The following is a 57,671-nucleotide window of genomic DNA, read 5'->3' on the forward strand; positions in this document are numbered from 1 at the left end:
CCCACCCTAATGCCAACGACGCCATCGTGATCCCAAGCTGGCAGGCCGACAAGGACTCATCCAATCGCGTGGCGAGCCAGCGAGCCGTCCCCGCAAACGGCTTGCCCGCCTTGGCAAGCTGTTCGATTCTCGAGATGCGCACTTTGACAAGTGAAAACTCAGCGGCCACAAAAAATCCATTGAGCAAAATTAAAGCTGCAGCCAGGCTCAAAAACAGAAGAGTCACGGTAGGGTTCCCAAGAAGCTGGCCACGAAGTTAACGCGGAGCACAGCGGAGCGTAGAAAAGGAGGCGTGGGAGGGCGGGCCTGGGGAGCTAGCCTCGTCGTTCAAATATCCAGCCCTTCATCCAGAAGTAAGCCAACATTCCAATGGCAACGGCAACCATCGCAATCCACAACACCGCATAAGAGTATTGGTACTTCAGCTCTGGCATGTGTTCGAAGTTCATTCCGTAAATGCCCGCCATGAAGGTCAGTGGAATAAAAATACTGGCCATGATTGTCAATACCTTCATGACTTCGTTTGTTCGATTGGCCACCGAAGATAGATAGGTATTCATCAGTCCCGTAACCATTTCTCGATACATTTCAGCCACTTCCGACGTTTGGATGCAGTGATCGTAAACGTCTCGCATATAGACACCAACCTCTTCGGTCATGACCTGATGATCCCCGCGAACGAGTTCGTTGATTGCTTCACGCTGAGGCCAGATCGCCCGTCGCAAATTAATCAGTTGGTTTTTGAGCCGGTTCAGTTCGCCCAGTACGGCTGGTGACGGGTTGTCGATCACGACTTCCTCTAGGGCCTCCAACCGATCACCTAATATCTCCAAGACCGGGTAATAGGCATCCACAATCGTATCGATGATCGCGTAGGCGAGATAATCAGGGCCACGTTTGCGAATCAGCCCTTTATTGGCGACCAATCGTTGGCGGACAGGATCCAGCACATCTCCATGCTTTTCTTGGAACGTGATCAGGTAGTTTTTCGTGATGACCAGACTGACTTGCTCCATGTCGACCGTCGGCTCTTCTTGATCGTCCGGTTCGCCGAGGCGGACCATGCGGACGATCACCAGTAGCTGGTCGTCGTAGGGCTCGCTTTTGGGACGCTGGGGAACGTTCACGACGTCCTCCAGAAGCAGCGGGTGGAGGTGAAAAATCTCGCCGATCTTTCGCATGATCGAACGATCTCCAAATCCTTGGATATCGACCCAGGTCACTTCATCGTCGTCGAAGGCATCCACCAGGTCGTCGACGGAGTCCACGGCGACCCTGCGGTGTGCCGTTTGCGAGTAGTAGGTCGCCGAAATTGCAGGCACCGGAGACTCTTTGGAGATCACAAGCGTCCCAGGAGGGGCTCCCACCTTGGTGTGCTTTCTGCGGAATCGTCGCGAGTTCAATTGAGGCTCAATAGGTGGGTGACGGATCGGCGTCGAAAGTGCGCAGGCGGCTACCGCTGTTCTTCGCCAAAATAGTTTGCAAGTACGTCGCTCCAACGAGGGCTGGACGTTATTCGCAGCAGGACCTGGTTGAAGGGTTCCCGCAGCGGACTGTTGCTTTGCATCGCAAACGCATATTTTTGGGGTTCGAAGGTGCCCGGGAGGACAATGCTTTCACCCGCATAATTCTGAAACGCCTGGTACTTCAGGATGGGCGCATCGTAGACAACCGCGACGCATTCGTTGTTAACCAAACTCGCCAGCGCGGAATCGACGTCGGTGTGTTTTGCATACAGGATGTGCCGCGCTCGCAAATAGTCGGCCGACGTGGACCCGTCTACCGTCGCCACCTCCACACGCGGCAGATCCGCTGGCCCATTGATTTTGGAACGCAGTTCCGTCAGCGTCAGCGCGGAGGTGACGGCTGCGGTGAAGCCAGCGATGATGAATAGACCTGCGAACATCCACAACAGTCCGATCAGACGGCCACCGATCGTCCGCGGGACCTTATCGCCGTAGCCAACCGTGGTAAGGGTCACGGCTGCCCACCACATCCCGGCCGAAATGCCTCGGACCCATCCCTTATCAAACTGCTCGCGATTCTGCCGACGTTCGAAGAGATAGATGGCAACGGCGCTCACTAGCATCGCCAGAATCAATCCCGCCACAATACGTAAGAATGTCGCAGAAAAAATCGCGTCGAATATGCCAGTCCAGCCCGATCCTCGATTTGCCGCACTTACAGCGATTCCGAGACCTGAGGAATGAAATGAATGAGTAAAGTCCATGCGTTTTTCACGCTCGGAGTTCATCGTCAGCGCTGCCGCGGCGAGGTCTGCCTCACCCTTTTCGACTGCGCTGAGCATGTCGGACAGTGGCATCGACCGAAACTCAATCGCGATCTCGTGACCAGCATCTCTCTCCAAGTCGGTTTTGATCGCTCGGACCAAGTCGATACTGATGCCTGTCCATCGATCCTCGTCGTCGAGCATCGCAAATGGAGGGACCTCGCGGGTCGCAACCACAAGTTTCTGAGGAAAATCCGCTCGCGACGTGGTGTCTGTTGGCGTTTGAGTTGCCGCTGGAACTTGCCCCCAACCAGCCGCAGAGATTGCGATGAATCCAACAAATAGCTGTAACGCGTTTCGATTCAACCGCAGGTCATTCACTCTTGGATTCCTTGTAGGCAAGCCGATGCGGCCCCTGACTTACTCGCTCAAAGTATCAGTTTCTCCTTAATTTGTCAGGGACTACCGGCATTTCAATGCTGAATACCAACGCGTGAGCTCAAACTTTCACGGTCGCGGTAGTTTTTCCGGCGCCAATATCGGTTTGCCTTCGCTCCAGTCGATCGGCATAACCGAAAGGTACCAAGTCTTTCCTTTGGTGTTGTTACCTTGGTAGAACAGGTAGTCCTGGCCATCATCATCCTGAAACAGAAAGGGGTGACCTGACTCACTCGAGTTCCAGCTGCCTGCCGGTCCATTGGGGATCAATGGCTTATCGGAAAGCCGCTTGAAGTTCACTCCATCATCACTTACTGCCACGCCAATTTGCTGGGGATCATTGTTGTAGCCCCCTGCATAGAACATGTAGAGTCGGCCGCCGTGACTGGCCATGGCAGCAGCTTCGATGCACTTTTTCTCCCAGGCTAGGTCCAGGCCGGGATCGTCGAGTGATGTGGGAACGGTGGGCGCGAGTATGGGGCCATCCTGGTTGAGCTGCGTCCAGCTGTCACGCGAAAAATCACTGGCAAGTGGCGCTGTTGCCACGCCCAGCATCTGCACCTTCATGTCTGGGTCTCGCGTTGCCCAGTACAGGTACAGCGTGGCGTCGTGGACGATTACATCAGCGTCAATTGCTCTGCCGACCGTCCAGTCGCCAGTCGGACGGAATACGGGATTGGTTGGATCGCGTGTGAAATTCAATCCGTCATCAGACCACGCGTGGCAAATCGCGTCGCCCTGACGATTACCATAGGTCTGGTAAAACAGATGCACTCTGCCATCTAGGACGATCGCCCCCGGAGCGGTGAAGCCATTGGCCTCTGCTGCTCCCGTATTTTGCAATTCTCCAGCCTTTTTCCAATCGACAAGATTATCACTGGTGGCAACGCCAATCGTCCAACCCGTCGTCGGTTTGTGATCGTATGGCGGTATGGAATAATACAGCCAATATTGTCCTTTGAATCGGACGACCGCTGGATCCTTTGACATCGCCTTGCCACTGACGTCATCGGCGAACTTCATTCGTGGTTCCACCGCGTCCGACTGCGCTAAGGCGTGATCCGCTACCCACAAACTCAAAACGACGGTTGCGATTGCAAACATTCTCATCGAAATATGTACCAATGTTTTGAGGTGGCAAATTTCGCAGCACGACGCTCACGAAGACTCTCTCGGGAAGGTTGCGGCGACCTGCTCAGGATGCATGTAGCCAGCCATGATGCCACTGCGGTGTGGTGCTCGAGTTGAAAAACTGCAGCCCCACCGTCGCTTTGTAGAACGCTGCGGAGGCGATCCTGGGAAGCCCGCCGCAGCGATTGTGATTCGTCTCTCCGCCATCGAATCGGTGGATTGCGGAGCGAGCCTGGATGCTACTTCAGTGGACGAATCGTCACGTCGCGAAACTCGACCGCGTCGTTGTGCCCGGCAAAGCCGAAGTGTCCGGTCTTGCGGTCTTTCCCAGGATGGGCACTGCCAGCCATGTAGTCGGTGACTTTCGAGACATCTGTTTTCAAAATCACGTTGCCATTCAGTTCGACTTCGATCGTCGAACCGTCCACTCGGACCTGTTGGAAATTCCACTGGCCGACCGGTCGCAAGTAACCCCGTTTGGCTGCCGCCATGCCGTATGCCGAGCCATGATATTGGCGTGGGTCTAACTTGGCGTATTGCGGCGCGGTGTTATCGAGAACCTGTAGTTCGGTCATTGCTCCGTATGCAGGATTGACACCCTCGGGGCAGCGGATGGCTAACCCATTATTACCACCGGGGGGCAAACGGAAGAACAGTCGCACAACAAAATTGCTGTACTCATCCTTCGTCAAAAGATTGCCGCCGCGACCTTTCCGGCACCGAATCGATCCCTCTGGTGTGACCTCGTAATCATCCACGGCGCCGATCCAACCATCGAGTGTCTTTCCATCGGTCAAGGCCGAGAAGCCATCGGTGTCGCGATCGGCCAAGAATTCGTTCGCTTGTTTTGTGTCGAGGGGGCGTAAGGCGATATTGCGCCAGCGAATTTCGCCCCCATGGGTTTGCAGCTGGATGGGGCCGCGTGGACGGAGCGGTTCGTCTCGTCGCCAGTAATTCTCCATGATTGCCTTGTCGACAACCTGTTGGTCATTCAGCCAAACGCTGGTGCGAGCGCCCACCTGGATGATGCGAACCTTATTCCACTCTCCAAACGGACGATCGGCGAGCACCAGGGGGTTTTTACCAGGCTGGCCTTCAGTGTTGTTCCAAAGAGCACCGCTGCCGAGGTTCGCGCCAATGGCGAACTTGGCCTCCTCCGTTGAATCCCAAATCTGAACCTGCGGGGTGCCTTTGAGATAAATCCCACTGTCAGCCTTGGGGACCGTTTTGTACTCGAGCTCGAGCTCGTAGTCTTCGTATTCGTCATCGGTTGTCAAATAGGGGCCATGGCCGTCATTGACGAGTTCGTCGCCTTCGACGCTCCAATGATCGCGGGCCTCGGCGGTCCATTTCTCGATCATCGCCGCTCGTTCGTCAGCGGGCATTTCCTCGAGTTTGTAAGGGTCGAAGTGCGGCTGGCCGTGCCAACCATCCAAATTCTGTCCATTGAACAGCACTTCAACGCCGGTTGCGACTTTAGCGTCGCTCGCCGGAGCCGAATCGGCAGCATGACCATGAGGTAGAGCCAGCGCGAGGCTGGCGAGAGACGCAGCGAGTGTCAAAGAGAAACGCATTTTCATAGATAGCCCAAGGTGGGAAGGGTGGGAAAGGTGGGGAGCGGAGTGGGAGAGCATACTATACTTGGTGGCGGTGTGTGAGAAACCGCCCCGCCTAGAAAGAGGGGGTACCGGCGAAGATGAATCGCCGTCGCCAACCGGGAACTGCGAGAGAAGTGGCATCTCATCTTTTTTACTCGCAACGAGTTGCATTGAAGCTCGGTTCGCTTAAAATCCGCACAGTCTGGTTCCAGACGTCGCCACCGCTCCTCTCATTGAAACGACGATGCTTTGGAATTCCCAATCCTGCTCAACCTGATCTTCGAGTTAGTGGGGGGACTCGGGATTTTCCTGCTCGGCATGAAGAACATGTCCGACGGCATGCAGGCGGTAGCGGGCAATAGTCTGCGGCGTTTGATCGGATCGATCACGCAAAATCGCCTGTTTGCGACGACGGTGGGCGTCTTGGTCACGTGTATCGTGCAGTCGAGCTCCATTACGACCGTGATGGTGGTGGGGTTTGTCAACAGTGGTGTCATGGCCCTGACCCAGGGCGTCGGTGTGATCATGGGTGCCAATATTGGCACTACGATCACGGGTTGGATCCTGGTGCTGAAGGTGGGCAAGTATGGTTTGCCTCTGCTCGGCGCGGCGGCGTTCACCTACCTCTTTGCAAAGAGTGACCGATGGCGTTACTGGGCGATGTTCCTAATGGGCATCGGGATGGTCTTCTTCGGTCTGGAGATCATGAAGGATGCTTGCGCGATCATTAAAGACATTCCAGATTTTGAAGCTTGGTTCGCAAGATTTACCGCCGACACTTATTTCGGTGTTCTGAAATGTGCCATGGTGGGGTGCATCATGACCACGCTCGTGCAATCCTCGTCAGCGACACTGGGGATCACGATTTCGTTGGCGACGCAGGGTGTCATTAGCTATCCGACGGCAGCCGCTTTGATTCTCGGCGAGAACATTGGCACTACGATCACCGCCCTACTCGCGTCCTTGGGGGCAACCACCAACGCTCGGCGGGCGGCCTATTTCCATGTCATTTTTAATTTAGCGGGCGTATTTTGGATTACCTTGATCTTCGCTTGGTACATCAAGTTAATTCAAAGTTTCGTTGGCGTTGATGTGACCAAAATGGTCGTGGTGGATGGCGTGGAAACGTTCCCCAATACCGTCGCCGCTATCGCTGCGACGCATAGCGTGTTCAACGTCGCTAACACGCTGCTGTTCATGCCCTTTGTCGGTCCCATTGTCAAACTGCTCGAGCGGGTTGTCCCAGGACGGCCGTTCAAAGAGAAGCCTCGCTTGACGGATCTGGATATCCGAATCTTGGAAACACCACTGTTGGCCCTGGAGCAATCTCGCAAAGAGATCCTCAAGATGGGTGACGGTTGTTTGAAGATGCTCGACTGGTGCTTGGAGTTGATGAATCAAGATGAGCCGGACCAGGCCTTAGGTGATCGTCTTAAACAGCGTGAACGCGTGCTCGACTCCGTCCAAGATGAAGTGGCCGAGTTCGTGACGGGTTTAATGGCGGCGAACGTATCCCATTCCACTGCCGAGGAGGGGGGCAAGCAACTCAGGGTGGCCGACGAATACGAGAGTATCAGTGATTACATCGTCAATCTCGACAAATTTGATCGCAAGCTGCGTCGCGATGGCCTTCGTTTCACAATCGAACAGCGAGAGGATCTGGGGCGGCTCAATCGCCAGGTAACCGAATACGTGGCGGCAATTCACCAGGCGTTGATCAAGGGAGATCGCAACATTGAAGTCGCCTCCGAGCCCGCATTCAAGCGAATCCGGACCGAGGTGAAAGCTCTGCGACGGAAACATCTCGACGAGTTGTCCGTCGGATCGATGCCGCCCGCGGTCAGCGTCGCCTTCATGGCATCGCTCAACGCATACGTTCGCGTTCGTGATCATGCCAACGACGTCGCGGAAACGATCGCCGTCGATCGCTGAAATTTCTCTTGCGGTGGCGGCCGCAATTGAGTTACCCCTAGGCTTGTTTTTCCAAGCCAATCGCGTTGGCAGGCATCCTCGCGTGGGCTGTCCGTTTGCGTGGGCGGCCATCGACGCTCCCAGCGGAAGCGGTTGGTGCAGGACCGGAGTGCTCGGGACCAGGCGAAGGCATACGCAGTGACAAAAACGCTTTTTTTTTCTGTTGGTGAGCCCAGTGGCGATCAACACGCCGCCCGCTTGATTGGTGAATTGACTGGTCGTGTGGGCTCGGAATCGCTGACCTGCCGTGGCTTCGGTGGTCCAGAAATGCGACAGGCAGGATGCGCGGTCGATCTCGATCTGACCCAGCACGCGGTTGTCGGCCTCGTGGAAGTACTGCCGAAATTGCGGGAGTTCTTCCGGTTCGCCGATCAAGCTGAAGAGGTATTCGCCAGCGGAAGCGTCGACGCGGTCGTCTTGGTCGATTTCCCCGGATTTAATTGGCATATCGCTCGGCGAGCTAAAAAGTATGGGATTCCCGTTTATTACTACTGCCCTCCTCAACTGTGGGCGTGGGGCGCCTGGCGTGTGAGGAAGATGCGGCGGAGCGTCGACCACGTGATGACTGTGCTACCGATTGAAACGTCGTTTTTTGGTGAACACGGCATTCCGGTCACGTTCGTGGGGCATCCGTTTTTCGACGCCGTTGCCGAGAAAAAACTGGATGCTGTCGCCCTGCGGCAGCTCCGATCCCCGGCCGCTCCGAGTGCGTCCTGTCGTCGATCAGACTCAGGTCTGGCTACGCAGACTGTTGCTATCCTTCCCGGCTCGCGGGATCACGAGGTCCAGCGAAACTTCCCGATCATGCTGGAAGCGATCCGTCGGCTGCATGCCGACGCAGACGTCGGTCCCGACTCCGCACGGTCGCCATCACACGTTCGATATGCCGTCGCCGCCTACCGTGATCGTCACTGCCTATGGTGTCGCAACCAGCTTACCGAGGCGGACGGAGAATTGCCGATTGACTTCTTTGTCGATCGCACGTCCGAGGTCATCGAGTCAGCCCACTGCGCGATGATGGTCAGCGGTTCGGTCAGTCTAGAGTTGATGGCTCGCGGGACACCGGCAGCGGTGATCTACCGAGTCGGGCGGCTGTTGCACATGTTTGGTCGCCACGTCCTGCGTGTCGATAGCATGACACTGCCTAACCTGATGGCGGGTCGCAAGATTTTCCCCGAGCTGGTGTCGGTCGGTGATGTTGAGCCCGCGATTGATTTTCTGCATGAGACGACCCGGGCGATGCTGGGGGATGCGTTTTATTATCGTCGTGTCAAAAACGACCTCGCGGCTTTGCGGGAGCAGTACGGATTGCCAGGTGCGTCCGAACGGGCGGCGGATTTCCTTTGTAAAGAATTGCAGATTTCTTCAGACGGTGGCGAGTGGGGGCAAACCTTTCGCCGGATCGCTGCGTAGGGAGCCGTTGTTAAATACCGTTGGAATTGATTCTCACGCGTCGTTATTGGCCCCATGAAAGACTCCTCAGAGCAGGCGAACGCCCCCGATAGCTCGTTGTACTCGTCAACGTCTTCCCACAATCAACGCGCTGCAGACACGCCTGGTTCGTCAGGATTAGACTTGCCCAGAATGGGCGCTGAAATTGGTTTTCAGGTAGTCAGTGAAGATGACGTGCCGCCATTCCGCGCCAGTGGCCTGATCTGCCTGGTGCTGGGTTTACTCAGTGCCTCAGCATTGGTGGCTTGGCAAATGTTGATCCTGCCCCTGGCTGCAATTGCGTTCGGCGTTTTTGCGCTGCGAAAGTCAGACGGCCCGAAGCCCGCTGGGACGACTGCGGCTGTGATCGGCCTGGTGCTGGCCTCCTGTTTCGGTGCGGGGGGAATCACAATCCCTATGGCCAAACGCTCCACAATGGCAAGCCAAGCTGAGTATTTTGGCCGCGAATACCTCGAGTTAATCGGCAGAGGTGATGTGGAGCTGGCCGCTGAACTGCGCAAAGAGGCTCGCAATCGCCAGGTCAAAGGCATGAACCTTAGGGAAGCGTATCGAGCCGAGCAGATCGCAAGTGCGTCCAAGGGCGAAGAGGACCAGCACAGCAATGCGGAGCAGGACGCGATTGAGCTCGCCGGACCCGATATTCAGTGGGAATTGGCTGAGCGACCCCGGGTCTACATGCATTACGGCATCGAGCGGGTTGAGACGATCTGGTTCGATCCGAGTGGCACGGTCAAGGAGAAGGTGGTCGTGGAACTGCAATGGTCACCCGACGAGGCCAAAAACATTGCCAATTGGCATGTCAACAACTTCCACTTCTACCGCGACCTCATTTTCGCCCCGTCCGTGCTCTAGCCACGTCAGTTGAATTCGCTCGGTATCGGGGCGGATGGGTGTGCACAGCGAGAGTTTTGGCGTCTTCCACTACCGCGAACCCTAATTCGTCGCTGTGCCAGAAGACGCAGCTCCATAGCGGTGGATGACAAACGGCCCTCCACCTCACCAGGCTCGCCCATCTCAACGAGCACGGGCTGGACGACGCATTCCTACGTCGGCTACAGCAACGACACGACCTATGCCCTGAGCGTCACCGGCGACGTGATCGTCTCGCAAACGGACATGGCTTACGACGATGCGGGAAACTCGATCCAAGCCACCACACGGCAGCGATACCACAATGCTTCGGCCGCCCAGACCGGAAGAGAAAGAGGGCCACCCACGAATGGCACAGTCATCTGAGTGAGAAAGAGGGCCACCCACTTTTCAGCTCGGGCTGCGGCTTGTTTGTCGGCCGATTTAACTACGATCTGGTCCTCGCAGAATGCCGCCACCGAGCATCGGGCCCATTCTGGTCCGATTTTCGAATATCGGCGCAGCAGCGACCCCGGATGGAGTGAAAACTGGGTTTTCCGAAGACGGTCAGGCCGAAGATATCCCGAGTGGGTTGTCACGGGCGCAGAGCCAACCTTGACCGCGACGGCTGGCTTCCTCGGCGAGGTGTTCTGGGCTACCCGCTGCTCGCATGAACACCCGCCCAAATCGGCTCACGACGTCACACCAGGCATGGGTATCCACGCCCATACGTGTGAGGATCGGCTGTAAGTGCGAGGGGATCGCACCGACCTTGTCACTGCGGAGTTGACGGCCCGTCCAGTCGAGCAATTCCAGATAGCTCGCCAACGAGACACTTAGGAAACCTTTCAGGCTGCCTCGTCTGCCCGAATGATCCAGGTGCGGTCCGACGGGATCGTGCTGCTCGTCAATTTCGATTGGACTCATCCAGCCACTGTGCTGGCGACCGCGGCTTCGCTCCCAGTCATGGGTGCTTAGGCGGGTCCGATCGGAGCTATGAGTCAAGTCGTCAATCCGATCCTTGGCTCCAGTGTACTTGCTCGATTCAGGCGTTTCCGCCATGGCGGCACGAATCGGGTTGAGATCCACGTAGGCCGCACACGCCAACAAACTCGCTTCATCGAGGAGCACCTGTGCCCGAAAACGCCCTTCCCAAAAGTGGCCGCGAGCCTCGTCCTCGGCGTTACTGCGGCGGGCAATATTCTCAGCGAGACAGCGCATGTACCAACTCACGTCAGACAATCGCTGACGCCGTGAGGCCAGAACCTCCGGCTGATTCAGGATCATGTTCAGCTCCGGTCTCGTCGGCACGGCAGGGCTGCCGTCAGGGTTACGACGCGCGGGGAACAGCCGCAGCCAACGCTGGGCGACCTCCTCGTCCGACCACGCCGCGACAACGTCCGGGCGACTTCTGAAGACGAGGTGTAGGTGATTGCTCATGATCGAAAAAGTCAGGCAATCGATCGCGAACACGGAGGCGAGGAACTCCATTCGGTCGCGGATCCAGCCCCTGCGGTGCTCGAAACAATATCCAGTAGCGGGATCGGTCCCACAGAGCCACGCCTTGCGGACGCACCTCTCGATACAGGGCCAGAAAGGGGGCCACCCACTTTCCAGCTCGCCAGGGCCAGAAAGGGGGCCACCCACTTTCCAGCTCGCCAGAGAAAGAGGGCCACCCACTTTTCAGCTCGGGCTGCGGCTTGTTTGTCGGCCGATTTAGCTACGATCGGGCCTCGCAAAATGCCGCCACCGAGCATCGGGCTCGTTCTGGTCCGATTTTCGAATATCGGCGCAGCAGCGACCCCGGATGGAGTGAAAACTGGGTTTTCCGAAGACGGTCAGGCCGAAGATATCCCGAGTGGGTTGTCACGGGCGCAGAGCCAACCTTGACCGCGACGGCCGGCTTCCTCGGCGAGGTGTTCTGGGCTACCCGCTGCTCGCTTGAACACCCGCCCAAATCGGCTCGCTACATCGTTGGCACAGAGGCAACGATCGGGATTCGCCTTGGCTTACTTCGTGGCCGATGCGGAGACCTCCTCACTGGCTCCGCCGTGTCAACGCGTCCCGCTACAATGAGGAGCTTGATGCCATCGAAATCGCGATCAAGCGTGGTTGCCCATACGGCTCCAAAGATTGGATTGAGCGGGCAGGTGGAAGAACGGGAACCCGGTCAAACACGCGTCCGCGAGGTCGCCCTCGCAGCAAAGTACAGGTTAAGGCCGTTCAAAACGCGCCAAAATGAACCCCTTCTATTTTCTCCGTCCCAAGCAGAATGGGAACGTCCAGATAATGATATCTTTCCGCTTCCTGGCCGGCACCGCTTTTATAGCTAGCTATCTCGGTTTGCGTCTGTTTGCGTCATCCATAGTCGACCAGCGTGTTCTTTGGATTGTCGCCCCCGTTTTGTCATCCACTTTTTTTGCCGTCATCGCCGCGTTTGGGAAGCAGAGCTACATGCGTGTACTCTTCGCGGCCAGCTTCGGTGCGTTTGCTCCGTTGATCATGTGGAGCATCGAGATATCGCTTGAGTCTGAATTCGCAAGCGAGTTTTGGCAACCGACAGATTTGGCGACTCTGCTCCTCTGGACTCTTGCAGTAGGTGGAACGGTTGCCGTTTGGGGGGGGCTCGTAGGTGGCTTAGTACGGTTTGCAATTGACGGTCGCGTGTCCATTACTGTTCGGCGATACTGCCTTTCTATTGCAATCATCGTTTTTGCAGGCCTCACGTTCTTCGCGTTTGAGCGTTGGAACGATCCGGCATTCCGGTATCGACAACTTGGAGACGAGAACTCGTTACGTCCCGCAATTAGGCGGTACATTGACAACGGCGACTCACTGACTCACGTTCGCCAAACGCTTGGTCTAGGCGCTTTGGGTTCTCACACAAAAGGGCAGGCTTGGATTGACATGCAGATTCAAAACAAGAACCGTGACGGATTTGACGACGAATATCCGGACGGAATATTGCCCACAGATCGATTCATCGCATATTCTGGATTTCCACGCCAATTTGTAATTCAATTCCGGGATGACCACGTAGTCAACCTGCCAGAAAAATAGGTAGATGCTCAATCAAGATGTCCACTTCCCCTTTTTGTCCATCTGCGCTGACACAGCTCCTCAGTCGCCGATGTGCAGCATGCGGGATTCGATGGGACCGGATCCGTGGCCATACTGCGGGGCGAATTGAATCGCGTGGTTGACTGCCGCGATCCCAAATTCGACAGCGGCGCGCATGTTCGATTCGATCGGTTCGTGCGGCGATGCCAAAGCGAGCTGCGCGGCGATGGTTGCTGACAAGGAGCATCCCGCGCCATGAGTGTGTTTCGTGGCATGCCGCTCCACTGCGATTGTTAAGAGCTGTGCTGAGTCGAGGAAGGTATGCATCTGCTCACCATTGAGCTCGCCCGCCTTGAGCAAAACCATCGCAGGGCCCAGGTCGCGCAGATCCTCGGTGGCCTGGAGCAGGTCATCAATCTCGTTGCCGATTTCTCGTTCGAGCAAATGCTCTGCTTCGAAGCGGTTGGGAGTGAGCAAAGTTGCTCTTGGAAGCATGAGTTCCCGATAGGCATGAATTGCTGCATCATCAATCAACGGCACGCCATGTTTGCTGATCATGACGGGGTCGACGACGACCGGACACTGGACGTGGCCAAGTTTGGCGGCGATTTCCGCGATGATCGACGCGTTACCCAATGCACCCGTTTTGATTGCGCGGGGCGTGATATCGCCAACCACCGCGTCAAACTGCTCGTTGACGAGATCCGCTGGGAGCAATTCGACGCGGTCGACGCCGCGCGTATTTTGGACCGTGATGAGCGTCACGACCGCCATGCCATAGACGCCGTTTTGCTGAAATGCTTTCAAATCGGCTTGCAGGCCCGCCCCACCGCTGGGGTCTGACCCGGCAATGGTCAACGCGACCGCCTCGGGAGCGATCGTAACGGCGCGATCTGGACTTTGTGACATCAGGCGGCGGCTTGTTCGGCGATGGTAACGGGAAATCGGATCACGAATGCAGTGCCGCGTCCCAGGGAGCTCTCGACGCGCACTCGGCCGCCGTGTTCGTCAATGATTTCTTTGCACGCTGCCAGTCCCAATCCGGTGCCACCCTTGCCCGTTTCATCTGGGCCAGCTTTGGTCGAGAAGAATGGGTCGAAGATCCGTGGCAGGACTTCATCGGGAATGCCCGCACCGGTGTCGCGCACGGTGAGCTCGATTTGCGTCGGTGCGCCCTGCGGTGACTTCGCAGTTGCATCAGCAGCGACCCGGATCAGCAATGTCCCACCCTCCCCCATCGCTTGGCGGGCGTTGGTCATCAGATTCAGCAGCAATCGTTGGATTTGATTGCCACTGGCAGAGATCATTGGCAGGTGCTCGGCAAGGTCCAATTCGACGCTAATGCGATACTTCTGCATTTCACGTTGCATCAGTACGAGCGTATCGCGGATGAGTGCCACTAAATCGGTCGGCTCTTTCGCGTCGCTACGGTTGCGGGCCTGGGCCAGGATCGTGTTGGTGATCACCGCCGCTCGCTCAGATGCCTCCAGTATTTTGGTCAGCGCTTTTTCTTTACTGGCAGCGTCCTGGTTCCGCAGTCCCAATTTGGCGTAGTTAATCACCGTCATTAGCACGTTGTTAAATTCGTGTGTGGCGGTACCGGTCAATTCGCCGAGCGACGCAAGGCTCTGCATATGCCGAATCTGTGCTTTCATGGCCAACAATTCCGTCTGCGGGTTGCCTGCGGCGTCTGGTCGCCCGGACGATGGCACCATCGCGGCGTGCGGGTGCTGACTCGGATAGGTAGGTGCAGGGTTGGGCATGATGACGCGTTGCGTTTTGAGGAGCGGCGGGGGGCGGCGAGAACGGTGAACAGCGGCAGCTGTCCATGATGGATCTATCGGCGCAAGCGTTATTTTTGATAAATCCGGTCTCGACGACCGGTAAAACTTACCGTATGCCTGTGAATTACCCGTTCCCGCAGCAGCACCAGGGTTCCCGATGCGCACCGATTCATTCACTCCGTCGGAGCCTGCCGCCGAGAACGTCTTGCAGCGTCTCAATCGAATGGCCAAAATCGCTCGAAACCATGGCTTTGAGATCCGCGGCGAGCCACTTGGTGGAGCCGGGAGTACGTGGTGTGAGATTCGCGGCCGACGTGTTTTGTTCCTAGATGTGTCGCAACCCGCTGCTGAACAGGCCATCGCGATCGCCGAAATCTTGGAAGAGACTGCAAGTATCCGCCCCCATGCACCGATGGCAGCTCGGGCGGCCTAGCAATTCGTGGATGAGCAAATCGCCCCAACGACGGAATTCGCGTGAGACCTACGAATACGAATTCAGACAACTGGCGGACCCTACAGGAAGGTTTTCTGGCAGGGTTGCCAGCCGATGCGGCAACCTCGGTGGGAGTGGTTGTGGGGTGCAGCGGCGGTGCCGACAGCGTGGCATTGACACTGCTGCTCGTGGAACACTTTCGCACCGTTCACGCTCACAGTAGCGAGGGCGCGCCTCCGCTGCGAATCGCTCATTTCAACCATGGACTGCGCGGGGAGCACTCCGATGGCGACGAGGAGTTTGTGCGGGAGTTGGCGGCGTCGCTGAATGTTGAGATGGCTGTCGCCCGGGCACCGGTCGATACAGGCGGAGAGGCCGAAGCGAGTCTACGTCGTGACCGACGTCAGTTTTTCTACCGTGTGGCCGCTCAGAGTGGGTGTCGCTACATCGCCTTGGCCCACACCGCAGACGATCAAGCCGAAACGATTTTGCATCACTTGCTACGTGGAACCGGGACGCTGGGAATGGCGGGAATGCGGCCTGCGAGCTCGTTTGGTAGCGACTTTGTGATTCTCCGCCCGCTGCTATCCACCCCGCGAAGTGCCATCCGGCAATCACTCATTGGTCGACGTCAGAGCTGGCGAGAGGATGCTAGCAATCTATCGACGCGGTATACACGCAACTGGATCCGCCACGAAGTGCTGCCACTGATGCGGACGCGTTTTCCCCATGTCGAAGCGGCCCTGGCACGAGCCGCCGAGCACCAAGGGCAACAGAGCGAGATGCTCTCGAGGCTGGCCGAGCAGTGGATCGACGTTTTTGTAGAAATATCCGACGGAGCGCCGGCCACGACATTGAAAATTCTACGTCCGGGATCGAGTTCGGGACTGAAAACGCCTCGTAGTTGGCGGCACGGCGACGATCTCGCGAACGAGCACGGCCTGATCATCGCTGCCTGCCAAATCGCATTTGACTCCGTTGGCTGGCCCCGTGGCGACATGAGCCGGCACCATTGGGTGCGGCTTGCTCAAGCGATCGCCAAGCCTGCTGTTTGTTCGGACGCGATCACACGTGTGGAGACGGTTTCGGCGACGGCATCGCCAACGGTATCGCTGGGCCATTGGCCCGGGCACATCGAAGGATTTCAAAACGCGGAAACTGTCGTGCTACGAAGCGCATCGAGGGACTGAACCGACCCGGCAAAGGCCAGTTTTCAGGGGGCCGCGGCCACGCCGGGGTGGGTCGACGAAACGGGATTCGCAGCGTACATTTTTGCATGTTCGATGGTCTCGCTCGCGGTCTCTCGCAGCTTAGGTCAACGGCAGCGGAACTCGTCACGAGCTTCGGGTCTTTAGAAAAACATAGCGGAAGTCATGATGCGCCGTTGAACGTGTGAACCGTGACGCGTAGGCGGCTGGGCTCGCGACGCTGCCCGGTGCCTGACGACGTTCGGCACAGCGTGGTGTCACTGCAGTCGATCGGATCAACAACCCCTCGGCGACTTTCGCGACTTCCTATTCCACATTTTTTGCTGTGACCAACGACGAAAGCTATGATCACAGCTTTGAAAAACTGGTTACCGGCGGACGACTGTGATTGTCTGCTCCGCGTATTTCCCCCTCTGAAAAACGACTCATGGCAGACTTTTTAGAACCCGGTACGAAATCGCCTGCGTTCACGCTGAAGGATCAGGATGGAAACACCGTCAAGCTCAGAGGCTTGGCGGGCAACCCCGTGGTGCTCTATTTTTACCCGCGCGACAATACGCCCGGATGTACGAAAGAAGCGTGTGCCTTTCGAGATCGCTACAGCGAACTCCTGGCGACCGGGGCCCAGCTGTTTGGAATTAGCACCGATACCGCCGAGAGTCATATTAAATTCCGTGATGAGTTTGAATTGCCATTTCCGTTGTTGGTGGATACGGACCACGCGATGAGCGAAAAGTATGGTGCGTGGCGAGAAAAGAATAATTACGGCAAAAAGTCGATGGGCATCCAACGATGCACCTATGTGCTCGATAGCCACGGAAAAGTCGTCAAAGTATTCAAGCGTGTGAAGGTTGATGGCCATGACCAACAGGTGCTCGACGTGTTGGCGGAAATGGGATCTCAGCAGTGACGAATGCCCCTAAGTATTGCATTGGTATCGACCTCGGGACGACCAACAGCGTCGTCGCGTACGCCCCTGCACAGTCGGCGGGCGCTGAGAACGCGCACGGCTCCACCGGGCGTGATCAGGCACCGGAAATTGAGTTGCTGCCGATCCCTCAGATCGTCGGTCCTGGGCAGATCGAGGCATTGTTCTCCCTGCCTTCGTTCTTGTACTTGCCCCGCGAGAATGAAATTGATTCGCTGAGAATCGAGTCCCTGCCATCGTCAGCGTCGAAGCCACTTGATGGCGAGTCGAAGGCCGCATTCCCAGACCCCAGCGATGGCGTTGTGGGCGTTTATGCTCGACAGCAATCGGCGGACAACCCCCAGCGTGTTGTCGTGGCGGCAAAGAGTTGGCTGTGCCACGCCGGTATCGGCCGGACCGATGCGGTGTTGCCATGGCAATCACCTGCGGAAGTTCCGAAGGTCTCCGCGTTTGACTGCACGCGGCGATATTTGCAGCATCTAATCGCGGCCTGGCACACCGCATTCCCAGACGCGCCGATCGATCAGCAGCAGGTCGTACTGACGGTTCCTGCCTCGTTTGATCCGGCGGCGCGGGATCTGACCCGCCAAGCCGCCATCGAAGCTGGATTGAGCGATCAGTTCGTGTTGCTCGAAGAGCCGCAGGCTGCCGTTTATCGCTATCTCGCAGCAACTGGTGGTTCGTGGCGAGAGTCATTGAAACCTGACGACACCTTGCTCGTTGTCGATGTGGGTGGCGGAACAACGGATTTAACTCTCGTTGGGGTGGCCGAGGAGGACGGAGATCTCGTGTTGCGTCGTCAGGCCGTGGGCCGACACTTGCTCGTCGGTGGTGACAACATGGACTTGGCCCTCGCCTATCTCGCCTCGGAAAAGTTTCGTGCTCAGGGCCATGACCTTGATCCCTGGCAGAGCACATCGCTGTGGCACGCCTGCCGTGATGCCAAGGAGCGATTGATGGCCAGCGATGGACCGGAGGAACATTCGATCTCGGTGCTCGGGCGTGGCAGTTCGCTGATTGGCGGCACAATCACGGTCGCGATTTCAAAATCCGAGGCGGCGGAGACGCTTGTTCAAGGATTCTTTCCCATGTGCGCCGCGGGTGAGCGTCCATTAGCGAGTGTACAGAGTGGGTTTCAAGACATTGGTCTACCCTATGAATCTGATCCAGCGATCACGAAACAAGTGGCGGCGTTTCTGGCCGATCATTTAACGGAGGGGAAAGAGACGGGGGCCGATTCCGTAACACAATTACTCCTCAACGGAGGGGTCTTCCGCAGCGATGCGATTCGCGAGCGTCTGGAGGCGACCGTTGGCGGTTGGTTTGACCAATCGCCCACGCCGCTCAGTGGCGTGGCGGACCTGGATCACGCGGTTGCGATCGGTGCGGCGTTCTATGGTTGGGCCAAGCTGTCCGGTGGTATTCGAATTCGCGGCGGGACGGCGAAGTCTTATTATATCGGCATTGAAACTGCGGGGCTGGCCATTCCCGGAGCCCCGCGTCCGCTGCGGGCGGTATGCGTCGCTCCTCAAGGCATGGAAGAAGGCAGCGACGCGGACGTACCGGGGGAGGAAGTCGGAGTGGTTGTGGGTTCGCCTGCCCGTTTTCGATTTTTTTCTTCCACCGTGCGGCCTAGCGACGCGCCTGGGACCCGATTGGATCGTTGGAGCCCCGATGAACTGCAGGAGGGCGAGCCCATCGAATTAACACTGGAAGACGAATCTTCTCAGGCGGATACGTCGTCGCAGGCCGCGCCGCACCGGGCGTTCGTGCCAGTGCGATTCCAGTCGCGTGTTACCGAGCTGGGAATGTTTGAACTGTGGTGTCATAGCAGCCAATCGGACCGACGCTGGAAGTTAGAGTTCAATGCCCGGGAAGGCTGAACTTTTCTGAAAGATCGTGCTAGAATGCGTGCGAACTTATTTTTTTCGAAGGCGACGTATGCTGACTAAGCAAAAAAAACTCATCCTGTCCCCTACCCAACGCGACATGATGCGGGCGGCTGGCAAGGCCAATGGCGAACTGATGGATTTCGTTCGCCCGCACGTCAAGGCGGGCATTTCAACGCTCGAAATCGACCGAATGGTCCACGACTGGACTTACAGCAATGGCTACAAGGCGGCGACATTGGGATACCAAAAGTTTCCCAACTGCTGCTGCACGAGTGTCAATGAAGTGATCTGCCACGGCATTCCAGACGATTACGTCCTGCGTGAGGGGGACATCGTGAACGTTGACATCACGACCATCGTCGACGGTTGGCACGGCGACCAAAGCGAAACATTTATCATCGGCCAAACCACCGAAGAACGCCGCGCGGTGACCCAGTGCGCCTTCGATTGCATGCATTTGGCGATCGATGCGCTCACCCCGGGATGCCGTGTTGCCACGATCGGTGAGTGCGTGGTGCCTGAAGCCCAGCGACGAGGGTTTTCGGTTGTCCGCGAGTACGTAGGGCACGGGCTGGGGCGGCAGTTTCACCTCGATCCATCGATTCCCCACTTTCCCAACCGCCAGAGTCGAGTCGACCGCTTGTTCCCAGGGATGTGCTTCACGGTCGAGCCGATGATTAATTCGGGTAGTCGGTATGCGAAAACCGACAAGGGCGATGGTTGGACGGTGCGGACCAAGGATGGACGTCCCTCAGCACAATTCGAACATTCCATTCTCATGACAGAGTCGGGGCCGGAGATTCTCACGCTGACGAAAAATGGTCCACAGAAGGGACATCAGTTCTAATCGAGGCGCGTTTGAATACGTGGAACGGGCATTTCGTTTAGCAATACAAACACGGCAGGCGGGAGCCCTGTCTCACGCGATTATGTCTTCCGATTCGCTGCACACCTCTGACCGCTGATGCTACCTCGCAACCTGACGATTATCTGTATCGCGTTTGTCATCTCGATGGCGTGCCACACCCTGCAACAGCGCACCAAGACGGCGCTGGTGATCGGTGAGGCTTTATCACTGATTGACCGTTACTATGTCGAACCGGTCGATGATCGTGAGTTGGTCTTGGCAGCGCTCTCGGGCATGACTTCCAAGCTCGATCAGCACAGTGAATTCATCCCACCGGTCGCATACGATGCTTTCCGGGACAGTATTCATCAGGAATTCGCTGGAATCGGAATCTACGTTGATCAACCCGATCCGAAAGGCCCGGTGCGAGTGATCACGCCGCTGGTTGGCTCACCGGCCCTCGCAGCTGGCGTGCTGCCCGGGGATGAGATTATCGAAGTCGATGGAAAAGGCGTCACGACTTTGGATATTCGCGAGGTCAGCGATCAATTGCGTGGTCCGGTCGGGACCGAGGTCGCGTTGACTCTGCGGCGTGGCGACGAAGAAATCGAGACCAAGATCACTCGTGCGTCGATCCAAATGGAATCCGTCATCGGCGACCATCGTGATGAAAACAATGCCTGGGTGTATCGCCTGGAAGACCATCCACGGGTCGCCTACGTGCGTTTGACGAGCTTCGGTGACCGCACCGTGGGCGATCTCGAACGCATTCTCAAGGAGCTCGATAACGACTTTGACGCCCTGGTACTGGACCTGCGCGGCAATGGTGGTGGATTGCTCCACGCGGCCGTTGCCGTCGCTGACATGTTCTTGGATGCTGGGAAAATCGTGTCGACGAAGACTCGTGGCGGTGTGCTCGAGGAGGTCAATGTCGCGACGCCTGGTACGCTGGTCGACAAAAATATTCCCATGGCAATTTTGATTGACCATGATTCAGCCAGTGCCAGCGAGATCGTTGCCGCGGCCCTCCAGGACCACGGTCGCGTGATGGTGGGCGGGACGCGTAGTTTCGGCAAAGGCACCGTGCAGAATGTGTTGCCGTTGGAGTACGGACGCAGCGCCCTCAAATTGACCGTTGCTAAGTATTTTCGCCCGAGCGATGAGAATATTCACCGAGGCAAAGATGACGACGAAAATGATGTGTGGGGTGTGACACCGGATGCGGGGCTGACCGTCGAGATGGAACCCGAGAATCTGCAACGTTTAATGTTGCTGTGGCAGGCGGCGTCGTACCCTTCACTGAAAGGGATCGAGCGTGGCGGCCTCTTCCCAAACACTGCCGCCGACGATGCGAGCGAGACCGCTGGATCGGACCCAGCGACCGAGGACGGGGCTGCGGTAGACACGATCTGGGACCTTGACGGTCCGCTCGTTCGGGTGGTCGAACACATGCTTCCCCAGACCGGTGATGGCAAACCGAACCATCCGCCCGAAGAGGACGAAGTACCCGCTTCCGAATCGGCTGGTTCGGCAGGCCGATGATTATTTCACAGGCTTTACGTGGACTGTCAAGATCGGCTAGGATCAGATGGTACAGCCCCACCTCGTGCCTGGACGCAATCGAATTGCCGGGGGGCGTGGGGCATGTCAACGGATCTCATCAAGGTGTTCGGGCAGATGACGGATTTGGGCAGATGAGAATGTTTGGCCAGATCTTGTGCCGCCCATCTGATTTGTTGGCTGGGACGTTTCGCTAACCACTCCATAGGTTTTAATATGAAATCGATTGTTTACGCTGTTGCTGGTGTTGCCGCCCTGGGAATCATGATCGCCCTGATCGTAGCCCCCAACGGAGCACCTGAATCGCCCGCGTCGGCTGCTCCGGCGACTGCTGTTTCGGCATCCCCAGCGGTGCTCACCGAAGCGGGCACCTTGACATTGGAAGTGCCCAGCATGCATTGCCAATTTGCTTGTTACCCCCGGGTTAAAGAGACTTTGGAAAACAGTGACGGGGTGAGCGAAGTGACCCTTGTTGAGCAGCCCGACCCCGAAACGCTGACCGTGAAAAAGGTAGTCGTTCAATACGATGCTGGTTTCGATGTGGAAAAGGCGCTTGCTAGTTTAAAGCAGGAAGGCTTCGGCGACGCTGCCCGCGTTCAGTAAGTTGGGTGGCCCCAGCGGCGTTCTGTTGGTCGGCCACGGCACGCGAGACGCCACTGGCACTGCTGAATTTTTTCATCTCAGCGATCGCTTAGCCGAACAACTCGCCAGCGACACGGTCGTGCGTCCGTGTCTGCTCGAGTTTCAACAGCCTACGATTTCGGAGGCATGGCAATCGCTGATGAGGTGCGGTGTTCGACGTGTGACCGTCGCGCCGCTCCTGCTTTTTTCGGCGGGCCACGCCAAGGGCGATATTCCTGGGGAGGTCGCTGCTGCTCAGGCTGTCACGGCCGCTAGTGAAACGGTTCGTGTCAGTTATGCCCGTCCCATTTCTCGCCAGGCGGCGATGATCGGTATCGTTCGCGATCGACTGCGGGAAACTCTGCAGAACTCAGCAGACACCATGCACGCTGGCGGACGGACTGCGATTGTTATGGTTGGTCGCGGGAGTCGAGATGTGTGTGCGAGTGCGGATATGCAGCTGCTCAGCGAGGTTGCGGTTCGGGGATATGATGCTCAAACTCAGCGATCGCTCGCCCGTGAATTTGGGATTTCATCGCGTGGCCTGTTCACCACGTTCTATGCGATGGCCGAACCGTGTTTGACTGACACGCTCAACGCCGTCGCCACATCGGGACAGTTCGACCGCATTGTTGTCCAACCGCATCTATTGTTTGCCGGCCGGTTGTACGACGCGATCTCGGCGCAGACTCATCGTGTTGCGGTTGCCAATGCAGCAGTTCGATTCGAAGTGTCGGCGTACCTCGGCCCGAGTGCAGGAGTCGCGAGTGCCATCGCGGCTCGCATTCGGGAGGCTCAATAGCTCGACGTGCAGACCTCGGTTAGGTACGTGCCCCGCGAAGCGATCCGCCAGCAGGCTGGGCGGGAGCACATTGCGCGGCCAGTCTGATCCAGAGGCTTCGCCAAGCTCGCCCCTTTCGCCGCTAGGCTGCGGTTGGCGAAAGAAACGAGACGGAGAGAAATGAGACCCTGTGTGCGGGCCTCAATGGGAGGCCCTCTTGACGCTCGGCACGGTGCTGCCAGGATATCGCCATCACGATCCCTCCTTCCCCGCAAAATGATGAAACCTCATGCTACGTCGCGCTAAGATCACGATTATCGGAGCCGGAAACGTCGGTGCCACTTGTGCCCACTGGTGTGCAGCCGCTGAACTCGGCGACATTTTCCTGCTCGATATCCCGCAAACCGAAGACATGCCGCGAGGCAAAGCACTCGATTTGATGCAGGCGTCGCCCATCATGGGCTTCGATTCCAACATCGTCGGGACAACCGATTACGCTGACACCGCTGGTAGTGACGTGATTGTGGTCACCGCGGGTATCCCTCGCAAACCTGGGATGAGTCGCGACGATTTGTTGGCCACCAATGCCAAGATTGTCACCAGTGTCGCTGAGCAGATCAAAGCGACCAGCCCCGACGCGGTAGTGATCGTGGTCAGCAACCCGCTCGACGCGATGGTCCAGCAAATGTGGAAAGTCACCGGCTTTGATCATGCCCGCGTGATTGGGCAAGCCGGAGTGCTTGATACCGCCCGCTACCGCACGTTTCTGGCAATGGAACTCGGCGTGAGTATCGAAGACATCAGCGCACTGCTGATGGGTGGCCACGGTGACACGATGGTTCCAATTCCTAGCTGCACAAGCGTAGGCGGTATTCCCGTGACGCAGCTGATTGACTCGGCACGGCTTGATGAGATTGTCGATCGCACTCGCAAGGGCGGCGCCGAAATCGTCGCCTTGCTCAAAACCGGCAGCGCTTACTACGCACCTGCGGCCGCTTGCACGCAGATGGTCGAAGCCGTTGTGAAGGACAAGAAACGTGTCATCCCAGTTGCAGCTTACTGCGACTCGCAATATGGCGTGGGCGGCTATTACGTCGGCGTGCCGGTGGTCATGGGTGCGGGTGGTGTCGAGAAAATCATCGAGCTGAAGTTGACTGAAACCGAATCGGCCGCCTTCCAGAACAGTGTCGACGCGGTGAAATCACTGGTCTCGACCATGGACGGGCTGCTCTCGGCCTAACGGCTCCGCTGATTGGGTAAGCCACGTTGCGCAACCGGCCGGTTTTTCTACGCACCCGGCGTCCTACCACACGCGGCTCACCCTGGCGTCACCGGCGTCAACCCAATCGACGAGCTGCTGCGGAGGTGGACGTTCTTGTATACCGTCCGGTAACGCGTTTGTGCGCTCGTCCTTCGACGCGATCACGCGGTCTCGGTTAGAATCGCAAGACATTCCACTGTTTTGCGATTCACCACTGCAGCCCCGCCATGATCCCACCTTCAGCCTCGCCCCTCACCGCGTTTTTCGTTGGGTTCGCTTTGCTCCTTTCGCCGCCGATGGCCGGGGCGCAGCAATCTCTGTCGAGCGTTCAGATTGGCGCAGCTGAACCGGTGTCTCCAGCGAGTTGGTACGGGGAGGGAGTTCGGCCCACCGAACCGCAATCACCGGACGATGAGCGAGCTGGGTTCCATCTTCCTGCGGGATTCGAGGTTCGGCTGTTCGCTGCTGAGCCTGAGATCGCCAAACCCATGAACATGGCGTTTGATGATCGTGGCAGGATGTGGGTCACCGACAGCTTTGAATATCCCTATCCGGTGCGGGATAGCAAAACGCCCACTGATTCAGTGCGCATCCTCGAGGACACCGATGGGGACGGCCGAGCTGACCGTTCAACTGTATTTGCTGACGGATTGAACATTCCCATCGGTGTGCTGCCTTATGGGGAAGGCTGCCTTTGTTTTAGCATCCCAAACATCTACTACCTGCGCGACACCGACGGTGATGACGTCTGTGATCAACGTGACATCGTGCTCGGGCCGTTTGATACCACGCGAGATACCCACGGTATGGTGAATTCCCTGCGGATGGGTGACGACGGCTGGATCTATGCGAACCACGGTTTTAACAATCAGTCGACAGTTGCGGGGGCAGACGGGCACAAAATCGTCATGCACTCGGGCAATACCTTTCGGTTCCGGCCCGATGGCTCGCGGGTTGAACATGTTACCTGGGGACAGGTCAATCCGTTTGGCCGAACGCACGACGACTGGGGCAATGATTTCACGGCAGACTGTCATAGCAAACCGATCAGCGAGCTGGTCCGCGGTGGCCACTATCCGAGTTTTGGAAAGCCTGATGATGGCTTGGGCATGATTCCACCGATGATGGATCATCTGCACGGCAGTACTGCCATCTCAGGACTCGTGTTTGTACCGGAGTCGCTGGGCATTGCTGCCCTTGCTAACCACATGCTCAGCGGCAACGTGATGACATCGCGGATCAACCGCAACGCGGTAACTTACGATGGTGCGACGGCGGTAGCGCACGAGCTGCCTGACTTTCTCACCAGTGACGATCCATGGTTTCGGCCAGTCGACATCCAGCTCGGCCCGGATGGTTGCCTCTATGTAGCCGATTTTTACAATCGCATCATCGGACATTATGAGGTGCCTCTGGACCATCCTGGACGCGACCGTCATCGGGGGCGAATCTGGCAGATCCGATCGCTGAACGCGCCGCCAGAAAAGCTAGCAACTCTGTCCGCCACAGCAGAGATTGCTCGAGCGTGGAATGCTGCCAATCCGACGGTGCGTCGTCTGGCTTTACAACACGCCATCGAGCATGCGACGGATGCCCTCGATAATGAAGCAAAAGAAATCATCCGTTCTTCGGGGGACGCGAGTCAGCGTGCGCGCATCTCTGCAACCTGGTATCTACAACAACGCGAGTTGCTCGATGCCGATTTACTTGAGCAGCTCACCGGCGACCCGGCGGCGATGGTGCGAACCCACGGTTGCCGGGCGATGTCAGATTTACTCGCGCCTCGATCAGCGGTTTCGAGTCAGCTCGATGTAGCCGCGATGTTTGACCTCGCCGTAGCTAAACTCGGCGACGACAATGCGCACGTGCGCTGCGCGGCCGCCGCGGCGCTCGGTCGAAGTCATCGCAGCGAAGCAATCGTCCCATTGCTCGAGACCCTCGCCCAGGTCGGTGCGAACGATCCGATTCAGCGACAGACGATTCGCATTGCGCTGCGCGACATCATTCAATCGCAGGACGATTTCGATTCGTCACTGCGGGGACTGACTGAATCGATGACCAACGATCAAAAACGAGAGCTCGCTGAGATTGCGTTAGCGGTCACCACGCCGGTTGCCGCTGATTTGCTTGTCATGCATCTGTCCGAGAGTGACCTGGGCACATCGGAATCGTTACCGATGATGCAGCACATCATTGAGCAGGCGTCCCCGGATCGCGCCGATGATGTGGTCGATCTGGCCAAACAGATATCCGCTGATCAACCAGGCGTGCAGCACACTCTGGCAGACGCTCTCCTGGACGCCTGTGGCAAGCGAGGAGAGGGCGTGCCGTCGCGTTTGAGAGCATGGTTGGACGAACTCATTCAGTTAGATATCGATCAAGTCAAATTACGACTCCATCAGGGTCAGCCACTCGCGATCATGTGGCATGACGACAGTGGAGAGGCATGGCCGCCTCAAATTCGTCAAAACGCTGATAGCGGGCAACCGCTCAACATGCTCAGCTCGTTTCCATTGGGAGAGACGCATACCGGTCAATTGGTGAGCAGTCCCTTTGAATGTCCGACGGAAATATCATTTCGCATCGCTGGCCACAATCGACGGCCCGATGTGGAGGATAGTCATCTCAATCGTTTTGAACTGGTGGATGCGAACACAGGGCAGGTCCTCCATCGAGCATTCCCACCGCGCGATGATGCAGCAGTTCTCATCAAGTGGGACTGCCGAGCCGCGCAAAGCACCTCGGTCATTTTACGCTGTATCGATGGCGATGCTGGGACAGCCTACGCATGGATTGCGGTCGGAGCGTTCCAGCCCGCGTGGCTCTGGGAGACAGACGATTCATTGGACCGAATCCTCACGATGCTTGTGCGGTATCGAATGCTCGATCAACGCGCCGACCTGCTCGAATTGCTAGCCCTGCTGTCGAAGGATCGGCACAATCGAACTCGCGTTGCCGCGGCGATTGCAGAACTCGATGGACATCAACCACTCGCCCGGCTCCTACAGCGAGCATTGGAGTTGGGAGTGGATTTGCCACTTGTCGACGATTGGATTTCTCTGGCGGCAGGGGGGGAAACGCTGGATGAGTTGGAGCATACCGCGAAGTTCGCCAAGCACCTCACGGCCGCCCAACAGACGCTGCTAGCGATCTCATTGGCCAGTGACATTCAAACTGTCCCGATTTTGATCCAGCTGATTGAGGACGGTTCGCTGGCACCAGACGTGTTGCTAGAGAAGACCGTTTGGGAACCAATGCAAACCATCGCTGATGCCAATTTGATGGCCCGTGCAGAAGTGATCCGTTTGAAAGCGAAACCGTTCGATGCCGCTCGAGAACAAGCGATAAACAGGATGGGTGATCGCCTGATCGATTTCCGAGGAGACAGCGAGTTAGGGCGAACGCTGTTCACCAAACATTGTGCAGTGTGCCATCAACTTGCGGGGCAAGGTGAACTGGTCGGCCCGCAACTCGATGGCGTCGGCAGCCGAAATGTGCAGCGATTGCTTGAAGATATCACGGTGCCTGATCGAAATGTTGACAGAGCATTTCGGACGTCCACGTTCTTGACCGAGGACGGTGCCGTTATCAATGGTCTCATACGTGACGAGAACGATGCACGTGTATTGGTTGTTACCCCCGATGGAAAGGTGCAGAACCTGCCGCTCAGCGAGATTGAGTTGCGCCGTGAGGCGACAACCTCACTCATGCCGAGTAATTTGCATCAAACGCTGGGGGAGGATGCCATCGTGGAAATCGTTCAGTATCTACGAAACGCTGCTTCCCAGAACTGAGAAGTTATGTTTTGATACCACGCGGTATGCTGCCCGTTGGAGTGAATGGCCGAGTATTTCTGAGTCTCGGTTCAGTTTGCTCGACGAGACGCTGCGTCTTCAGTTTGGTTCAGCGTCTTGGAGAGACGTTGTCACTTATCGAATCGCTCAACAATGCGGCGGAATTAACTTGATATGAAAGCACTCGTCAAACGCGAACGCGAACGTGGCTTATGGCTCGAAGACGTACCGATGCCGGAGTATGGTATTAATGATGTGCTGATTCGAGTTGATCGGACAGGCATCTGCGGTACCGACGTTCATATTTACGCGTGGGATAGTTGGGCACAGAAGACGATCCCAGTACCCATGGTAGTGGGGCATGAATTCGTCGGTGAGATTGTGGAGGTTGGCGCCAACGTTGTCGATTTTCATCCCGGCGATGTTGTCAGTGGCGAGGGGCATGTGGTTTGTGGACGCTGTCGAAACTGCATGGCCGGACGCCGGCACCTATGCGCCGACACCAAGGGCATCGGTGTGAACCGCCCTGGTGCATTTGCCGAATACATTGCGTTGCCGATGACGAATGTGTGGCATCATGACCATGCCATCGACCGCGACATCGCGGCAATTTTTGATCCTTATGGCAATGCGGTCCACACCGCATTGACTTTTCCGATTTTGGGCGAGGATGTGCTGATCACTGGTGCCGGACCGATCGGTTGTATGGCGGCCGCCGTCGTCCGGCATGCGGGAGCACGCCACGTTGTGGTGACTGATGTAAACCCCTGGCGGTTAGAACTTGCCACGAAACTGGGGGCAACTCGAACGGTCGACGTACGGAGCGAAAAGCTGCGAGACGTGCAGCGAGAACTCGGCATGCGGGAGGGTTTTGATGTCGGCCTAGAAATGTCTGGCAACGCCAGTGCGTTCCGGGACATGATCTCACAGATGGGACACGGCGGCAAAATAGCAATGCTTGGGATACCGGCGGAAGAGATCGCCATTGACTGGAATACGGTTGTCTTCAATATGCTGACACTGAAAGGTATCTACGGGCGTGAAATGTACGACACGTGGTACAAGATGACGGTGATGTTGCAGAGCGGGTTAAATCTTTCGTCCATTATCACCCACCGTTTTGACTATCACGAATTCGAGCAAGGTTTTGACGTGATGATGTCAGGCCGATCCGGAAAAGTAATCCTCAACTGGAATGTTTAATGTACGGAAAATTTCAAGCGCACCTGGCCAGTGAACTCAGCCAAATTCGCGAGGCTGGTCTTTATAAGTCCGAAAGAACGATTCAATCGCCGCAGGATATGCACATCCGAGTAGGTGATGATCGTGAGGTGCTTAATTTATGCGCGAATAACTATCTCGGGCTTTCCGAACATCCCGCGATCGCAGCAGCAGCTGCTGAGGGGCTGCAAAAGTGGGGCTATGGCCTCTCTTCGGTGCGTTTTATCTGCGGCACCCAAGCGATTCACAAACAACTGGAACTACGGTTGAGCGAGTTCCTCGGTACGGAGGATACGATTCTTTACACATCTTGTTTCGATGCCAACGGCGGCTTGTTCGAAACAATGCTCAACGATCAAGACGCAGTCATCTCCGACGAACTCAATCACGCCTCGATCATTGATGGGATTCGGTTATGCAAAGCCAAACGCTTTCGTTACCGCAATAACGATTTAGCAGATCTCGAAGCGAAACTGAAGGAAGCTGCCTCGGCGAGGTTCCGAATGATCGCTACCGATGGTGTGTTTTCGATGGATGGCACCATTGCAAACCTACCTGGCATTTGTGATTTGGCCGACCGCTATGATGCACTTGTGATGGTGGATGATTCACACTCAGTGGGATTCATGGGGCCTCATGGCCGGGGGACTCATGAGCATCATCACGTCATGGATCGCGTTGATATCATTACGGGCACGCTCGGCAAGGCACTCGGCGGTGCCAGCGGCGGTTACACCAGTGGACGGCGTGAAATTATCGAACTGCTTCGTCAACGATCGCGTCCCTATCTGTTTTCCAATTCGGTCGCGCCTCCCATCGTGGCGGGATCGCTGGCTGCGATCGACCTGCTGACCGAATCGACTGACCTGCGTGATCGCTTAGCTGAGAATACCGCGTTTTTCCGTGACGGTTTGGAGCAGGCTGGTTTTGATCTCGTTCCTGGCGAGCATCCCATCGTGCCAATCATGCTCGGAGACGCGGGCTTAGCTGTCCGGATGGCGGACTTGATGCTGGCTAAAGGCGTTTACGTCATCGGATTTTCCTACCCGGTGGTGCCCATGGGGAAAGCGAGGATTCGGACGCAGGTTTCGGCGGCGCATACTCGTGAGGACTTGAGCTTTGCGATCGAGAAGTTCACCGAAGCGAAGAGTGAATTGGCGATGGGCTAAGTTTCCAATACCATCCGAAGGTAGCTACGCGACTCGGACTGCGTCAGTCCAAGTGTCGCTGCCGTGTCGGTGACTCGCGCTCGCGCAACTCGAATTTCAGCGTCGGTGGGTGCGTCACTCGCCAAGACGCACTCAACCTCAGCAAATAGCCCGCCGCGTCCAGCGACTTGTAGAGCGGGTACGTGATCGATCGTGATTGTCAAATAATCATTGTTGCTGCCAAGATGATAGGTTTGCCGGCATTTGCTGACCGTGGTCACTTTGACAAAGCCAAGATGCGTGAGCAGTCGCTCCATGGCCTGCCCGTCGACGTCCCCTGGATCGAGTCGCCATTCGAGCTCTTCCCGCGCTTTCACGTCACCCGATCGTTTCTTCCCCTTATATGTCACCAGGGGAACGCCATCGACACGCCGCACCCGAAGTGCTTCCCCGGTTTGTGCGAAATCGCGACAGGGATGATTGTAGTACGCATCATCATTTTGCTGCGTGGAAACCATGAGCGCTCCCGCTGCCTGGAGTCTCTCCATCAACGACTCGCGGTCGTCGACATGGTATTTCTGTTCAATCTCAAACATTTGGTCTAAATCGCATTCGATTAAAAACGGAGTAGGGGGCGGACGACTACTTCAGTCGTCCCAGTTTCGTGGGATTTCCTTCGCTGGTAATCCAGACCTGAGAGTGGTTGTCGACGGCAATCGCTTCGATCTGCCGCCAACGCGGCATTTCGACGGCGATGGGAACAGCGCTAAGCTGTTCTTGAACGCTGGAATGGTCGCCCCGTGGAAAACAGAACGCTTGGAAGTAACTCGACACCCAGATGTCCCCTGACGCGCGATCGAGATCAGCGCCTGTGGCCATCGGCAACGCAACCGACGTGACCTTGAATGCGGTGGTGATTTCGACTGGCGCCTCGACGACGGGTGATACGCCCGGTGCACGTTGCCGTTGCTGGCTGTCGCTCCACTGCGAATCCGCAACGCGGTATACACGTGCGAGCGCCAAACGTCCTTTCGTCATCAGCATGAGGTTTTCCTCACCTGCGTCGTACCATACCGCTTCGCAATCTGCGGGTCCGTCGGGAAAACGCACGTGCAGTGTTTGGAACTCCGACGCAGAGAGTTTGGTGGAGCGGTGCGGGTCGGGCTCTTCAAAGCGGTACATCGTGAGGTGCTTGCGAAGTGCATCGTTATCTCCGCAGTCAGCAACGATCAGTTCCTGATAATCCAGGCCAGCTGTGGTGAGCGATTCCCAGTCGACCGCTTTAACCCCAGTGAGTCGGCATTCACCGGTCAATTCACCCGTCCGGTGGTCGAAAGCATAGAGTCGGGCGGAGTTTCCTGAGTCATTGTGCGTCCAGACGCAGTTGGGATCTCGCGTCGAAAACACGAGACCACTGCTCTCGTTTAACTTTGTGGTGCCAGTAAGTGAGACGGCGTCCTTGACGAGCTCGGCGGGCGGTTGGGGCACGCAGGCGGTGAACGAAGTCACCACCTGATTGGCGAAGATCAATATAAAGATAGTGAGGCGGGTCATCATGGGATCTTGGTCGTCGATAGAGGAACGTGCTGAAGGCAGCGCCGCAGCGCCGCAGCGTTGCTCGATTCGCAGCCTTCGCTCAAAGCGGACGTGACCGCGACACGGCCGAAGCCGACCGCGGCGACTCGCGCGGCATTGGCGGGAGTGATCCCTCCAATCGCGAAGGCCGCCAGCGTCGGAGGGGGACCATTGACGTCGTTTAATTCAGAGACGATTTCCTGTAAGAAACCACAACCAGGAAACTCGTCAAATGACTTGGTGGTGCCTGGGAAAACGGGGCCACAGCCGATGTAGTCGGCTGTCGAGCGTACCGCATCACGTACCTGTTCGATGTTATGAGTGGATAATCCAATCAGTTTTTCAGCGCCAACGATTCGACGAACCTGCGAAACCGGCAGTTCATCTTGCCCCACATGGACACCATCGGCGTCAGCGGCCGCCGCGATATCGGCGCGATCGTTGATGATCCACAACACCCCGAGCTCACGAGCGAGATGAGTCCCCGCGGCAGCCCGTTTCCACAGGGTGCGGTCATCCACACTTGATTCTCGCAACTGGATGATATCAACGCCAGCTGCAGCTAAACTGCGTATCCGATCGAGCATTTTCCGCTCGCTGGCACAAGTATCCATCAAGCAGTACAAGCGAGCGTTCTGCAAGCGGTTCAAACGATCCCTGCTCCCAAGGCATAACTGTTCGAGACGCGAACAAATGTCGTAGCACTGATAACGAAGCTGTTCGACTTCAGTCGCAAACGTGACATCGATGAGTTTGCCATATTCTTCCAAGCACCTCATGGCTTGCTGAGTCCGTCCTGCTGCTGCGGCGACGATCTGCGTGACCGAGCCTCGCTGTTGCTCACGCTGAGTCGATGCCGCAGTGCCCACATCGAGTCCGGAATTACGCGCCTCCAGCAGCTCCTTACGCGGCAGTCGCTCCATCGACGCAGCGAACCGATGACGAAGCGATTTCAGCTGTTGGGTCAGGGAGCTAGCGTTCAGGATAAATCTCGCGGTCTCCTCCATCGACCGCAGTCCTTCAGAGGTGCGATTCGAGTTGGCGTCCAGTACACGCATGACCGTTTGGCGGTTGGCAGCCGATGGTGGTGAACTCGTCATAGGGAGTGGTTGCGGACAAATAGCGGAGTCGAAGCGGTGTCGCCCCATTGGAAGCCAAGACACGTGAATCGAAAATAGGGAGCAATGTCTGCTGCGGGCTCCGCCCCTCTTGCGGAGTCTACCGCGGGCTCCGCCCCTCGTGCGGATCCCGGCTGAACTCGCTCAACTGGACGGAGCCATCTGGCTAGCATCGAAACCAGTGGAAGGGGGCGCCCGCGGCGATCCCGGTGCGCACTCGATCGCCGGTTCAGCGCAAAAAAAGTGCTTTCAAAGCGAGTTGCTAGCAAATAGTTAAAATAGGCAGGCTGCATAGGTCGGGATTTCAGCCTTACGTTCCCATTAAGCGGGGTTCTGGGCTCCCTTGGCAAAGGATTCCGAAAATGCTGATTCTGCTGGTTGCATGGGCTACCTGCATTTCTACAATCCTCGCCAGCGTGAACGAACAATATCGCTCACCCATTTGGGGTCTGTTTCGAATGGAAACTCTCGAACTGGATGAGGTGAGCGATGGTGTTTCTCACGCCAAAGTCATTTCCTACGTTGGCGTGGAGTACGCGACGGGAGCCGACTTACTGCGAAGCGATATGTTGCCAACCCTGGAGAAGCTACGGAAGGGAATTTCCGGAGACTTCGATAGTGGGCGGCTTTACATTTTGTCCGGACAGTTCATTTCTTCTTTTTTCGAGCCTGGTTCCATACGGCGCTGACGCGAATTGCTAATTCAGCCCGGATGACTTGGATATCCATTGGCGCATGACTTGCCAAATCTCGATGCCGTCGGCTTGGTGCCGCGACTGTCTTGACCTACTAACTTGCATTAGGAAGCATGGAATGTTGTCACTGTTCTTGGGTCTTACTCTTTCGTTCGTTACCACCGGCTCGTCGATGTTGGAACCTGCGAAGGAAACTCCCACTCATCCGAGTGACCAGAACTACACTTTGGCATACAAGAAATCAGTCGAGGAACATAAGCCGTTGATGGTTGTTGTCAGTGCCCCGTACTGCCCGGCCTGCCAAGTCCTCAAACAGACCACGATCGCCGACATGACTCGCTCAGGCGAGCTCGATAACGTGAGCGTTGCTGTCGTTGATCGCGATGCCGAGCCTGAACTGGCGGCACAATTGATGGAGGGAGAGAACCTCATCCCGCAAATCATCTTGTTCAGTAAAACAGAGGATGGACACTGGAAGCGTCGTCGCCTGATGGGATTTCAACCTGTTCAGCCCATTCGCAATTTACTTCAGAAGGTTCGCGACGGCCTGACCCGCGGCTAATCAAGCAACCCGATACCCCCAGCCGACTGCCAGTGGTTTAATTGCAATCGGTTAGGGAAACGGTAGGAAGGGAGGGCATTTTCGCCCTCACCTCACCTCAGCCAGCTGAGCGGCGTTTGCGATCGCACGGTATCCGGCGGCGTTGAGATGGCCGTTGCCAATCACGCCGTTTTGGAAACCGTGTGGGAAGACGCCATGATCGACTGAGCGTTTGAGCTCGTCACGGCAATCGACGACATGTACGCCGTGTCGACTCATTTCTAGGGCGAGTGGTTCAAAGGCAGCGTTCTGTGGATCCTCTCCCAAGATTTCCCCACCGACGATCCGTGGTACTCGCGGAGCGTAGAGCATGGTGATGGGGCGAGTTGTTGAACGCGCCAGTCTGGTGGCGATCGCGGCCGCGGGAATGTGCTGGTTTCGGGGCGGCTGATCCGATGGCCTTTGAGGGGCACTTTCGATCGGACCGACTCCGAACCGTAGTCGCCTGAGTGCGAGTGAATCACGTTGGAGGATCAGCGCTCGCAGCGCATCGATCACAAAATCGGGAGCGGCATCAAGCATCCGATCGCCTCGGACTGAAAGCCCCTGGGGTGTCGCGTTAGCAACGGGATGAGCCAGTGGCATGAGATCATCGAGTTCGCATATCAGAAGAATATGTGCGGTGACGCCGAGCTGTTGTTCGGACTCTGAAAATCCCCGTGTCCAATTCGCGGCGTTCTCGCCACTGTGTGCCAGTGGCAGAACTTCGACCGGATTCGCGCCGCCTGCGGACAGCCGAGCTTGCAGCACCCGCCACAACTTGTCGTCGTCCGGGACGCACACACCTTCGGCTTGGGAATCACCCCACAAGGCAATCACGGGATTGGTAGATTGTCGGGGGACGGTTTCTCGTCCCGGCATTCCATGCGGTCCCATGGCGGTCGTTGCGTAACCCTCACTACGCCAACGGTAGGTCGTTCCGGCGGGGTACACCCAATTCTGACAGACTGGATCATAAACCTTCGAGTGATAGCTGCGCACAAATAACGGCGATGTCACCCATACGAGCATCGTGCCTATGAGCGAACCGATGATCCAGCGTCTTATCATGGCTTGACCGATACTGCGATTTTGCGTGTCAATTCAACCGGTCGCAGGCATTGCTTGGCATTACATGCTTGATAGGCAAGCGAGCATGTCAGCTCGTAGTCGCCTGGCTCGATGTCTTCGGCGACGGGGATCTCCTTGTAAAAAGTCACATTGCCATGATAGGCGGGGCCTCGACCGGGAGTACTCGATGGCATCTGGGGCGGTTCTTCCCAAGATTTCGCGTCAGAGAATCCATGCGGTAGGTCGAGTTCCAGACGCGTCGCTGTGGCGCGGGGCATCACCTCCAAGGCATGGATTTCGTACCCGGGTGCGATTCTGACGTTCACCGTGATGTGGACAGAGTCACCGGGACGAACGGTTTGTCTGGAGGACTCGAATTTGACAGCGACCGGCTCGTCGCCACCATGTGATTTGCGCACGTAAACCCACACATAACCATGAGCCTGGGATAGGTCATACAATGCATCACCATCACCTCGAGTCGAAGACAAATACGGCCTCAATGCGGCAGCGGCTTTTTTCTCGGCGGAGGCCATTTGCTGTGCCTCCACGCCCTCGCCGAGAGCCTCGTATTCCTGTTGCCACATTTGGCTCGCTTCATCGCTATACAGCGCATCTCCGGGGAAACGTTCCGTCAGACGCGCTTGCAAGGCATCTCTTTTTTCGAGATACGCTTTCACGACGGCATTGAAATGCTCGAGTCGTTTCTCAATGTCCGCTTTCACTTCAGCGGAAATATCTTGTTTAAAATGCAGTGCGGTATAAAAATCGCCCAGGAGCAGATCGAGTTGGCCGTCACCATTAAAATCCGTCACGTCAACCTGGGAGCGGATTCCGGGTACGAGTGTCCCGGCGTCCCAATTAGCGATGTTGTATCCACTCCCTTCGTGCGGTGGCACCAACACTTGGCCTGCGGCGAACTCTGGTGTAGTAACGTCGCCTACGTTGCGAAAGTACGTGACACTGCCGTCTTCGCTGCCAGCGATGATATCCCACACGCCATCATCGTCCCAATCAGCGACAACCGGGCATAGGTGGCCTGCGACTTTCAATGGCCCCGTTCTCGTTTGGACATCACTATTCTGTTCTGCAAACTCAGGCTGAGTTTTGGTGCCTTCGTTAATTCGCAGTTTTAAGTCACCATTGAAGCAGCCAATCAACAGATCGAGATCGCCATCGTTCTCCCAATCCACGAGCTCGTAAAAACTGCCGAAAGATTGGGAGTCTTGTTGCTGTTTCGGCGCCGCCCGTACAGGCACTCCCGCTTTATCGAGCAGTTCTTTTTGAGCGGCGAATTGGTGATCGGGCAATCCAAGAAAGAGATAGCAATGACCGGGATCGTAAGAGTTCGAAATGATGTCGAGAATGCCATCCCCATTGAGATCGCCCATCCGGGCCTGGCTGCCGATGCAGCAATAGATCCATACCTTGGCATCGACACCGCCCGCCTGCAGCATTCCGTCGTCCTTATAGGCTGGCTCTGTTGCCGAACCGACATTGCGGTAAACATGAAACTTGCCGCTGAAGTCGCCTAAAATCAAATCGTCGAGTCCATCGCCGTCGAGATCCGCCACGCAGGGACTGCTGTGCCCCCATGACGGGCCCGTGTCGATCTCCTCACCGTCGGCAAGCAGTCGGACAGGTGGCTCAAAGACATTCTGAACGACAGCAGGACGTTCCTCGGCGCTGACCAAACTCGTGGTTGATGTCAGCAGCCCCATAGTGATAGCCCAAAAACTCAGCAATCTGTTCATGGTTCTACTCGCGAATTGTTCTGATTCCAGGACGACGTGCAGGGGACGACGTGCGAAGCGACTCCTAGCATAGTGTAGTCCATCACAGGTGGCCGCACGTCAGGCTACCCTGCTGCTTTGTCTTCAGGGAATCAGCAGTGGGAAACCTACTGACGTCTGCTCGAGATTCCGAGCAACCATCAACATCCAAGCGATGGAACGAATGCGAAAGATTCGTTTTCACTTCAGAGTTCAGTCCATTTGCGTAACAATGTGATCTGTGATCTGTGATCTGTGATCTGTGATCTGTGGCAGCGTTATCACCACGATTGGCACCGCAGCGTCCCCCGATTTATCGTCGACTTGGCGAAGATTCAACGTCCAACAGCGCGACGGTGCTCGCGAATCGTTTGATGACGGAGAAACTTGGCCGGTTTGTAAATTGTTGACTCCTGGCGAAGGCACGTATAATGGCGGTGCGTGGACACAGGAATTCACTGCCACGCCGCACAACGCGGATCAGCCAGGCCAGATGGCGGCTACCCAAACGCCTGACAATGTGGTTCATTTGAGTAGCAGTCCACTTCCTCAGCGGGTCAATCTCCCTTGGCGCCAGACTCCGGCCTTCGACGCGAGCTCGAATCGCTGACGAATGGGCCTCTGAGGCATACCGTCAGAGGGTTGCTGTTTGGCGCGGGCGGGTCGCACGGCCTCCATCAACGGGGTGATTGTCAAACGCCGCCTGCATATCACGATGCGCTGGCATTTACGTCTCGACCGGCGAAGTGACATTTTAGGTCGTGCCGGTTCGTTCCCCTCTTCTCGAAGCGAATATGTTTCAATATCTCAGCTCGCTCGCAAAGTGTCATCGAGGCAACTGCCGTGAGGTCACCGTCCTGACGGAAGTCTCTTTAACCGTCACGCTGCTGATGTTGGCTGCGGTAGGTTGCAAAACCCAGGACGGGCCACCCCCTCCGCCGCCGCCACCGCCAGCGGTTGAGGTCGCCACTGCTACGACTCGACAGATCATCGATTATCGTGAGTTCACCGGGCGTACCTCTGCGATGGAGTCGGTCGAGATTCGCGCCCGTGTGAGCGGGTATCTTCTTCGCAGTCCGCGTAGTAAACCGAAGAAGAATGCAGCGGATTCGCCATCCCCTGACGATCGCGAAAATGCCGATTGGCAGATCACAGCCAAGGAAGGTGAGTTGGTAAAAAAGGGGGCCCCGCTTTTTCTCATCGATCGCAAACCCTACCAACTCGCTTTGGACCAGTCGCTGGGATCCCTGAAAGCCTCCCAGGCCAGGCTCACGCAAGCGACTCAGGACCTATCTCGCTCTCGTGAGCTACTCGGACGGGACGCAACCAGCGAGGCCGAATATGACCAAGCTGTTGCGGCGGTTGCCGAACTTCGTGGGCAGATTGAAAACCTGAAAGCAACCGCTGAGCGTAATTTACTGGACCTCACCTACACCCAAGTCGAGTCACCAATCGATGGGCTCCTCGGTAGTACCATGGTCACCGAAGGTAATTTGGTGGTCGCCGACACGACGGTGCTCACGACGGTCGTGAGCACCGATCCTATCTATGTAGATTTCAATGTCGACGAGCAGTCGGTGCTGGATTATCGCAAGCGGATCGCGGCCGGTGAGGTCAAGAGTGCGCGGGATGTCAACATTCCCATCCGCATGGGGTTAGCAAATGAAGAGGGGTATCCTCATGAGGGAACCATCGATTTCGTCGATAACCGCACGGATCCCAACACGGGTAACACCCGTATCCGGGGAGTCTTTGAAAACTCAACGGGGATCTTGTCACCAGGACTGTTTTCGCGAGTGCAAACGCCGTTCACGCAAGCGCATGAGGCGATTCTCATTCCATCGCCCGCCATCGCGATGGATCAACAGGGGCGCTACGTGATGGTTGTGGGTAGTGAGAACGAGGTCAGTCGACGCAGCGTGACACTCGGTCAAATCATTGAGGACAAAACGGTGGTTACCGAAGGTCTGCAAGCGGGCGAACAAGTGATTATCTCGGGTTTACAAAAGGTGCGTCCCGGCGTCACGGTGACGATCAAGGATCCCCAACCGCAACCCAAGATGACAGAAGACATGCCTTCCACAAACTCGGATGCGCCGCAGGCGTCTGAGCACACTGATGATGCAGCGCAGCAATCGGGAGAGTCAATTTGATCTCCAACTTCTTCATCAACCGCCCCGTCGCCGCCAACGTGATCGCGTTGATGACCCTGATTTTGGGCGCGGTAGGGCTCTGGAATTTACCCGTCGAGCGGTACCCCAACATTACGCCGCCCACGATCCAGGTCACAGCCAGCTACCCGGGTGCAAGCGCCCAGGTGGTTACCGATACCGTTGCGGCGCCACTGGAACAACAGATCAACGGCGTCGAAAACATGATGTACATGTCATCGACGTCTTCATCCAATGGCAGCTACTCGTTGACGGTCACCTTTGACGTGGGCACCGACCTCGAAGAGGCTCAGGTGCTGGTTCAGAACCGCGTGGCGCTCGCCGAACCGTTCTTGCCCGCCGACGTCCGCCAGCTTGGCATCTCGGTCAAGAAGCAATCGACCAATATTCTCCTCGCCGTCTCGCTAACGTCACCAGATGAATCCTTTGATAGCTTGTACATGTCCAACTACGCAACGCTGCGAGTCAAGGATGAACTCAGCCGCGTCGAAGGAGTCGGCGACGTCATGGTCAGCGGCACGGGCGCGTACAGCATGCGGATTTGGGTGGATCCCACCAAGCTTGATGCTCGCAATCTCACATTCAATGACCTGCTCAGCCAATTAAGGCAACAGAACGTGCAGGTCGCCGCGGGGCAAATCGCGCAGCCGCCGTTGAACGATCCGCAGGCTTTTCAGTACACGATGACGGCACTCGGTCGATTGTCGACCCCGGAACAGTTTGAAGACATAATCGTCAATGTCGGCAGCGATGGCAGCCTGACTTACCTGCGCGATGTGGCTCGCGTGGAGCTCGGTGCGGAGACCTACGATACCTTCGCTCAGAAAGGTGGCATGCCCTCGGCCACTGTTCTGGTTTATCAACTTCCGGGCGCCAACGCCCTGGATGTAGCTGATCGCGTCAAAGCCGACATGGAGGCGCTCTCACAGAGCTTTCCCAAAGGTTTGGAATACGACATTCCGTTCGACACCACCACATTCGTGTCATCGGCCATCCATGAAGTTTACAAGACGCTGTTTGAGGCGGGCGTCTTAGTACTCATCGTGATTCTTGTCTTCCTACAGGACTGGCGTGCCGTTCTGATCCCAGCGACCACCGTTCCTGTCACGATCATCGGCGCATTTGCGATCATGCCCCTGTTGGGCTTCTCGATCAACCTGTTGACGCTGTTCGGACTCGTACTCGCGATCGGCATCGTGGTCGATGACGCCATTGTGATCGTTGAGAATGCGGCGCACCATATTGAACGCGGTGAGGCACCCAAGGCCGCGACGGTGCGGGCGATGTCGGAAGTCACGGGGCCGGTGATCGGCATCACCGCAGTGCTGATGGCGGTGTTCATCCCGACCACATTCCTGGCGGGTATCACCGGACAGCTCTATCGGCAGTTTGCGCTAACGATTGCCGCAACCGCACTACTAAGTGCCATCAACGCGTTGACGCTCAAACCCGCACAGTGCGCATTATGGCTGCGACCGGCCAAGGAGAATCACAAAAAATTCTTCCTCTCGCGGTGGTTCAACACGGTGTTTGGATGGGTGGAATCCGTCTATACCGCCTGCGTGGCCGGAATGATTCGGGCATGGCCGATCATGTTGATCATTTTCGCGATCACACTCGGCGGCACCGTATGGTGGTACCAGAAAGTGCCTACGGGGTTTCTGCCTACTGAGGATCAAGGTTACTTGATCGTGGCAGTGCAGTTGCCCGATGCAGCATCGCAAGACCGGACCCGCCACGTCGTTGAAGAGATCAACGGTATCCTCGCCGAACAACCGGGCGTCAAGACATGGTTTACGCTCGGTGGCCAATCACTACTCGAGGGCAGTCAGTCCTCCAACGCGGCGACAATGTTCATCGGCTTGCAGGATTGGGAGGATCGCACGACTGCGGACTTGCAACAGGGACATTTGATCGGCGAAATCACTCAAAAGTTTTCGGCGATTGAGGATGCCTTCATTCTGGTGATCCCTCCGCCTGCCATTCAGGGCTTGGGAACCAGCGGTGGATTCGAAATGCAGGTTGAAGATCGCGGTGGCGCGGGGCTGGTCGAATTGCAGCAGGCCGTCAACGGTCTGCTGGCCGCCGCCGCAGAAGAGAAACAATTGCAACGAGTTAGCTCGACGTTCCGTGCGGGTGTGCCGCAGCTTTACGCGGATGTCAATCGCGATGAGGTGCTTAGCATGCAAGTGCCTCTGGGTGAAGTATTCACGACGCTGCAGTCCGCGCTGGGGTCGATCTACGTCAATGACTTCAACAAGTTCGGGCGAACCTACCGGGTCACACTACAAGCGGAATCGCAGTTTCGGGACAACGTCGATGATGTGCGTCGCCTGAACGTTCGCAACGCCTACGGCGACATGGTTTCGCTGGGCAGTCTGATGACCATCGACGAGACCTTTGGCCCTCAAATCATCCGTAGATTTAACCTCTATCCGGCCGCCAATGTGACCGGTTCCGCAGCTCCAGGAGTCAGTTCTGGGCAAGCACTGCAATTGATGGCGGGGCTGGCCAAGGAGAACTTTCCCGAAGCGGTCTGGTACGACTGGAGTGGCGTCTCTTATCAGGAGAGCCAAGCCAAGGGTGAAGAGGTGTACATTTTCGGATTGGCGATCTTGATCGTTTATCTCGTGCTCGCGTTTTTGTACGAGAGCTGGGTATTGCCCCTGGCCGTCATTCTCGTCGTGCCTTTGGGTCTGCTGGGGACCGTCGCAGCAATTTCTCTGTTGGGGATGGATAACAATACCTACGTGCAAATCGGTGTCGTGCTGATCATTGCTCTGGCGAGCAAGAACGCGATCCTGATCGTTGAATTTGCGCGTGACCTGCGGATGCAGGGCAGGTCGATTCGGGAGTCCGCGGTGGATGCCGCCCGGATGCGTTTCCGTCCCATCCTGATGACATCTTTCGCGTTCATCCTGGGTGTTTTCCCGTTAGTCTTCGCCACTGGGGCCGCGGCAGCGAGCCGTCGTTCGTTGGGGACAGCTGTGTGCGGCGGCATGATTACCTCCACCGTCCTGGCTGTGTTCTTCACGCCTGTGTTCTTCGTCGTATTTCAGTGGCTCAGTGAGTGTCGTGAGAAACGCGAGGATGATGCCACGGCAGGGGATTGAGAAATGTCAGGATGGTTCGTCCCAACGACCCACGGTGCGATCCACGACTTCGCTTAGACGTCCGTGACGCGACGAGGACGTTGGCGGGCGGTGGCAGGTTTGACTCGGATTGGATCGTGCGGCTGGTCAATTCGAGTTTGCACGTCAGGCTCGCTCGACCGCTTGGTCGTGCCGGCGGCAGCATCGAGGTCACCAAGGTACTCTTCGCGTACCTTGGGATGCCGCTTGACTTCATCGGGCGTCCCGTCAATCAAGACTTGGCCCTGGTAGATGACATAGCATCGATCCACGGTCGTCAGGATTTCGCGGGCGGCGTGATCTGTGATCAATACGCTGATCCCTGAATCTCGAAGCTGAGTGATCACCCCTTGGATGGACTGGACGGTCACCGGGTCGATGCCCGCAAAAGGCTCATCGAGCATGACGATTTTGGGGTTCGATACGAGACAGCGAGCGATTTCGAGCCTCCGACGTTCACCACCACTGAGTCCCGCAGCAGGGCTTTTGCGAATGTGCGTGATATTGAATTCTTCGAGTAATTCGTTGGTGCGTTCTTTCCGACGCTTGCGATCAAAGCCGAGCAGTTCTAAGAGCGCCGATATATTTTGTTCGACCGAGAGTTTCTTGAACACACTCGGTTCTTGTGGCAGGTAGCCCATGTTTCCATCGCGGGCGCGGCGGAACATTGGCCAATCGGTGACGTCTTGGCCGGCGAGATAAACGCGACCACGGTCGGGTTGGACCAAGCCGCAGATCATCCGGAAACTGGTTGATTTACCGGCTCCATTGGGCCCGAGCAAGCCAACGATTTCCGCTTCGTCGACGGTCAAGTTGACGCCATCGACTACCCGCCTGCGCCCATAGGTCTTCTGCAGACCGATGGCTTCGAGAATCGGTTCCCGCTCGACGACGTCCGTATGAGCGTTCGGTAGCGTGGCGGTATCGAAATCGTCGGACATGGCGGCGGCCCGGCATCTCAGGAGGGATGAATTAGGTGGGGTCGTTTGCTACCATCGCAAAAGTCCGCTGCCAGCACAATCTCGACTCAACGAATCAGACCCATACGCTGAAAATTAGGGATAAACGGCGCTGGGCTCGACGATAGATGGGGCCTGGAAATCGCCAGTGGCTGACCCACCAGCGGATCCCGCGGCACGAAGGCGGCATTGGCGAGCCGGTAGAAAGTCGGAATCCACGCTTCGATCCGCCCCGTAACGCAGCGTGGTCCCTGCCCAGCGTCTCCCGCCCAGGCTCTCTGGGCTGTTGTCGCTCATGGGAGAAAACTGCTCTTCGCCCATGGAATTGGTGACGTGACGCCGGGGCGCTTAACCGGGGAATTCGGCCCAGACCTTAGGCTCCGTCATGATCGCCTGAATTTCCTCGCCGTATACGTAAAAGACGGTACCGGACACCATTTCGATAGGCTGGACTCCTTTTCGATAGGCTGGACGCCTGTTCGAGAGGCTCGAGGCGCAGGAGCGGGAGACTCCTCCCAAGCCGGGACTGAGAGAGATGGAGGAAATTTCTCAGATACGTTGCAACCGCATGACTGCCGACGACCCATTCTCCTTATTTTCGCCAAAATCCGACTGTTTTCTCAGCAGATGCTTGAAAAACACCATTCATGCGTGAATACTATCTTGTGTTGAATGAATTCTGTCACTGCCTGAAAGAAAAGCTTTGTCCACTGACGCTCGACGCGAACGGCTTCGCGACCATGTCCGCACTCAAGGGTTTGCGGCATTGGGCGAGCTGACGTCTATCCTTGGAGTCAGCGAGTCGACGGTTCGCCGCGACTTGGAGACCCTTGAGGATGCAGGCGAGGCACGGCGGACTCACGGTGGCGTGTATTGGACGGGGCAGTCGGAAACGATTACCACTTTCCGTGGCCATCGCGACGATGGCTGGCCTCGAAAGCAGGCAATCGGCCGCGCTGCTGCTGAATTGATTGACGACGGCGACACGATTCTGCTCGATGGCGGCAGCACGGTGTATGAATTGGCTCGATTGATTGTCAACCGACCGCTCCAGGTCGTGACCAATTCACTGCCCGTGGCCCATTTGCTGTCCACGAGTGATTCCATCGACTTGATCATGATCGGTGGCTGTGTTCGTCGTCGCACTTCGGTGACGATCGGGCCGATGGCCGATGCGATGTTGGCGGATATTAACGTTGCCAAAACGTTCCTGTCCGTCGCAGGAGTTACCGAGCGAGGCTTTTTCAATAGCGACATGATGCTGGTCGAGAGTGAACGCGCGATGCTGGCGGCGGCCGATCAAACGATCGTGTTGGCTGACAGCAGCAAGTTTGGCAAAGTCAGCCTGTCCCAAATATGCGGATTGAATGACGTGGGCAGGGTGGTTACCGACAGTGAATTGGATAATCGCTGGATCCAGACATTCGATTCCTGTCTCGCCGAACTAATGTTAGCTACGTCGAGCAACAGCGATACCCAACCCACCTCTGCGGCACCGTCATCGACCAGTTGCCCGCCGCTGCCTCCGCAATCCTCCTCTATTTCCTCTAACCAAGCCGATTCGGCCAACTCCTTATGAGCATGACAGTCGATCGAATGCAGATCGAGGCGCTCGTCCGCAGCGCGATTCGCCAAGCCCAGTCTCAGGGTGCCCCCGCTGCACATCAAGCGAGCTCCACTTCAATTGAGTCGCCGCTGGGGTGGGTTGATGGCAAGCCCAATCTCCGCGTTAGTATTTCGGCACGCCACTGTCACCTGACAGATGAGCACGTTGAGATTCTCTTTGGCAAAGGCAGCGTGCTGGAGCCGGACAAGGATCTCTATCAAGACGGCTTTTTTGCAGCCAAGCAGACCGTGATGGTCGTTGGTCCGCGGCGCCGGATGCTCCCGAGTGTCCGTGTACTCGGCCCGACGCGTCCCTTCAGCCAGTTAGAGCTGGCATTCACCGATTCCATTTCATTGGGCATCAAAGCTCCCGTTCGACACAGCGGCAAGATTGAAGGAACACCTGGTTGTGTGCTGGTCGGACCGGCCGGCTCGGTGCAGCTTGATCAAGGCGTGATTCGTGCGGCGCGTCACGTCCACATGAACGATCACGATGCGGCGCACTTCGGTGTCGCCAACGGTGACATGATGCAACTCGTCGTCACGAGCAACGACTGCAGCATGACTTTCGACGATGTTCTCGTGCGTGCCGACAAGGCTGCCAAGCTCGAAGTCCATATTGATACTGACGAAGGCAATGCATGCAACTTGGACGCCGCCAGTGCAGTACACCTTCAACCGATGCCCAAGCCGTGTGCGTGCGGGCATTAAATCGAGCTACTAGCGATTAGCTGTTAGTTTTCCCCTTCTCTTTCAATATCCCCACTACCTATTTCCACTCTCCATAAGGGTTTGATTCGATGGCAAAAATTAAAGAAGCGCTCGGCATGATCGAGACCAAAGGGTTTGTCGCCCTGGTCGAAGCGTCCGACGCAATGATGAAGGCTGCCAATGTGCAGTTCCTCGGTTGGGACAAAGTCGGCGCTGGTCTGGCGGCCGTCTTCGTCACCGGCGACGTCGCGGCTGTGAAGGCGGCTACTGATGCCGGAGCTGCAGCAGCAGGCCGGATTGGCGAAGTCGTCAGCGTGCAGGTCATTCCTCGACCCCACGCTGACCTCGAGAAGGTCATGAAGCTGCCCGCCGCCCCGGCCGTGAAGAAATAAGCCCGGCTGCGATTTCCCCCCCTGAATACTCATCTCTCTCTGAAATCTTAAACCCTAAAACTCTGAACTCATGATTATGAATGATGCAATCGGTTTGATCGAAACCAAAGGTCTGCTTCCTCTCATCGAAGCGACCGACGCGATGGCCAAGGCGGCCAACGTGGAGATCGTCAAGCGTGTCGACCTCGGTGGCGGTTTGGTCACGACCGTCGTCAGCGGCGACGTCGGCAGCGTTCGCGCGGCTGTCGAAGCGGGTGCTGCAGCGGCTGCCCAAATCGGCGAACTGGTCAGCAGCCACATCATCCCACGTCCTGCCGACGGCTTGGTTGCAGCTTACTTTAGCTGAACCCCTCGACGCCTGACCTCTGTCTCTCAAGGAAGATTTTCCATGCTCATCCTCGTTGCGAATCTGGGTTCGACCAGTTTCAAATACAAACTGCTCGACGTCAGCGGTGACTTGCAGTCGTCGGACGTTCGTCCCGATTCACGCGTGCTCGCACGCGGAGCGGTCGAACGCATCGGAGACGCATCGACGAGTCGTTGTGAGGTCACGATCGGTGATTTTCACGACGTTTCGGAGATGCCTGTTCCCGATCACGGCGTCGCTGTGCAGGCGTGTTTGGACCAGTTGACGCATCCGCAGCATGGTTGTGTGAAGGATCCCTCCGACGTCGCTGCGATTGGCTTCAAGGCTGTCCATGGTGGACGCAAGAGCGGAACGTTTTTAGTGGATGACGATTTACTCGTTGCGATGGCGGAGATGAACGCGGCTGCACCCGCGCACAACCCGCCCTATATCGCGGCGATGAAGTTGTTACGAGAGCGATTCCCAGACCTGCCCTTGGTCGCCGCTTTTGAAACTGAGTTCCACGACACCATTCCCGAAGCCCGTCGGCTGTACGCCGTCCCTCCGGGGTGGCGAGAGGATTTCCAGGTTCAAAAATGGGGATTTCATGGCGCAAGCCATCGGTTCATCGCCGAGCGAGCCGCGGAGCTACTCCAACGCGATGATGCACGAATTGTCTCCTGTCACCTGGGTGGCAGCAGTTCATTGACCGCCATCCAAAGCGGTCAGAGCGTGATGACGACAATGGGGATGACTCCACAGACAGGTTTGCCGCAGAACAACCGGGTCGGCGATTTTGATCCGTTCGCACTGCCACTACTGATCGAGCGAACTGGCAAGTCACTGGAGCAGTTGTTAACTCAGCTAGCGAGCGAAGGAGGACTCAAGGGGCTCAGTGGTCGTGGCAGTGACCTTCGTGATATCGAAGCGGCTGCTGATGAGGGTGACGAACGCTCCCAACTCGCCTTGCAGGTTTTTGTCGAAGAAATTCGTCGGCACCTCGGTGGCATGGTGGTCGCCATGGGCGGCCTTGATGCCATCGTGTTCACCGGCGGAATCGGAGAAAACTCGGAAGTTGTCCGCGAAGCCGTTTGCAAGAACCTAGAGTTCCTTGGTGTCGAACTCGATAGCGTACGGAATCAAAACCACCGCGAGCATGCTAAGCAAAGCGGTGGCGAAGATCGTCTGAATAGCGACTCCAGCGGAGTCCAAATTTGGGTCATCCCCACCAACGAAGAATGGGTTGTCGCCAAGCGAACAAAACAAGCGGTTGGCCTCTAGCGTGAATCCCCACTCCACTTTACTCCTTCTCCCCTACTCTCCCTCTCTCCCATGTTCCTAGCCCGCGTGATTGGATCGATCGTTTCGACGCAAAAAGTAGCGTCGATGAAAGGTCACAAGCTGTTGATCGTTGAGCCGTACCGGCTCGATGCGGACACGCGTGCGTCGTTGGTCACGACCGGGCGAACGTTCATCGCGGTCGACACGCTGGGGTCTGGCGAGGGGGATCTCGTCCTCGTCTGCCAAGGCAGCTCGGCACGGCTGACACCAGAAACCAAAACACTTCCCATCGACGCAGTCATTACTGGCATTGTCGACAGCGTTCACATCGAAAAGAAATCTGTCTTTGACAGAACAAAGGAAGCTTAAATATCATGCAATTTGACGAAACTCTGATTCGCAATGTCGTCTCCGCGGTGCTCGCGGAGGTCGGTCCCATGCCGGCCGGAGCAGCACAGCCGCTCACTCGCAACGTGCCCCCCGGCGCGGGAAAACACGGCATCTTCACGGATGTCAACGAAGCTGTGGCGGCAGCTAGGTCGGCCCACGAGCAATTGCGTAGCCGCACGATGGAGGAACGCAAGCAGGTCATCGACATCATTCGCCGGATCAGTATCGATCAGTGCGAAGAGCTTGGTCTGATGGAGATGCGGGAGACGGGTATCGGTCGGCCAGAGCATAAGATTGAAAAGCTGCGTACCCTTGGTGAACTTTCGCCCGGCACTGAGTTCCTTGAGACCAAGGCATTCAGCGGCGATCACGGACTCGCGGTAATCGAGCGTGCTCCTTTCGGCGTGATTGCTGCGATCACTCCGGTCACCCATAGCTTGCCCACGATCACAGGCAACGCGGTGAGCATGATCGCCGGTGGAAACGCGGTTGTCGTCAACCCGCATCCATCGGGCAAAAAAGTTGCCGCTGAAGGGGTGCGACGCTTCAACGAAGCGATCGCGGCGGAGGTGGGAATTGATAATCTGATTTGCGTGATTGCTGAACCCACTCTGGAGACGGCGGACGCTCTGTTCGCTCACCGTGACATCGCATTGATTTGCGTGACCGGCGGTCCCGCAGTCGGACGGGCGGCACTTCGCAGCGGCAAGCGTGCGATCGTTGCCGGTCCCGGTAACCCACCTGTGGTAGTCGATGAGACGGCCGATCTCGACAACGCCGCTCGTTGCATCATTCAGGGAGCTTCGTACGATAACAACCTGCTATGCATTTCCGAGAAGGAGGTGTTTGTGGTCGAGAGTGTATTCGATGAGATGATGGCAGCCATGCGACGGGCCGGAGCGTTGCAGCTCGATGCCGCTCAAATCGCGACCTTGACGTCTCAAGCGATCACCAAAGTTGGTGACGATCAACATGACGCCGCAGCCAAAGAATTTATCGGCCAGGACGCTAGTGTGCTCGCACGTGCTGCGGGTGCAAACCCGCCCGCAGGTTGCGAGCTAGTGTTTGGCGAGACCGACGAGCACCACCCCTTCGTTACTGTCGAGCAGATGATGCCGTTCGTACCATTCGTGCGAGCTCGCAATGTTGATCATGCGATCGCGATGGCGAAACATTATGAGCACGGATTCCGACATACCGCGATTATCCACTCACGCAACGTTCGCAACATGACAAAGATGGGCCGGGAACTCGACACGACGCTCTACGTAAAGAACGGCCCGTGCATGGCGAGCCTCGGCTTGGGTGGCGAAGGATACCTTTCGTTCTCGATCGCGGGCCCCACGGGCGAAGGCGTGACCAGTCCCAACACGTTCACGCGGGAACGCCGCTGCAGCATGGTCGACGAATTGCGGGTGGTCTAGGACGCAAATGCAAACGGCCAAAGTCATCGGGCATGCCCGCGCTACTGTCAAAGATCGATCGCTGGTCGGCCGTCGGCTGGTGATCGCCCAAATGCTCACGCTCGATGATGGTCCTGACGGGCCGCCACTATTGATACTTGATCCACTGGGTTGCCGCGTCGGCGATCGGGTCATGATCACCAGCGACGGAACAGCGGTGAGCGACATCACCGGCAGCGAATACTGTCCAGCACGCTGGAGTGTCTGCGGCATTATCGACTGATGTCCTGGAAGCTCATTCAGATTTCTATTTTCATTCTCGTCTAGGTTGCCTCTCCCACCCGTGTCTCGCATCGTTGCTCGCCCAGCCGATTCCGCCCTTCCGGACACCTCAATCGATATTGAGGCAATCGTCCGTCGCGTGCTGATGCAGTTGCGCCCCGAAACTGCGAGCGGCGACGCGAGTGCTCGGAGCGAGCCAGCGGTGCCCACGTCACTTTCATTCGACGCGGGTGTTTGCTCGCTCGAAGATATCAACACCATCGACGTATCGATCAAGCACTTGCAGCTCTCCAGTCGCACGGTGGTTACCCCAGCGGCCCGAGACGAGTTGCGCCGCCGCGGGATCGTCACTGAAAAATCAGCTGCCACGTCGAACTCCGACCGCCATCGTTCAAAGCCCCAGCCGGGCACGCGAGCAATCAACTTGCAATGTGATGGCGAAGTTGCAGAACACTTGTTCGCAGCCGTCAAGAAGCAGGTTCGCACTCGCGGTGTCCGACTGTGCGATCGAGCATCAGTCGAAGTGATTTTATCGAGCCGGCCTGCGACGACGGCGCATCAGCGGACCGGCCCGGATCGCTGTGTCGTTGCGATCAATCGAGTGGATGACGTTTCCCGGTTCATCGCCGAACTCAGTCCCAACACCTTCGTGCTCGACATCGCGCACCTGCACTTGGTAGCCATCGCCACCACGATAGCCTCCATTGCCAAACCAACGTCGCAAGCGTTCACATCGATACCCAGGATCACCGTAGCCGGAGGCCTGTCATGAAGATCGCTCGAGTGCTCGGTAATGCGACGCTCAGTCGCATGCATCCCATGATGCACGCGGCCACCTTGCGATGTGTGGAAGTCGTCGAGCGTATCGACGACCTCGATGCTGCTGCGTCTGGCACCGCCGTCACAGGAACCGATTTAATCATCGCTTGGGATTTGTGCGGTTGCGGTGAAGGTGACTTCGTTGCGCTTGCCGAGGGCCCCGAAGCCGCAGCACCGTTCGGACCGGACGTGAAGCCCATCGATGCTTCGATCGTCGCGATTTTAGACCATATCGATATCCAGTCTCCAAACTAACCTACTGACTCTTTGCCGGTCATTTTCTTTCCAACCCCAAAAGCAAGATCATGGATAATATTCACAAGATCAAACAAGACATGTGCGACATCGGCAGCCGGATTTACAACCGGCAATTCGCTGCCGCTAACGACGGTAACATCACTGTCCGCATCAGTGAGAACGAAGTCTTGTGCACACCGACGTTGCACTGCAAAGGGTTCCTCAAACCCGACGACATTTCATTGGTGGATATGACGGGCAAACAACTCTCCGGACGCAAAAAGCGATCCAGCGAAGCACTGCTGCATTTAGAAATCTACAAACAACGCGATGACATTCGTAGCGTCGTCCACTGCCATCCGCCGCACGCGACAGCGTTTGCGATCGCACGCGAGCCGATTCCGCAGTGCATTCTGCCGGAAGTCGAGGTGTTTCTCGGCGACGTGCCCATCACCAAGTACGAAACTCCTGGCGGGCAGTCCTTCGCCGACACAATCATCCCGTACGTTAACAAAACCAACGTGATGATCCTCGCCAACCACGGCACCGTTTCCTATGGCGAAACAGTCGAGCAGGCGTACTGGTGGACTGAGATTCTCGACGCCTATTGCCGCATGTTGATGCTTGCCAAGCAGCTCGGCAATGTGTCCTACCTCAACGAAGAGAAGTCGCGAGAACTGCTCGACCTCAAGCAAAAGTGGGGTTATGCCGATCCCCGCAATACTCCCGATTACAAGGACTGCGATATCTGCGCCAACGATATCTTCCGGGAGTCGTGGGCCGAGACCGGTGTTGAGCGTCGCGCCTTCGCACCACCGCCTCCGATCAAGACATCGGGAGATGCCAGCAGCAACGGTAAACCTGTTTTGCCCGCCGGCGTCGATGAAGCTCAGCTCGTCAAGGCGATCACCGACGAGGTCATTCGACAAATGGGAAGATAACGATTCCTAGTTTGCTGCTAGCTTGGGACTGGTCTCTTGAGCGAGCAAACTACGGACGGTGCACCCCAAAGATCGCGGGCGGGACAATCGTCCTATCCTACTCATCCTCTCACTCAACCCCAAAGCTGGCCGTAAATCGCTAGCAGCTAGTAGCTAAAAAAAATGAAAATTTCAATCATTGGCGGTGGCGGACTCGTCGGTTCATGCGCCGCATATGCGCTCCAGTGTGGCGGCTTGGTAAACGAGATCGCGCTGTTGGACGTCAACGAAGAACTCGCCGTCGGGCATGCATTGGACCTGCGTCATGGCTCGACGAGCATTGCCAACCAAACGTTTGCCGGCGGCGGATATGAGCACATTCCAAGCAGCGACATCATCTGCATTACCGCGGGACTGCGTCGCAAGCCCGACGAGTCACGCTTGGACTTGATCAATCGGAACACCGATTTGTTCATGCAGATCTTGCGCGATGTCAAAGCTGCGGGGCCCAAGCCTTCGGCGATCGTGCTGGTAGTTAGCAACCCCGTCGACATTCTCACCTATGTGGCGGCGGATAAACTCGATCTGCCGGTCGGCCAGGTTGTCGGCCTCGGTACGCAGCTTGATACGATTCGCTTCTGCTCGCTCATCGCAGAGCAACTGCAGGCACCACCCACACAGACCAAGGCGTTGATCCTTGGTGAGCACGGTGAGTCGATGGTGCCAATTTGGAGCAGCGCGACGATCGCTGGGTTGCCTTTGGAAAAGTATCCTGGGTGGACGCCCGCCATGGCCGGAGAGCTCTTCACGCGCACGCGGGGCAGTGGTGCCGAAGTGATTAAGCGCAAAGGCGGAGCTGGCTTTGCCGTCGGCATCGCGATCCGCGACTGTGTCGATGCGATCGTGCTCGATTCACACGCAGTGCTCCCCGTCAGCAGCGTGCAAAACGGTTGCTACGGAATCCGAGACGTGGCCCTGAGCGTTCCGACCGTGCTCGGGCGAACCGGCGTGCAAGCCACGATGGAGATTGACTTGTGGCCGAAAGAGGTGCAGGGGATTCGTGCCAGTGGTGCGGCGCTGCGTAAGACTCTCGACACCGTCATGCAACGGGTCAAATAATCACGCGTGATTTTGTTCGGCAATTGCACATCGGTGGCATCATGCGACTTCGTCACCGACTCTTTTCTCATCGCCCCTGACGAATGATTTCTCATCTGACGTGGCGCCTCGGGCCACGCGTGTGTAAAGGAACGCGGGGCAAAGCCGGACCGCTCCCACGAGATCTTCTCGCGTGATCTGCGGCCAACGCGATGGCGGATCGCGATGATAAAAACGGCGAGCCAGTTTCACTTCGTGTGTCCCTGACGCTCGCATTGTCGATTCCAGATCATATCACCAGAACGCTTCATCCATGAGACGCTTTGGAAACCAAGTCTGTTGACAAAGTGAATTGTCAATCAGTTATAAAAACTGCAAACCGCAAGGAATCGACTAAAAAAAAGGGAGTGACGATCCGTGTCTCGAACATATAAGTTCGGTGGTGGCGTCCTTCTATTACCATCTCCCGATGACTCGTACACATTCATTGTGACGTACCATGAGACAACGCTGTCCTACGCGTTGACTAACGACTTGGAGATCAGCGACTTGACGACCATAAGGATTGTCGCTGGAAGGAAATTGCTGCGTGAGCGGTGTGTGGTGGAAACGACGTCTTTCGAGGTGAGTGAACTATGCACAGCGTGTTGTTTACTCGATCAAAATGCATCGTCGACACTCCGTTGGGAATAGCATGGAATTCGCAAGATAAGTGTTGGCCAAGGATGTCGATCGAGACGACCGACTCCCTCGCTGGCGTTTGCGAACTCCGTTTGGTGAAGCTCCCAAGAATTTGTCGTTAGCCGTCCGAAAAGTCAACAACAAAGTGGGGAGATGTTCCATAGATTTTTGGAAAGAGCGCGTTTGAGCGTGAAAATTACGGTATGTTTGTGAGAAGTTTTTTTTGTGCAAAACTCGTCTGAAAGTGATCTGGGGCTGATCCTCCCGCCTGCCCTGCGCACCATGAATGAAGTCCCCCTCTCCTCCGCCCCTACACCGCCTCATGACACCGCTGCAAGTGGTCCAGTTGAACGCTGGTTCGCGACGGAATATGTCGAGAAAATGCAGCGTTTTCTGGGCCCAAATGCGTGTCGGCGGCTGGCGATCTTCGCCCTGCCTCCCGGCTTTGTGCTCAGCGTAATCGTGCCGGTTTACAACGAGTGCGCAACGGTCAGCGATGTCCTCGGGCGTCTGCGTGACACCGGGTTGCCACTGCAAATTATTCTCGTCGACGACGGCTCAAACGACGGCTCATCGGACATTCTCGATGCCTGCAGCCTGAGCCCCGATGTGCGGTTGATTCGACATCCCCATAACCGCGGCAAGGGCGCAGCGATTCGCAGCGGAGTCGCAGTTGCAACCGGTGATGTGATCGTGATTCAAGATGCTGATAGCGAGTATGATCCCGACGATATACGAGGACTGTTGCAACCACTCATCGAGAACTCTGCCGATGTGGTCTACGGAACACGTTATGGGCATAGCGATCGCCAGGTCTCACCGTGGTGGCATCAAAGCGTTAATGGATTCATCACGCTTTTGGCCAGCGTTGCAATTGGTCCCAAGCTCAGCGATGTCGAGACATGCTACAAGATGTCAACACGTGAATCCTATCAAGCGATTTTGCCGCAATTAAAAGAGGATCGCTTCGGGATCGAAATTGAATTAACGGCGCGTTGGGCTCGACATGGCCTTCGCTTTGCCGAACGTCCCATTCGGTATCAACATCGATGGTACGACGAAGGCAAAAAGATCACTTGGAAAGATGGCGTGTCAGCGCTTTATTGCATTGTGAAATATGGAATTTTCCGCCGCTGAAAAACGCAACCTACCATAGCGCACGGTACTCACGGACTATTGATTGAATCGACGTTGATGAGGCCAATGTGAGCCGAGTGCTGTTAGACACCGGATAGCGTCGGTTGCCCGGCAGCTTACGCGTCTCGGCTCACTCACTCAATAGAAGCTCAGGACGAGGGACGGTGTTTCCGGAGTTATGAGGCGTGGTGAATTCATTCGAACAGCTCTAGCTGTATCCGATCACTGTGGCGCCGGCTCGATTTTGGTTTAGCAAATTCTGGCAGTGCGAGCGGCTCAGTTTTCTGTTTCTTCTTGGGGGCTAGCGCAGCGTACTTGTTTAGCAGCTGGTCGTCGTAGCGTGGGACATTGTTGGCAGCGAAACCGATGGCGCCAGCGTCCTCGAGTTCCGTCAATGCCAACATGCCAGCTTCAGGACTCGGCGCCCTCGCTTTAGCGACTGCGTGCAAGGTGCGCCGTCGTTTGGGACGCGAGTTCGCTCCGCGGCCGCACAATGAGCTCGCGAGTCGACTGGCCGCCGACGATACCGTAGCCTGCGATTTCTCTGGCGATTCGGGAAGTTGGGAGGAGTCGATCCGGTCGGCCTGGAATCCACTTCGCCGGAGTAGACTGACGGCGTGGTCGAGATCACGGTCCTTGGACGCGATTTTAAAAATGGTGTGTCGGGGCATCTCTGAGGACAATCTGCCGGCGACGAAGGTGATCCCAAAATCTGCCGCATTTTTGCCAGGCGGCATGGCCCAGATTTCAACACGACCCTGTGCCACTAATTGGCCCAGCACTGCGGCGACCCCCAAGGGCACACGCGGCTCTCGACTGCCGTGCGCAGCAATGATCAGGTCGTACCGTTGCGATGTCTCGGCAAGATCGAGGATTTCGTGCGGACAGTTATCCAGATCAATGAGCAGCACGCAGGAGCGGTCGCTCAAGTCGGAAGCCGGATTGGGACGCTTCACTTGTAAACCAGTAGCGCGAGGTGAATGGTTTCGATGCCGATTCTAGTGACCTTCGCCTGACCTCGCGCGGCATTTGTCGACTTTCCAAAGAAACTCATTGTTGCTACGCCTTCATTTTGCAGCAACTTTGCCGATTATGCACATCCTGATTATCGGGTATAAAGACGCGAAAACGCTCTGTCGGCAAGTTGATGCCGCTCCCATCGCGATCTACATCTCGGATTTCCATGTCGCTCAAAGTCGTTTCCCAAACTGTCACCGAGTCCAACTTTGGCAGGGCGGACGCGTTCGTGCGGGAGCTGTGCGCAACTTCGCACAGTCAATCGCGGGGTATGTTTGATCGCGGCTGCGTGAGCATTAATGGGGAGTCATGCAGCAATCCTGGCGCACCGCTTGAGGTGGGCGATGAGGTCTCTGTTTCGTACGATCCGACGCAACGATACCGCGAGAAGAAAACGAGAACTTGGGACGACCGCACCTTCACCATTGCCTATGAAGACGAGCATCTGATCGTCGTCGACAAGGCCGCTGGGACGCTCACAGTCCCCACCGATCGTGGAGACCCGAACACTCTTGTCGAGCGAGTATCGGTGTACCTTAGCCACTCACGCACCGAACGGGAGGCGTGTTTAGTGCACCGCTTGGACCGCGAGGTTAGCGGGCTGCTGATTTTTGGCAAACATGCAGCAATCGCCCAACTCTTAATCGAGCAGTTCAAACTGCAGAAACCGCAGCGGATCTATAATGCGATCGTGGCGGGGAAACTGGCCGAGCAGGAGGGGACGTTTCGCGCGCATCTCGCGACGGGCAATAATCTGGATCGCTACGTCACGACACCTTTCAAGGATTCCGAAGAAGCGATCACGCACTATCGGGTGTTGAAAGACTTGGGCGACACAACGCTCGTCGAGGTCAAGCTGCAGACAGGCAAGCGAAACCAGATTCGAGTGCAGTTTGCCCATGCCCTGCATCCGGTGCTTGGCGATCTGCGCTATCGCCCTGATCTCTCGCAACACCAACGCTGGATTCGCAAGCGAATCGCGCTGCATGCAACCTCGCTCAGTTTTGTCCACCCCGTCACGGGCGAAGAGCTCAGCCTGCACTCACCGTTGCCTGCCGCGATGTCAAAATTCATCAAGGGCAGCCCGAAGGTTCCTTGATCCCGGAAGGATCGCCGATCCCGGAAGGATCGTCGTCGTTGGCGAGTAGGAGTGACGCCGCGACGACTGCTGAATTTCCGACCTCTCGGTGGGCGCCGATGCGGGGCGACGTCGATTTAGAATTGACGACTTACTCCTCGCGAAAACCGACGCCGCCTCGCAATGAGCGTGGCGCGCTGAGTGGATTGCTAGAGCGACTGGCGCCGCTCCTTGACATTGCGATTGCCGGGCTATGAAAACCCATGGCCGTGCGTGCTGCCTGCCGAACGCATGAAATCAGCGGATCACTGGCAAAACCCCAGCGGACTCAGACAGGCTTACGAAGATCCAGCCATTCGCTATGGAACACGCCTTCACGATCAACTCGCTGGTAGGTGTGGGCACCAAAATAGTCCCGCTGGGCTTGCAACAGATTGGCGGGGAGTCGCTCCAGGCGATAGCCGTCGTAGTAGTTCAGGGCGGCGCTGAAGGCCGGCACTGGGATGCCGAGTAGCGAAGCGGCAGAGACGACTGCTCGCCAACCGGCCTGGGCATTCTCGACAGCCTCTTCGAAGAACGGATAGAGGAGCAGGTTTTCAAGATTCGGCTGCTCGCCAAAGGCTTCCTTGATGCGATCAAGGAACTGGGCCCGAATGATGCACCCCCCCCGCCACAGCAATGCACACTGGCCGTAATCGAGTCCCCAGTCGTGTTCGTCAGAGGCAGCTTGGAGTTGGACAAAGCCCTGGGCATAGCTAACGATCTTCGATGCGTACAACGCGTTCTCAACGGCATCGATGAATGCCTGCTTGTCGCCGACCAATTTTTTCGCCAGTGCCGCCATCTCAGGGTTTTGGGACGCCCCAGGTCCATTGAGTTTCTTGCTGGCACGCACACGAGCGTCCTTCTGAGCGGACAACCCGCGGGCGAAGACCGCAGTCGTTACCAGCGTGCTCGGGACGCCAAGGTCCAGCGCCAGTTGGCTCATCCATTTT

The 57,671-nt window shown here is 56.8% G+C and carries 52 protein-coding genes (2 of these 52 only partly in view); 36 read left to right on the top strand and 16 right to left on the bottom strand.

Annotated elements, in window-relative coordinates; translation table 11 throughout:
* The 5 genes from Poly21_RS21055 to Poly21_RS21075 all read right to left on the bottom strand — a co-directional run.
* Positions 1-226 carry the beginning of a hemolysin family protein gene (locus Poly21_RS21055; RefSeq protein ID WP_146409031.1) on the bottom strand. Its footprint begins 1,088 nt before the window's first position, so 226 of the gene's 1,314 nt are visible here — the first part of the coding sequence; its start codon is at positions 224-226; its stop codon lies off the left edge, out of view.
* Between the two features lie 88 nt (positions 227-314).
* Positions 315-1,322 carry a magnesium/cobalt transporter CorA gene (corA, locus tag Poly21_RS21060; RefSeq protein ID WP_302119999.1) on the bottom strand — a complete coding sequence of 336 codons (1,008 nt, stop codon included), beginning with the start codon at positions 1,320-1,322 and terminating at the stop codon, positions 315-317.
* Positions 1,323-1,453: 131 nt separating this feature from the next.
* Complete coding sequence (locus Poly21_RS21065; RefSeq protein WP_146409033.1) at positions 1,454-2,611, bottom strand: transporter substrate-binding domain-containing protein; 1,158 nt, start codon at positions 2,609-2,611, stop codon at positions 1,454-1,456.
* A gap of 126 nt (positions 2,612-2,737) precedes the next feature.
* The gene (locus tag Poly21_RS21070; RefSeq protein WP_302120001.1) at positions 2,738-3,778 is read right to left on the bottom strand and encodes a family 43 glycosylhydrolase; all 1,041 of its coding nucleotides are present in this window, start codon (positions 3,776-3,778) and stop codon (positions 2,738-2,740) included.
* Between the two features lie 260 nt (positions 3,779-4,038).
* Complete coding sequence (locus tag Poly21_RS21075) at positions 4,039-5,373, bottom strand: 3-keto-disaccharide hydrolase (protein WP_302120003.1); 1,335 nt, start codon at positions 5,371-5,373, stop codon at positions 4,039-4,041.
* 273 nt (positions 5,374-5,646) lie between these two features.
* On the opposite strand from Poly21_RS21075, the gene Poly21_RS21080 reads away from it, so the two are divergent.
* From Poly21_RS21080 to Poly21_RS21095, 4 genes are all read left to right on the top strand, one after another.
* Entirely contained in the window at positions 5,647-7,329 is a 1,683-nt protein-coding gene (locus Poly21_RS21080; protein WP_146409035.1) for a Na/Pi cotransporter family protein, read from the top strand.
* 177 nt (positions 7,330-7,506) lie between these two features.
* On the top strand, positions 7,507-8,781 hold the full coding sequence (locus Poly21_RS21085) for a lipid-A-disaccharide synthase (protein WP_146409036.1): 1,275 nt from the start codon (positions 7,507-7,509) through the stop codon (positions 8,779-8,781).
* 54 nt (positions 8,782-8,835) lie between these two features.
* On the top strand, positions 8,836-9,672 hold the full coding sequence (locus Poly21_RS21090) for a hypothetical protein (protein ID WP_146409037.1): 837 nt from the start codon (positions 8,836-8,838) through the stop codon (positions 9,670-9,672).
* Between the two features lie 120 nt (positions 9,673-9,792).
* Positions 9,793-10,056 (top strand): hypothetical protein, encoded by a 264-nt coding sequence (locus tag Poly21_RS21095; protein WP_146409038.1) that lies wholly within the window; start codon positions 9,793-9,795, stop codon positions 10,054-10,056.
* 180 nt (positions 10,057-10,236) lie between these two features.
* Here Poly21_RS21095 and Poly21_RS21100 read toward each other — a convergent pair whose 3' ends face one another.
* Positions 10,237-11,109: a hypothetical protein gene (locus Poly21_RS21100; RefSeq protein WP_302120007.1), complete on the bottom strand. Its 873-nt coding sequence runs from the start codon at positions 11,107-11,109 to the stop codon at positions 10,237-10,239.
* A gap of 963 nt (positions 11,110-12,072) precedes the next feature.
* Here Poly21_RS21100 and Poly21_RS21105 point away from each other — a divergent pair.
* Positions 12,073-12,729: a hypothetical protein gene (locus Poly21_RS21105; RefSeq protein WP_302120009.1), complete on the top strand. Its 657-nt coding sequence runs from the start codon at positions 12,073-12,075 to the stop codon at positions 12,727-12,729.
* Between the two features lie 60 nt (positions 12,730-12,789).
* On the opposite strand, the gene thiD is transcribed toward Poly21_RS21105, so the two are convergent.
* Positions 12,790-13,638, bottom strand: coding sequence for a bifunctional hydroxymethylpyrimidine kinase/phosphomethylpyrimidine kinase (thiD, locus tag Poly21_RS21110; RefSeq protein WP_146409040.1), 849 nt, complete (start codon positions 13,636-13,638; stop codon positions 12,790-12,792).
* Positions 13,638-14,444: a sensor histidine kinase gene (locus tag Poly21_RS21115; RefSeq protein ID WP_146409473.1), complete on the bottom strand. Its 807-nt coding sequence runs from the start codon at positions 14,442-14,444 to the stop codon at positions 13,638-13,640. The genes thiD and Poly21_RS21115 overlap by 1 nt, the downstream gene beginning before the upstream one ends.
* 226 nt (positions 14,445-14,670) lie before the next feature.
* On the opposite strand from Poly21_RS21115, the gene Poly21_RS21120 reads away from it, so the two are divergent.
* From Poly21_RS21120 to Poly21_RS21175, 12 genes are all read left to right on the top strand, one after another.
* Positions 14,671-14,946 (top strand): hypothetical protein, encoded by a 276-nt coding sequence (locus Poly21_RS21120; protein ID WP_146409041.1) that lies wholly within the window; start codon positions 14,671-14,673, stop codon positions 14,944-14,946.
* A 41-nt stretch (positions 14,947-14,987) separates the two neighbouring features.
* Positions 14,988-16,136 carry a tRNA lysidine(34) synthetase TilS gene (gene tilS, locus Poly21_RS21125; protein ID WP_146409042.1) on the top strand — a complete coding sequence of 383 codons (1,149 nt, stop codon included), beginning with the start codon at positions 14,988-14,990 and terminating at the stop codon, positions 16,134-16,136.
* A 445-nt stretch (positions 16,137-16,581) separates the two neighbouring features.
* On the top strand, positions 16,582-17,064 hold the full coding sequence (gene bcp / locus Poly21_RS21130) for a thioredoxin-dependent thiol peroxidase (protein ID WP_146409043.1): 483 nt from the start codon (positions 16,582-16,584) through the stop codon (positions 17,062-17,064).
* Positions 17,061-18,965, top strand: a complete 1,905-nt coding sequence (locus tag Poly21_RS21135; protein WP_146409044.1) for an Hsp70 family protein — start codon at positions 17,061-17,063, stop codon at positions 18,963-18,965. Before bcp ends, Poly21_RS21135 begins: the two co-directional genes overlap by 4 nt.
* Before the next feature lie 58 nt (positions 18,966-19,023).
* Positions 19,024-19,821 carry a type I methionyl aminopeptidase gene (map, locus tag Poly21_RS21140; RefSeq protein WP_146409045.1) on the top strand — a complete coding sequence of 266 codons (798 nt, stop codon included), beginning with the start codon at positions 19,024-19,026 and terminating at the stop codon, positions 19,819-19,821.
* Between the two features lie 117 nt (positions 19,822-19,938).
* Entirely contained in the window at positions 19,939-21,363 is a 1,425-nt protein-coding gene (locus Poly21_RS21145) for a S41 family peptidase (RefSeq protein ID WP_146409046.1), read from the top strand.
* A gap of 234 nt (positions 21,364-21,597) precedes the next feature.
* Positions 21,598-21,984: a heavy-metal-associated domain-containing protein gene (locus Poly21_RS21150; RefSeq protein ID WP_146409047.1), complete on the top strand. Its 387-nt coding sequence runs from the start codon at positions 21,598-21,600 to the stop codon at positions 21,982-21,984.
* A gap of 1 nt (position 21,985) precedes the next feature.
* Entirely contained in the window at positions 21,986-22,804 is an 819-nt protein-coding gene (locus Poly21_RS21155; protein WP_302120017.1) for a sirohydrochlorin chelatase, read from the top strand.
* Positions 22,805-23,072: 268 nt separating this feature from the next.
* Complete coding sequence (gene mdh / locus Poly21_RS21160) at positions 23,073-24,023, top strand: malate dehydrogenase (RefSeq protein ID WP_146409049.1); 951 nt, start codon at positions 23,073-23,075, stop codon at positions 24,021-24,023.
* Positions 24,024-24,271: 248 nt separating this feature from the next.
* On the top strand, positions 24,272-27,838 hold the full coding sequence (locus Poly21_RS21165; RefSeq protein ID WP_146409050.1) for a PVC-type heme-binding CxxCH protein: 3,567 nt from the start codon (positions 24,272-24,274) through the stop codon (positions 27,836-27,838).
* Positions 27,839-28,012: 174 nt separating this feature from the next.
* Entirely contained in the window at positions 28,013-29,041 is a 1,029-nt protein-coding gene (gene tdh / locus Poly21_RS21170; protein ID WP_146409051.1) for an L-threonine 3-dehydrogenase, read from the top strand.
* On the top strand, positions 29,041-30,228 hold the full coding sequence (locus Poly21_RS21175) for a glycine C-acetyltransferase (protein ID WP_146409052.1): 1,188 nt from the start codon (positions 29,041-29,043) through the stop codon (positions 30,226-30,228). The genes tdh and Poly21_RS21175 overlap by 1 nt, the downstream gene beginning before the upstream one ends.
* Here the strand turns inward: Poly21_RS21175 and cyaB are convergent.
* From cyaB to Poly21_RS21190, 3 genes are read right to left on the bottom strand one after another with little or no spacing between them, the layout of a single operon-like run.
* On the bottom strand, positions 30,225-30,803 hold the full coding sequence (cyaB, locus tag Poly21_RS21180) for a class IV adenylate cyclase (RefSeq protein WP_146409053.1): 579 nt from the start codon (positions 30,801-30,803) through the stop codon (positions 30,225-30,227). The genes Poly21_RS21175 and cyaB overlap by 4 nt on opposite strands.
* A 46-nt stretch (positions 30,804-30,849) precedes the next feature.
* The gene (locus tag Poly21_RS21185) at positions 30,850-31,764 is read right to left on the bottom strand and encodes a hypothetical protein (protein ID WP_146409054.1); all 915 of its coding nucleotides are present in this window, start codon (positions 31,762-31,764) and stop codon (positions 30,850-30,852) included.
* Positions 31,761-32,882 carry a thiamine phosphate synthase gene (locus Poly21_RS21190; protein ID WP_146409055.1) on the bottom strand — a complete coding sequence of 374 codons (1,122 nt, stop codon included), beginning with the start codon at positions 32,880-32,882 and terminating at the stop codon, positions 31,761-31,763. Before Poly21_RS21190 ends, Poly21_RS21185 begins: the two co-directional genes overlap by 4 nt.
* Positions 32,883-33,262: 380 nt before the next feature.
* Between Poly21_RS21190 and Poly21_RS21195 the strand changes: the two genes are divergently transcribed.
* Both Poly21_RS21195 and Poly21_RS21200 read left to right on the top strand, forming a co-directional pair.
* Positions 33,263-33,589, top strand: a complete 327-nt coding sequence (locus tag Poly21_RS21195; RefSeq protein WP_146409056.1) for a hypothetical protein — start codon at positions 33,263-33,265, stop codon at positions 33,587-33,589.
* A gap of 124 nt (positions 33,590-33,713) precedes the next feature.
* Positions 33,714-34,157 (top strand): thioredoxin family protein, encoded by a 444-nt coding sequence (locus tag Poly21_RS21200; protein WP_146409057.1) that lies wholly within the window; start codon positions 33,714-33,716, stop codon positions 34,155-34,157.
* 87 nt (positions 34,158-34,244) lie between these two features.
* Here Poly21_RS21200 and Poly21_RS21205 read toward each other — a convergent pair whose 3' ends face one another.
* The gene (locus Poly21_RS21205; protein WP_146409058.1) at positions 34,245-35,246 is read right to left on the bottom strand and encodes an SGNH/GDSL hydrolase family protein; all 1,002 of its coding nucleotides are present in this window, start codon (positions 35,244-35,246) and stop codon (positions 34,245-34,247) included.
* Positions 35,243-37,000 (bottom strand): FG-GAP repeat domain-containing protein, encoded by a 1,758-nt coding sequence (locus Poly21_RS21210; RefSeq protein ID WP_146409059.1) that lies wholly within the window; start codon positions 36,998-37,000, stop codon positions 35,243-35,245. The genes Poly21_RS21205 and Poly21_RS21210 overlap by 4 nt, the downstream gene beginning before the upstream one ends.
* A gap of 812 nt (positions 37,001-37,812) precedes the next feature.
* Here Poly21_RS21210 and Poly21_RS21215 point away from each other — a divergent pair.
* Together Poly21_RS21215 and Poly21_RS21220 are read left to right on the top strand one after the other, a co-directional pair.
* Entirely contained in the window at positions 37,813-39,171 is a 1,359-nt protein-coding gene (locus Poly21_RS21215; protein WP_146409060.1) for an efflux RND transporter periplasmic adaptor subunit, read from the top strand.
* On the top strand, positions 39,168-42,302 hold the full coding sequence (locus tag Poly21_RS21220; protein WP_146409061.1) for an efflux RND transporter permease subunit: 3,135 nt from the start codon (positions 39,168-39,170) through the stop codon (positions 42,300-42,302). Before Poly21_RS21215 ends, Poly21_RS21220 begins: the two co-directional genes overlap by 4 nt.
* A 53-nt stretch (positions 42,303-42,355) precedes the next feature.
* Here the strand turns inward: Poly21_RS21220 and lptB are convergent, their stop codons facing one another.
* On the bottom strand, positions 42,356-43,261 hold the full coding sequence (gene lptB / locus Poly21_RS21225; RefSeq protein WP_146409062.1) for an LPS export ABC transporter ATP-binding protein: 906 nt from the start codon (positions 43,259-43,261) through the stop codon (positions 42,356-42,358).
* A 721-nt stretch (positions 43,262-43,982) separates the two neighbouring features.
* Here lptB and Poly21_RS21230 point away from each other — a divergent pair.
* The 14 genes from Poly21_RS21230 (at position 43,983) to Poly21_RS21295 (ending at position 54,581) form a co-directional block, all read left to right on the top strand.
* The gene (locus Poly21_RS21230) at positions 43,983-44,858 is read left to right on the top strand and encodes a DeoR/GlpR family DNA-binding transcription regulator (protein WP_146409063.1); all 876 of its coding nucleotides are present in this window, start codon (positions 43,983-43,985) and stop codon (positions 44,856-44,858) included.
* Complete coding sequence (locus tag Poly21_RS21235; RefSeq protein ID WP_146409064.1) at positions 44,855-45,595, top strand: phosphate propanoyltransferase; 741 nt, start codon at positions 44,855-44,857, stop codon at positions 45,593-45,595. The genes Poly21_RS21230 and Poly21_RS21235 overlap by 4 nt, the downstream gene beginning before the upstream one ends.
* An 89-nt stretch (positions 45,596-45,684) precedes the next feature.
* Positions 45,685-45,987 (top strand): BMC domain-containing protein, encoded by a 303-nt coding sequence (locus Poly21_RS21240; RefSeq protein ID WP_146409065.1) that lies wholly within the window; start codon positions 45,685-45,687, stop codon positions 45,985-45,987.
* 76 nt (positions 45,988-46,063) lie between these two features.
* Positions 46,064-46,333: a BMC domain-containing protein gene (locus tag Poly21_RS21245; RefSeq protein ID WP_146409066.1), complete on the top strand. Its 270-nt coding sequence runs from the start codon at positions 46,064-46,066 to the stop codon at positions 46,331-46,333.
* 42 nt (positions 46,334-46,375) lie between these two features.
* Positions 46,376-47,614, top strand: coding sequence for an acetate/propionate family kinase (locus tag Poly21_RS21250; protein WP_146409067.1), 1,239 nt, complete (start codon positions 46,376-46,378; stop codon positions 47,612-47,614).
* Between the two features lie 51 nt (positions 47,615-47,665).
* Positions 47,666-47,983, top strand: a complete 318-nt coding sequence (locus tag Poly21_RS21255) for a EutN/CcmL family microcompartment protein (RefSeq protein WP_146409068.1) — start codon at positions 47,666-47,668, stop codon at positions 47,981-47,983.
* A 5-nt stretch (positions 47,984-47,988) separates the two neighbouring features.
* Positions 47,989-49,428, top strand: a complete 1,440-nt coding sequence (locus tag Poly21_RS21260) for an aldehyde dehydrogenase family protein (protein WP_146409069.1) — start codon at positions 47,989-47,991, stop codon at positions 49,426-49,428.
* A 7-nt stretch (positions 49,429-49,435) separates the two neighbouring features.
* A complete protein-coding gene (locus Poly21_RS21265) occupies positions 49,436-49,690 on the top strand; it encodes a EutN/CcmL family microcompartment protein (RefSeq protein WP_146409070.1) in 255 nt (84 codons plus the stop codon).
* A 60-nt stretch (positions 49,691-49,750) separates the two neighbouring features.
* On the top strand, positions 49,751-50,461 hold the full coding sequence (locus Poly21_RS21270) for a hypothetical protein (protein ID WP_146409071.1): 711 nt from the start codon (positions 49,751-49,753) through the stop codon (positions 50,459-50,461).
* Complete coding sequence (locus tag Poly21_RS21275; RefSeq protein ID WP_146409072.1) at positions 50,458-50,763, top strand: EutN/CcmL family microcompartment protein; 306 nt, start codon at positions 50,458-50,460, stop codon at positions 50,761-50,763. Before Poly21_RS21270 ends, Poly21_RS21275 begins: the two co-directional genes overlap by 4 nt.
* Before the next feature lie 50 nt (positions 50,764-50,813).
* Entirely contained in the window at positions 50,814-51,686 is an 873-nt protein-coding gene (locus Poly21_RS21280) for a class II aldolase/adducin family protein (RefSeq protein ID WP_146409073.1), read from the top strand.
* A 162-nt stretch (positions 51,687-51,848) separates the two neighbouring features.
* Positions 51,849-52,784, top strand: coding sequence for a lactate/malate dehydrogenase family protein (locus Poly21_RS21285; RefSeq protein WP_146409074.1), 936 nt, complete (start codon positions 51,849-51,851; stop codon positions 52,782-52,784).
* Between the two features lie 396 nt (positions 52,785-53,180).
* Positions 53,181-53,456 (top strand): hypothetical protein, encoded by a 276-nt coding sequence (locus Poly21_RS21290; RefSeq protein ID WP_146409075.1) that lies wholly within the window; start codon positions 53,181-53,183, stop codon positions 53,454-53,456.
* 270 nt (positions 53,457-53,726) lie between these two features.
* Positions 53,727-54,581 carry a glycosyltransferase family 2 protein gene (locus Poly21_RS21295; RefSeq protein ID WP_146409474.1) on the top strand — a complete coding sequence of 285 codons (855 nt, stop codon included), beginning with the start codon at positions 53,727-53,729 and terminating at the stop codon, positions 54,579-54,581.
* A gap of 194 nt (positions 54,582-54,775) precedes the next feature.
* Here Poly21_RS21295 and Poly21_RS21300 read toward each other — a convergent pair whose 3' ends face one another.
* Positions 54,776-55,537, bottom strand: coding sequence for a PIN domain-containing protein (locus Poly21_RS21300; protein ID WP_146409076.1), 762 nt, complete (start codon positions 55,535-55,537; stop codon positions 54,776-54,778).
* A gap of 227 nt (positions 55,538-55,764) precedes the next feature.
* On the opposite strand from Poly21_RS21300, the gene Poly21_RS21305 reads away from it, so the two are divergent.
* Positions 55,765-56,697 (top strand): RluA family pseudouridine synthase, encoded by a 933-nt coding sequence (locus tag Poly21_RS21305; RefSeq protein ID WP_146409077.1) that lies wholly within the window; start codon positions 55,765-55,767, stop codon positions 56,695-56,697.
* 307 nt (positions 56,698-57,004) lie between these two features.
* Here the strand turns inward: Poly21_RS21305 and gnd are convergent, their stop codons facing one another.
* On the bottom strand, positions 57,005-57,671 hold the 3' end of the coding sequence (gene gnd, locus Poly21_RS21310; protein WP_146409078.1) for a decarboxylating NADP(+)-dependent phosphogluconate dehydrogenase. It continues 806 nt past the right edge of the window; 667 of the gene's 1,473 nt are visible here — the last part of the coding sequence; its start codon lies beyond the right edge, outside the window — the gene reads right to left on this strand; the stop codon is at positions 57,005-57,007.

It is taken from the genome of Allorhodopirellula heiligendammensis (assembly GCF_007860105.1).
In the GTDB taxonomy this organism is placed as follows: domain Bacteria; phylum Planctomycetota; class Planctomycetia; order Pirellulales; family Pirellulaceae; genus Rhodopirellula; species Rhodopirellula heiligendammensis.

Excerpts from the sequence above, each read along its gene's own strand:
- Poly21_RS21070 (WP_302120001.1), bottom strand. The coding sequence starts at position 3,778 with ATGAGAATGTTTGCAATCGCAACCGTCGTTTTGAGTTTGTGGGTAGCG.
- Poly21_RS21075 (WP_302120003.1), bottom strand. The coding sequence starts at position 5,373 with ATGCGTTTCTCTTTGACACTCGCTGCGTCTCTCGCCAGCCTCGCGCTG.
- Poly21_RS21090 (WP_146409037.1), top strand. The coding sequence starts at position 8,836 with ATGAAAGACTCCTCAGAGCAGGCGAACGCCCCCGATAGCTCGTTGTAC.
- Poly21_RS21100 (WP_302120007.1), bottom strand. The coding sequence starts at position 11,109 with ATGAGCAATCACCTACACCTCGTCTTCAGAAGTCGCCCGGACGTTGTC.
- thiD (WP_146409040.1), bottom strand. The coding sequence starts at position 13,638 with ATGTCACAAAGTCCAGATCGCGCCGTTACGATCGCTCCCGAGGCGGTC.
- Poly21_RS21115 (WP_146409473.1), bottom strand. The coding sequence starts at position 14,444 with ATGGTGCCATCGTCCGGGCGACCAGACGCCGCAGGCAACCCGCAGACG.
- Poly21_RS21120 (WP_146409041.1), top strand. The coding sequence starts at position 14,671 with ATGCGCACCGATTCATTCACTCCGTCGGAGCCTGCCGCCGAGAACGTC.
- bcp (WP_146409043.1), top strand. The coding sequence starts at position 16,582 with ATGGCAGACTTTTTAGAACCCGGTACGAAATCGCCTGCGTTCACGCTG.
- map (WP_146409045.1), top strand. The coding sequence starts at position 19,024 with ATGCTGACTAAGCAAAAAAAACTCATCCTGTCCCCTACCCAACGCGAC.
- Poly21_RS21145 (WP_146409046.1), top strand. The coding sequence starts at position 19,939 with ATGCTACCTCGCAACCTGACGATTATCTGTATCGCGTTTGTCATCTCG.
- Poly21_RS21150 (WP_146409047.1), top strand. The coding sequence starts at position 21,598 with ATGAAATCGATTGTTTACGCTGTTGCTGGTGTTGCCGCCCTGGGAATC.
- mdh (WP_146409049.1), top strand. The coding sequence starts at position 23,073 with ATGCTACGTCGCGCTAAGATCACGATTATCGGAGCCGGAAACGTCGGT.
- Poly21_RS21165 (WP_146409050.1), top strand. The coding sequence starts at position 24,272 with ATGATCCCACCTTCAGCCTCGCCCCTCACCGCGTTTTTCGTTGGGTTC.
- tdh (WP_146409051.1), top strand. The coding sequence starts at position 28,013 with ATGAAAGCACTCGTCAAACGCGAACGCGAACGTGGCTTATGGCTCGAA.
- Poly21_RS21175 (WP_146409052.1), top strand. The coding sequence starts at position 29,041 with ATGTACGGAAAATTTCAAGCGCACCTGGCCAGTGAACTCAGCCAAATT.
- cyaB (WP_146409053.1), bottom strand. The coding sequence starts at position 30,803 with ATGTTTGAGATTGAACAGAAATACCATGTCGACGACCGCGAGTCGTTG.
- Poly21_RS21185 (WP_146409054.1), bottom strand. The coding sequence starts at position 31,764 with ATGATGACCCGCCTCACTATCTTTATATTGATCTTCGCCAATCAGGTG.
- Poly21_RS21190 (WP_146409055.1), bottom strand. The coding sequence starts at position 32,882 with ATGACGAGTTCACCACCATCGGCTGCCAACCGCCAAACGGTCATGCGT.
- Poly21_RS21195 (WP_146409056.1), top strand. The coding sequence starts at position 33,263 with ATGCTGATTCTGCTGGTTGCATGGGCTACCTGCATTTCTACAATCCTC.
- Poly21_RS21200 (WP_146409057.1), top strand. The coding sequence starts at position 33,714 with ATGTTGTCACTGTTCTTGGGTCTTACTCTTTCGTTCGTTACCACCGGC.
- Poly21_RS21205 (WP_146409058.1), bottom strand. The coding sequence starts at position 35,246 with ATGATAAGACGCTGGATCATCGGTTCGCTCATAGGCACGATGCTCGTA.
- Poly21_RS21210 (WP_146409059.1), bottom strand. The coding sequence starts at position 37,000 with ATGAACAGATTGCTGAGTTTTTGGGCTATCACTATGGGGCTGCTGACA.
- Poly21_RS21215 (WP_146409060.1), top strand. The coding sequence starts at position 37,813 with ATGTTTCAATATCTCAGCTCGCTCGCAAAGTGTCATCGAGGCAACTGC.
- lptB (WP_146409062.1), bottom strand. The coding sequence starts at position 43,261 with ATGTCCGACGATTTCGATACCGCCACGCTACCGAACGCTCATACGGAC.
- Poly21_RS21235 (WP_146409064.1), top strand. The coding sequence starts at position 44,855 with ATGAGCATGACAGTCGATCGAATGCAGATCGAGGCGCTCGTCCGCAGC.
- Poly21_RS21240 (WP_146409065.1), top strand. The coding sequence starts at position 45,685 with ATGGCAAAAATTAAAGAAGCGCTCGGCATGATCGAGACCAAAGGGTTT.
- Poly21_RS21245 (WP_146409066.1), top strand. The coding sequence starts at position 46,064 with ATGAATGATGCAATCGGTTTGATCGAAACCAAAGGTCTGCTTCCTCTC.
- Poly21_RS21250 (WP_146409067.1), top strand. The coding sequence starts at position 46,376 with ATGCTCATCCTCGTTGCGAATCTGGGTTCGACCAGTTTCAAATACAAA.
- Poly21_RS21255 (WP_146409068.1), top strand. The coding sequence starts at position 47,666 with ATGTTCCTAGCCCGCGTGATTGGATCGATCGTTTCGACGCAAAAAGTA.
- Poly21_RS21260 (WP_146409069.1), top strand. The coding sequence starts at position 47,989 with ATGCAATTTGACGAAACTCTGATTCGCAATGTCGTCTCCGCGGTGCTC.
- Poly21_RS21265 (WP_146409070.1), top strand. The coding sequence starts at position 49,436 with ATGCAAACGGCCAAAGTCATCGGGCATGCCCGCGCTACTGTCAAAGAT.
- Poly21_RS21275 (WP_146409072.1), top strand. The coding sequence starts at position 50,458 with ATGAAGATCGCTCGAGTGCTCGGTAATGCGACGCTCAGTCGCATGCAT.
- Poly21_RS21280 (WP_146409073.1), top strand. The coding sequence starts at position 50,814 with ATGGATAATATTCACAAGATCAAACAAGACATGTGCGACATCGGCAGC.
- Poly21_RS21285 (WP_146409074.1), top strand. The coding sequence starts at position 51,849 with ATGAAAATTTCAATCATTGGCGGTGGCGGACTCGTCGGTTCATGCGCC.
- Poly21_RS21295 (WP_146409474.1), top strand. The coding sequence starts at position 53,727 with ATGAATGAAGTCCCCCTCTCCTCCGCCCCTACACCGCCTCATGACACC.
- Poly21_RS21305 (WP_146409077.1), top strand. The coding sequence starts at position 55,765 with ATGTCGCTCAAAGTCGTTTCCCAAACTGTCACCGAGTCCAACTTTGGC.